General features: G+C 44.8%; 51 protein-coding genes and 4 pseudogenes (1 of these 55 running past the window's edge). 26 read left to right on the forward strand and 29 right to left on the reverse strand.

Annotated elements, in window-relative coordinates:
• Positions 1-93 precede the first annotated feature (93 nt).
• From sucD to sdhC, 8 genes are all read right to left on the reverse strand, one after another.
• Complete coding sequence (gene sucD / locus KI655_RS22205) at positions 94-966, reverse strand: succinate--CoA ligase subunit alpha (protein ID WP_004737919.1); 873 nt, start codon at positions 964-966, stop codon at positions 94-96.
• Positions 966-2,132, reverse strand: coding sequence for an ADP-forming succinate--CoA ligase subunit beta (gene sucC / locus KI655_RS22210; RefSeq protein ID WP_032551865.1), 1,167 nt, complete (start codon positions 2,130-2,132; stop codon positions 966-968). Before sucC ends, sucD begins: the two co-directional genes overlap by 1 nt.
• A 225-nt stretch (positions 2,133-2,357) precedes the next feature.
• Positions 2,358-3,566, reverse strand: coding sequence for a 2-oxoglutarate dehydrogenase complex dihydrolipoyllysine-residue succinyltransferase (gene odhB / locus KI655_RS22215; protein ID WP_032551864.1), 1,209 nt, complete (start codon positions 3,564-3,566; stop codon positions 2,358-2,360).
• 21 nt (positions 3,567-3,587) lie between these two features.
• Positions 3,588-6,404, reverse strand: coding sequence for a 2-oxoglutarate dehydrogenase E1 component (sucA, locus tag KI655_RS22220; protein WP_285408756.1), 2,817 nt, complete (start codon positions 6,402-6,404; stop codon positions 3,588-3,590).
• 98 nt (positions 6,405-6,502) lie between these two features.
• On the reverse strand, positions 6,503-7,216 hold the full coding sequence (locus KI655_RS22225) for a succinate dehydrogenase iron-sulfur subunit (protein ID WP_150869062.1): 714 nt from the start codon (positions 7,214-7,216) through the stop codon (positions 6,503-6,505).
• A 12-nt stretch (positions 7,217-7,228) separates the two neighbouring features.
• Positions 7,229-8,995, reverse strand: coding sequence for a succinate dehydrogenase flavoprotein subunit (sdhA, locus tag KI655_RS22230; RefSeq protein ID WP_032551861.1), 1,767 nt, complete (start codon positions 8,993-8,995; stop codon positions 7,229-7,231).
• The gene (gene sdhD / locus KI655_RS22235) at positions 8,996-9,343 is read right to left on the reverse strand and encodes a succinate dehydrogenase, hydrophobic membrane anchor protein (RefSeq protein WP_239841330.1); all 348 of its coding nucleotides are present in this window, start codon (positions 9,341-9,343) and stop codon (positions 8,996-8,998) included. It lies immediately after the preceding gene.
• On the reverse strand, positions 9,337-9,729 hold the full coding sequence (gene sdhC / locus KI655_RS22240) for a succinate dehydrogenase cytochrome b556 subunit (RefSeq protein WP_150893808.1): 393 nt from the start codon (positions 9,727-9,729) through the stop codon (positions 9,337-9,339). Before sdhC ends, sdhD begins: the two co-directional genes overlap by 7 nt.
• A gap of 416 nt (positions 9,730-10,145) precedes the next feature.
• Here sdhC and KI655_RS22245 point away from each other — a divergent pair, with 416 nt between their 5' ends.
• Positions 10,146-11,435: a citrate synthase gene (locus tag KI655_RS22245; RefSeq protein ID WP_285408759.1), complete on the forward strand. Its 1,290-nt coding sequence runs from the start codon at positions 10,146-10,148 to the stop codon at positions 11,433-11,435.
• 125 nt (positions 11,436-11,560) lie between these two features.
• Here KI655_RS22245 and KI655_RS22250 read toward each other — a convergent pair whose 3' ends face one another.
• On the reverse strand, positions 11,561-12,319 hold the full coding sequence (locus tag KI655_RS22250; protein WP_285408761.1) for a Nif3-like dinuclear metal center hexameric protein: 759 nt from the start codon (positions 12,317-12,319) through the stop codon (positions 11,561-11,563).
• Between the two features lie 106 nt (positions 12,320-12,425).
• Between KI655_RS22250 and KI655_RS22255 the strand changes: the two genes are divergently transcribed.
• Complete coding sequence (locus tag KI655_RS22255) at positions 12,426-13,184, forward strand: DUF1853 family protein (RefSeq protein ID WP_285408762.1); 759 nt, start codon at positions 12,426-12,428, stop codon at positions 13,182-13,184.
• A gap of 80 nt (positions 13,185-13,264) precedes the next feature.
• On the opposite strand, the gene pgm is transcribed toward KI655_RS22255, so the two are convergent.
• Together pgm and seqA are read right to left on the reverse strand one after the other, a co-directional pair.
• Positions 13,265-14,911: a phosphoglucomutase (alpha-D-glucose-1,6-bisphosphate-dependent) gene (gene pgm / locus KI655_RS22260; protein WP_285408764.1), complete on the reverse strand. Its 1,647-nt coding sequence runs from the start codon at positions 14,909-14,911 to the stop codon at positions 13,265-13,267.
• A gap of 90 nt (positions 14,912-15,001) precedes the next feature.
• Positions 15,002-15,541: a replication initiation negative regulator SeqA gene (gene seqA / locus KI655_RS22265; protein WP_285408765.1), complete on the reverse strand. Its 540-nt coding sequence runs from the start codon at positions 15,539-15,541 to the stop codon at positions 15,002-15,004.
• 93 nt (positions 15,542-15,634) lie between these two features.
• On the opposite strand from seqA, the gene KI655_RS22270 reads away from it, so the two are divergent.
• The 3 genes from KI655_RS22270 to fldA all read left to right on the forward strand — a co-directional run bounded on the left by KI655_RS22270 (position 15,635) and on the right by fldA (position 17,336).
• Positions 15,635-16,396: an alpha/beta fold hydrolase gene (locus tag KI655_RS22270; protein ID WP_285408828.1), complete on the forward strand. Its 762-nt coding sequence runs from the start codon at positions 15,635-15,637 to the stop codon at positions 16,394-16,396.
• A 129-nt stretch (positions 16,397-16,525) separates the two neighbouring features.
• Positions 16,526-16,747: a DUF2788 domain-containing protein gene (locus tag KI655_RS22275; RefSeq protein WP_285408766.1), complete on the forward strand. Its 222-nt coding sequence runs from the start codon at positions 16,526-16,528 to the stop codon at positions 16,745-16,747.
• Between the two features lie 55 nt (positions 16,748-16,802).
• Complete coding sequence (gene fldA, locus KI655_RS22280; RefSeq protein WP_285408768.1) at positions 16,803-17,336, forward strand: flavodoxin FldA; 534 nt, start codon at positions 16,803-16,805, stop codon at positions 17,334-17,336.
• Between the two features lie 81 nt (positions 17,337-17,417).
• On the opposite strand, the gene KI655_RS22285 is transcribed toward fldA, so the two are convergent.
• Complete coding sequence (locus KI655_RS22285) at positions 17,418-17,918, reverse strand: DUF4442 domain-containing protein (protein WP_285408769.1); 501 nt, start codon at positions 17,916-17,918, stop codon at positions 17,418-17,420.
• Positions 17,919-18,126: 208 nt separating this feature from the next.
• Between KI655_RS22285 and fcrX the strand changes: the two genes are divergently transcribed.
• Together fcrX and KI655_RS22295 are read left to right on the forward strand one after the other, a co-directional pair.
• A complete protein-coding gene (gene fcrX / locus KI655_RS22290; protein WP_285408771.1) occupies positions 18,127-18,576 on the forward strand; it encodes a ferric iron uptake transcriptional regulator FcrX in 450 nt (149 codons plus the stop codon).
• Positions 18,577-18,618: 42 nt separating this feature from the next.
• Positions 18,619-19,242: a prepilin-type N-terminal cleavage/methylation domain-containing protein gene (locus tag KI655_RS22295; protein ID WP_285408773.1), complete on the forward strand. Its 624-nt coding sequence runs from the start codon at positions 18,619-18,621 to the stop codon at positions 19,240-19,242.
• 74 nt (positions 19,243-19,316) lie between these two features.
• On the opposite strand, the gene glnS is transcribed toward KI655_RS22295, so the two are convergent.
• Positions 19,317-20,984, reverse strand: a complete 1,668-nt coding sequence (glnS, locus tag KI655_RS22300; protein ID WP_285408775.1) for a glutamine--tRNA ligase — start codon at positions 20,982-20,984, stop codon at positions 19,317-19,319.
• 308 nt (positions 20,985-21,292) lie between these two features.
• On the reverse strand, positions 21,293-22,852 hold the full coding sequence (gene nagE / locus KI655_RS22305) for an N-acetylglucosamine-specific PTS transporter subunit IIBC (RefSeq protein WP_285408777.1): 1,560 nt from the start codon (positions 22,850-22,852) through the stop codon (positions 21,293-21,295).
• Positions 22,853-23,328: 476 nt separating this feature from the next.
• On the opposite strand from nagE, the gene nagA reads away from it, so the two are divergent.
• The 4 genes from nagA to asnB all read left to right on the forward strand — a co-directional run bounded on the left by nagA (position 23,329) and on the right by asnB (position 29,253).
• Positions 23,329-24,465, forward strand: a complete 1,137-nt coding sequence (nagA, locus tag KI655_RS22310) for an N-acetylglucosamine-6-phosphate deacetylase (RefSeq protein WP_285408778.1) — start codon at positions 23,329-23,331, stop codon at positions 24,463-24,465.
• A gap of 2 nt (positions 24,466-24,467) precedes the next feature.
• Positions 24,468-25,682, forward strand: coding sequence for an ROK family protein (locus KI655_RS22315; RefSeq protein ID WP_285408779.1), 1,215 nt, complete (start codon positions 24,468-24,470; stop codon positions 25,680-25,682).
• Positions 25,683-25,767: 85 nt separating this feature from the next.
• A complete protein-coding gene (locus tag KI655_RS22320; RefSeq protein ID WP_285408781.1) occupies positions 25,768-27,354 on the forward strand; it encodes a cation:proton antiporter family protein in 1,587 nt (528 codons plus the stop codon).
• Positions 27,355-27,588: 234 nt separating this feature from the next.
• The gene (gene asnB, locus KI655_RS22325; RefSeq protein WP_285408783.1) at positions 27,589-29,253 is read left to right on the forward strand and encodes an asparagine synthase B; all 1,665 of its coding nucleotides are present in this window, start codon (positions 27,589-27,591) and stop codon (positions 29,251-29,253) included.
• A 115-nt stretch (positions 29,254-29,368) separates the two neighbouring features.
• Here asnB and rfaH read toward each other — a convergent pair whose 3' ends face one another.
• Positions 29,369-29,887 carry a transcription/translation regulatory transformer protein RfaH gene (rfaH, locus tag KI655_RS22330; protein ID WP_285408784.1) on the reverse strand — a complete coding sequence of 173 codons (519 nt, stop codon included), beginning with the start codon at positions 29,885-29,887 and terminating at the stop codon, positions 29,369-29,371.
• A 438-nt stretch (positions 29,888-30,325) separates the two neighbouring features.
• Here rfaH and KI655_RS22335 point away from each other — a divergent pair, with 438 nt between their 5' ends.
• Complete coding sequence (locus KI655_RS22335; protein ID WP_285408786.1) at positions 30,326-31,717, forward strand: peptide MFS transporter; 1,392 nt, start codon at positions 30,326-30,328, stop codon at positions 31,715-31,717.
• Between the two features lie 106 nt (positions 31,718-31,823).
• Here KI655_RS22335 and hemH read toward each other — a convergent pair whose 3' ends face one another.
• From hemH to htpG, 3 genes are all read right to left on the reverse strand, one after another.
• A complete protein-coding gene (gene hemH, locus KI655_RS22340) occupies positions 31,824-32,786 on the reverse strand; it encodes a ferrochelatase (protein ID WP_285408788.1) in 963 nt (320 codons plus the stop codon).
• A 219-nt stretch (positions 32,787-33,005) separates the two neighbouring features.
• Positions 33,006-33,650 (reverse strand): adenylate kinase, encoded by a 645-nt coding sequence (adk, locus tag KI655_RS22345; RefSeq protein ID WP_239841315.1) that lies wholly within the window; start codon positions 33,648-33,650, stop codon positions 33,006-33,008.
• Positions 33,651-34,005: 355 nt separating this feature from the next.
• On the reverse strand, positions 34,006-35,910 hold the full coding sequence (htpG, locus tag KI655_RS22350; RefSeq protein WP_285408790.1) for a molecular chaperone HtpG: 1,905 nt from the start codon (positions 35,908-35,910) through the stop codon (positions 34,006-34,008).
• Positions 35,911-36,184: 274 nt separating this feature from the next.
• Here htpG and KI655_RS24210 point away from each other — a divergent pair.
• The 4 genes and pseudogenes from KI655_RS24210 to KI655_RS22365 form a co-directional block, all read left to right on the forward strand.
• A pseudogene (locus tag KI655_RS24210) lies at positions 36,185-36,560 on the forward strand (transcriptional regulator); the annotation flags it as partial.
• Positions 36,561-36,721: 161 nt separating this feature from the next.
• Positions 36,722-37,090: pseudogene (locus KI655_RS24215) on the forward strand (transcriptional regulator); the annotation flags it as partial.
• A gap of 1 nt (position 37,091) precedes the next feature.
• Positions 37,092-37,607, forward strand: a complete 516-nt coding sequence (locus tag KI655_RS22360; protein WP_285408793.1) for a regulatory protein ToxS — start codon at positions 37,092-37,094, stop codon at positions 37,605-37,607.
• A gap of 125 nt (positions 37,608-37,732) precedes the next feature.
• Complete coding sequence (locus KI655_RS22365) at positions 37,733-38,038, forward strand: SelT/SelW/SelH family protein (protein WP_285353405.1); 306 nt, start codon at positions 37,733-37,735, stop codon at positions 38,036-38,038.
• 44 nt (positions 38,039-38,082) lie between these two features.
• Here KI655_RS22365 and yfcE read toward each other — a convergent pair whose 3' ends face one another.
• From yfcE to KI655_RS22390, 5 genes are read right to left on the reverse strand one after another with little or no spacing between them, the layout of a single operon-like run.
• Entirely contained in the window at positions 38,083-38,628 is a 546-nt protein-coding gene (gene yfcE, locus KI655_RS22370) for a phosphodiesterase (protein WP_285408795.1), read from the reverse strand.
• 44 nt (positions 38,629-38,672) lie between these two features.
• Positions 38,673-39,083: a CBS domain-containing protein gene (locus KI655_RS22375; protein ID WP_285408797.1), complete on the reverse strand. Its 411-nt coding sequence runs from the start codon at positions 39,081-39,083 to the stop codon at positions 38,673-38,675.
• On the reverse strand, positions 39,080-39,430 hold the full coding sequence (locus KI655_RS22380) for a P-II family nitrogen regulator (RefSeq protein WP_285408799.1): 351 nt from the start codon (positions 39,428-39,430) through the stop codon (positions 39,080-39,082). The genes KI655_RS22375 and KI655_RS22380 overlap by 4 nt, the downstream gene beginning before the upstream one ends.
• Entirely contained in the window at positions 39,431-40,258 is an 828-nt protein-coding gene (locus KI655_RS22385) for a DUF1538 domain-containing protein (RefSeq protein WP_285408801.1), read from the reverse strand.
• A complete protein-coding gene (locus KI655_RS22390) occupies positions 40,255-40,989 on the reverse strand; it encodes a DUF1538 domain-containing protein (RefSeq protein WP_285408803.1) in 735 nt (244 codons plus the stop codon). The genes KI655_RS22385 and KI655_RS22390 overlap by 4 nt, the downstream gene beginning before the upstream one ends.
• A gap of 309 nt (positions 40,990-41,298) precedes the next feature.
• Between KI655_RS22390 and KI655_RS22395 the strand changes: the two genes are divergently transcribed.
• The 5 genes from KI655_RS22395 to KI655_RS22415 all read left to right on the forward strand — a co-directional run bounded on the left by KI655_RS22395 (position 41,299) and on the right by KI655_RS22415 (position 45,885).
• Positions 41,299-42,213, forward strand: coding sequence for a TIGR01777 family oxidoreductase (locus KI655_RS22395; RefSeq protein ID WP_285408804.1), 915 nt, complete (start codon positions 41,299-41,301; stop codon positions 42,211-42,213).
• A 41-nt stretch (positions 42,214-42,254) separates the two neighbouring features.
• Positions 42,255-43,082 carry an SDR family oxidoreductase gene (locus tag KI655_RS22400; RefSeq protein WP_285408805.1) on the forward strand — a complete coding sequence of 276 codons (828 nt, stop codon included), beginning with the start codon at positions 42,255-42,257 and terminating at the stop codon, positions 43,080-43,082.
• A 382-nt stretch (positions 43,083-43,464) separates the two neighbouring features.
• Complete coding sequence (locus KI655_RS22405) at positions 43,465-44,319, forward strand: co-chaperone YbbN (RefSeq protein ID WP_285408807.1); 855 nt, start codon at positions 43,465-43,467, stop codon at positions 44,317-44,319.
• Between the two features lie 180 nt (positions 44,320-44,499).
• Entirely contained in the window at positions 44,500-45,426 is a 927-nt protein-coding gene (locus KI655_RS22410) for an SPFH domain-containing protein (RefSeq protein ID WP_285408809.1), read from the forward strand.
• Between the two features lie 3 nt (positions 45,427-45,429).
• Complete coding sequence (locus tag KI655_RS22415; RefSeq protein WP_285408810.1) at positions 45,430-45,885, forward strand: NfeD family protein; 456 nt, start codon at positions 45,430-45,432, stop codon at positions 45,883-45,885.
• A 43-nt stretch (positions 45,886-45,928) separates the two neighbouring features.
• On the opposite strand, the gene cueR is transcribed toward KI655_RS22415, so the two are convergent.
• The 6 genes and pseudogenes from cueR to zipA form a co-directional block, all read right to left on the reverse strand.
• On the reverse strand, positions 45,929-46,315 hold the full coding sequence (gene cueR, locus KI655_RS22420) for a Cu(I)-responsive transcriptional regulator (RefSeq protein ID WP_285408812.1): 387 nt from the start codon (positions 46,313-46,315) through the stop codon (positions 45,929-45,931).
• Between the two features lie 540 nt (positions 46,316-46,855).
• Positions 46,856-47,656, reverse strand: a complete 801-nt coding sequence (locus KI655_RS22425) for a DUF2057 domain-containing protein (protein ID WP_285408814.1) — start codon at positions 47,654-47,656, stop codon at positions 46,856-46,858.
• A 289-nt stretch (positions 47,657-47,945) separates the two neighbouring features.
• A pseudogene (locus KI655_RS22430) lies at positions 47,946-48,885 on the reverse strand (porin); the annotation flags it as partial.
• Positions 48,869-48,970 (reverse strand): annotated as a pseudogene (locus tag KI655_RS24120) (DNA ligase); the annotation flags it as partial. The pseudogenes KI655_RS22430 and KI655_RS24120, both read right to left, overlap by 17 nt.
• A gap of 439 nt (positions 48,971-49,409) precedes the next feature.
• Positions 49,410-51,422, reverse strand: a complete 2,013-nt coding sequence (gene ligA / locus KI655_RS22435) for an NAD-dependent DNA ligase LigA (protein ID WP_285408818.1) — start codon at positions 51,420-51,422, stop codon at positions 49,410-49,412.
• Between the two features lie 90 nt (positions 51,423-51,512).
• The gene (zipA, locus tag KI655_RS22440; protein ID WP_285408820.1) at positions 51,513-52,529 is read right to left on the reverse strand and encodes a cell division protein ZipA; all 1,017 of its coding nucleotides are present in this window, start codon (positions 52,527-52,529) and stop codon (positions 51,513-51,515) included.
• A 233-nt stretch (positions 52,530-52,762) separates the two neighbouring features.
• On the opposite strand from zipA, the gene cysZ reads away from it, so the two are divergent.
• The 5 genes from cysZ to crr all read left to right on the forward strand — a co-directional run.
• The gene (cysZ, locus tag KI655_RS22445) at positions 52,763-53,518 is read left to right on the forward strand and encodes a sulfate transporter CysZ (RefSeq protein ID WP_285408822.1); all 756 of its coding nucleotides are present in this window, start codon (positions 52,763-52,765) and stop codon (positions 53,516-53,518) included.
• A gap of 227 nt (positions 53,519-53,745) precedes the next feature.
• Positions 53,746-54,714 carry a cysteine synthase A gene (cysK, locus tag KI655_RS22450; protein ID WP_032551817.1) on the forward strand — a complete coding sequence of 323 codons (969 nt, stop codon included), beginning with the start codon at positions 53,746-53,748 and terminating at the stop codon, positions 54,712-54,714.
• Positions 54,715-55,015: 301 nt separating this feature from the next.
• Positions 55,016-55,273, forward strand: coding sequence for an HPr family phosphocarrier protein (locus KI655_RS22455; RefSeq protein WP_032552209.1), 258 nt, complete (start codon positions 55,016-55,018; stop codon positions 55,271-55,273).
• Between the two features lie 138 nt (positions 55,274-55,411).
• Positions 55,412-57,136, forward strand: a complete 1,725-nt coding sequence (gene ptsI / locus KI655_RS22460; RefSeq protein ID WP_285408824.1) for a phosphoenolpyruvate-protein phosphotransferase PtsI — start codon at positions 55,412-55,414, stop codon at positions 57,134-57,136.
• 106 nt (positions 57,137-57,242) lie between these two features.
• Positions 57,243-57,671 carry the 5' portion of a PTS glucose transporter subunit IIA gene (gene crr / locus KI655_RS22465; RefSeq protein ID WP_032551815.1) on the forward strand. The gene runs 81 nt beyond the window's last position, so the window shows 429 of its 510 coding nt (coding positions 1-429); it begins with the start codon at positions 57,243-57,245; its stop codon lies beyond the right edge, outside the window.

A 57,671-nucleotide genomic window follows, 5' to 3' on the forward strand; every position in this document is an offset into this window, starting at 1 on the left:
ATCTCGTATCTTCAAAACTTACCTTAGAGCACATACAAAAAAGGCTTGGTCATCGACCAAGCCTTTCTATTATCTATCACTGTAAAGCTCTGATTACCAACCAGTAATCTCGCGTAGACCTTTACCGATGTCAGCAAGAGACTTAACTGTCTTAACGCCTGCTGCTTCAAGTGCTGCGAATTTGTCTTCAGCAGTACCTTTACCGCCAGAGATGATTGCGCCAGCGTGGCCCATACGTTTACCTGGAGGAGCAGTAACACCTGCGATGTAAGAAACAACTGGCTTAGTTACATTCTCTTTAATGAACGCTGCTGCTTCTTCTTCCGCTGTACCACCGATTTCACCAATCATTACGATTGCTTCTGTTTCAGGATCTTCTTGGAACAGTTTTAGGATGTCGATGAAGTTTGAACCTGGGATTGGGTCACCACCGATACCAACACATGTAGACTGACCGAAGCCTTCGTCTGTTGTTTGTTTAACTGCTTCGTAAGTAAGAGTACCTGAACGAGATACGATACCTACTTTACCTTTCTTGTGGATGTGACCAGGCATGATACCAATCTTACACTCGTCTGGAGTGATAAGACCTGGACAGTTAGGACCGATCATGCGAACGCCAGTTTCTTCTAGCTTCACTTTCACATCGATCATATCTGTTGTTGGGATACCTTCAGTGATCGTTACGATAAGCTCAATACCTGCGTCGATCGCTTCAAGGATTGCATCTTTACAGAAAGGTGCTGGTACGTAGATAACTGTTGCCGTTGCGCCAGTCACTTCTACTGCTTCACGTACTGTGTTGAATACTGGAAGACCAAGGTGAGTTTGACCACCTTTACCAGGAGATACACCACCAACCATTTGCGTACCGTATGCGATAGCTTGCTCTGAGTGGAATGTACCTTGACCGCCAGTGAAACCCTGACAGATTACTTTAGTGTCTTTGTTAATTAGTACAGACATTATTTCGCCTCCGCAGCAGCAACAACTTTCTGAGCAGCATCTGTTAGAGATTCAGCTGCAATGATATCAACATCAGAATTAGCAAGTACTTCACGACCTAGGTCTGCGTTTGTACCTTCTAGACGAACAACAACTGGTACTGTTACGCCTACTTCTTTAACCGCACCAATAATACCTTCAGCGATCATGTCACAACGTACGATGCCACCGAAGATGTTTACTAGTACTGCGCTAACATTGTCATCAGAAAGGATGATCTTGAATGCTTCAGCTACACGCTCTTTCGTTGCGCCGCCGCCTACATCAAGGAAGTTTGCTGGTTTGCCACCGTGTAGGTTAACGATATCCATCGTACCCATTGCTAGACCTGCACCGTTAACCATACAGCCAACGTTACCGTCTAGTGCTACGTAGTTCAGTTCCCACTGTGCTGCGTGTGCTTCGCGCTCATCTTCTTGAGATGGATCGTGCATTTCACGTAGTTTAGGCTGACGGTACATCGCGTTTGAGTCGATGTTGATCTTGCCGTCTAGACAAAGAAGATTGCCTTCGCCAGTGATAACAAGTGGGTTGATCTCTAGTAGAGCTAGGTCGTACTGAGAGAACATTTGGCCAAGACCCATGAAGATCTTAACGAACTGTTTGATTTGGTCGCCAACTAGACCAAGTTTGAACGCAAGTTCACGGCCTTGGTAAGCTTGAGGACCTACTAGAGGATCAATCGCAGATTGGTGAATCAACTCAGGAGTTTCTTCAGCGATTTTCTCAATGTCCACACCGCCTTCAGTAGACGCCATGAATACAATTTTACGAGTTGCACGGTCTACAACTGCGCCTAGGTAAAGTTCGTTAGCGATGTTAGACGCTTCTTCAACTAGGATTTTAGTTACAGGCTGACCATTTGCATCTGTTTGGTAAGTCACTAGGTTTTTACCTAGCCACTTTTGAGCAAACTCTTTAACGCCTTCTTTAGTGTCATGTAGTTCTACACCGCCCGCTTTACCGCGACCGCCAGCGTGTACTTGACACTTAACAACTTTCTTTTCAGTAGAGATACGACCCGCTGCTTCGAAAGCTTCTTGAGCTGTATCACATGCGAAACCTTCTGGTACAGGCAAACCGAATTCTGCAAACAGCTGTTTGGCTTGGTATTCATGCAAATTCATTTTGATATTCCGTTTATTTTCCCTTAAGGGATTATTATTTCCATAACGACACAGTTATCTGTGTTACGTCTGTAGGGTCTTCTCAAATCAGCCAAGATAACTCAGATAAATAGCGAATATTTAACAAGTAATCTTCAGCTCAAGTGAAGGCCAGACGTCGAGCTAGCCTAGCCTTTGAAACTATCAACGTCTAGCTGTTGAGCACAACTAGACGTTTTAGCGATATTAAACGTCTAATAGGAGACGTGCTGGATCTTCTAGTAGCTCTTTAATCGTTACTAGGAAACCAACTGACTCTCGACCATCGATTAGACGGTGGTCGTAAGATAGCGCTAGGTACATCATCGGTAGGATTTCAACCTTACCGTCAACCGCCATTGGACGCTCTTGGATCTTATGCATACCCAGGATAGCCGCTTGTGGTGGGTTGATGATTGGCGTTGACATCAGTGAACCAAATACACCGCCGTTCGTGATAGTGAAGTTACCACCCATAAGCTCATCAACAGTTAGCTTGCCGTCACGGCCTTTGATCGCTAGCTCTTTGATGCCTTTTTCGATATCAGCGAAACCTAGAGTGTCACAGTCTTTAAGTACTGGAGTTACTAGACCACGTGGCGTAGATACCGCCATGCTGATGTCGAAGTAGTTGTGGTAAACGATATCATCACCGTCGATAGACGCGTTTACTTCTGGGTAACGCTTCAATGCTTCAGTTACTGCTTTCACGTAGAAAGACATGAAACCTAGACGCGTGTCGTGACGCTTCTCGAACTGGTCTTTGTACTGCTTACGAAGGTCCATGATTGGCTTCATGTTTACTTCGTTGAACGTCGTTAGCATTGCAGTGCTGTTCTTCGCTTCAAGCAGACGGTTAGCGACTGTTTTACGTAGACGCGTCATTGGCACACGCTTCTGGCTACGAGCTGCTGCTGGTGCTTCTACCGCTGCAGGAGCCTCTGCTTTAGGTGCAGATTTCGCTGCCGCTAGATGTGCATCGATGTCTTCACGAGTGATACGACCGCCTACACCAGTGCCTTTAACATCAGCTGGTTGTAGATTGTGTTCAGCTAGAAGACGACGAACTGCTGGGCTTAGCGCGTCATTGCTCTCTTCAGAAAGCGTCGCTTTGTGGCGCTTGTCTGGAGATGCTTCAGTATCTTCTGTTGTATCAGTCGTTGGTTCACCAGCAACCGCGCCAGGCTTAAGCTTAGCGATAAGTTGCTTAGAAAGTACTGTTGCACCTTCTTCTTCGATGATTGCCTCTAGAACACCAGCTTCTGGAGCTGGTACTTCTAGAACCACTTTGTCAGTTTCAATATCTACGATGACTTCATCGCGTTCAACCGCTTCACCCGGTTGTTTGTGCCAAGTTGCGACTGTTGCGTCAGCCACCGATTCAGGTAAATCTGGAACCAGAATTTCAATTGTCATATCTGTGTTTTCCTTTTACTTCTAGTTCGAAAGTAGGGTCAGAGCGTCTCCAATTAACGCTTTTTGTTGTTTCAAGTGTACTGACATGTAGCCAACTGCAGGTGATGCTGAGGCAGGACGGCCTGCATATTTAAGATCAGCACCCGCTGGAATCGCAGCACGGAAGTTGTGCTGGCTGCTGTACCAAGCACCTTGGTTTTGTGGCTCTTCTTGACACCAAACGTAATCTTCAACATTTGTGTACTGTGCAATCGCAGCTTGAACTTCCTCAAGAGGGAATGGGTATAGTTGCTCGATACGCACAATAGCAACATCGTCTTGTTCGTTCTTACGGCGCTGTTCTAGTAGGTCGAAGTAAACCTTACCTGAACAGAACACTACACGTTTCACATTCTCTGGCTTGATGTCATCAATCTCAGCGATTGCTGGTTGGAATGTACCCTCTGCAAGGTCTTCAAGTGAAGATGTACACAGTGGGTGACGCAGCAATGACTTAGGAGACATTACAATCAGAGGACGACGCATTGGACGTACAACCTGACGACGAATCATGTGGTAAACCTGAGCTGGTGTTGATGGAACAACAACCTGCATGTTCTGTTCAGCACATAGCTGTAGGTAACGCTCTAGACGTGCAGAAGAGTGCTCTGGACCTTGACCTTCGTAACCGTGTGGAAGCAGCATTGTTAGACCACATAGACGTGCCCATTTTTGCTCACCAGACGAGATGAATTGGTCGATAACTACTTGAGCGCCGTTCGCAAAATCACCAAACTGTGCTTCCCAAAGGGTTAAGCCGCTTGGCTCTGCTGTTGCGTAGCCGTATTCAAATGCCAGAACTGCTTCTTCAGATAGTACTGAGTCAAATACTTGGAAAGGACCCTGCTTATCGTGAATGTTCGCTAGTGGAACGTAAGTGCTCGCATCTGTTTGGTTATGTAGAACAGAGTGACGGTGGAAGAAAGTACCACGGCCTGAATCTTGGCCAGAAATACGGATACGTTTACCATCATCAACCAGAGTCGCATACGCAAGCGTCTCCGCCATACCCCAATCGACTTGTTTCTCACCATTAATCATGGCAGTACGATCGTTGTACAGTTTGTTTACTCGGCTTTGTAACTTGTGGCTATCTGGGTATTGGCACAGCTTAGTACCAAGCTCTTTTAGACGCTCGATATCAATTTGGCTGTTCCAATCGATGTTCCAATCGTGACCAATGTATGGGCTCCAGTCTACAGAGTGCAGTGCCATTGGGCGCCACTCTTTAACGACAACTTCACCATGGTCTAGAGCATCACGGTATTCGTTGACCAGCTGAGTTGCTGTGTCGATACCAAACTCACCGCGCTCCATTAGGATGTCTGCGTATAGCTTACGTGGTGTTGGATGCTTCTTGATTTTTTGGTACATCAGCGGTTGAGTTGCATTCGGCTCATCTGCTTCGTTGTGACCGTGACGACGGTAACAAACAAGGTCGATAACAACATCGCGCTTGAACGTATTACGGTAATCCAGTGCCAAGCGAGCAACGAAAGCTACTGCTTCTGGGTCATCTGCATTAACGTGGAAAATCGGTGCCTGTACCATCTTAGCGATATCAGTACAGTACATAGTAGAACGCGTGTCACGTGGGTTTGACGTTGTGAAGCCAACTTGGTTGTTAACCACGATACGAACGGTACCGCCAACACAGAAGCCACGTGCTTGAGACATGTTGAATGTCTCTTGAACTACACCTTGACCTGCAATTGCAGAGTCACCGTGAATAGTAATAGGTAGTACGCTGCTGCCATCTTTATCGTCTAGACGATCTTGACGAGCACGAACTGAACCAATAACTACTGGGTTTACAATCTCAAGGTGAGACGGGTTAAATGCCAACGCTAGGTGAACATCACCACCTGGAGTTGCGAAGTCAGCAGAGAAACCTTGGTGATATTTCACATCACCTGTACCCCATGTTTCGTCGTGTTTGCCAGCAAACTCGTCGAATAGGTCTTGTGGTTTCTTACCAAGTACGTTCACCAGCATGTTCAAACGACCGCGGTGAGCCATACCAATAACAACTTCACGCATACCTTGACCACCAGCATGACGAATGATCTCTTTCGTCATTGGAATCAAAGCATCACCACCTTCTAGAGAGAAACGCTTTGCGCCTGGGAACTTAGCACCAAGATAGCGCTCAAGACCTTCAGCAGCAGTTAGCTCTTCTAGGAAAGCTTGCTTCTCTTCTTTGTTGAATGATGGTTGACCAGAAACAGACTCTAGACGTTGTTGAATCCAACGTTTTTGTTCTGTGTTAGTCATGTGCATGTATTCTGCACCGATAGAGCCACAATACGTCTGCTTCAAAGATTTGTAGAGATCTTTAAGAACCATCGTCTCTTGGCCAATCGCGTAAGAGCCGACGTTAAACGTCTCGTTGAGGTCTTCTTCGGTGAGAGTGTGGAAGGAAGGATCCAGTTCAGCGACTGTATCTCTTTTCCATAAACCTAGTGGGTCTAGGTTTGCTGCTTGATGCCCACGGAATCGGTAAGCATTAATAAGTTGCAGAACCTTTACTTGTTTCGCATCGACATCTGGATCACTAACTTGGACACTGTAATGCTTTGTTTCTTGAGCGAGTCGTCGGAAGTATTCACGAACACGAGAGTGTGGTTGTTCCACCGCTTCTGAAGCTTGCACAGGCAACTCTTCAAAAACGCTTCTCCATTCGTCACTTACCAAGTCGGGGTCACTTAGATACAGTTCGTAGAGTTCCTCTACGTATGTTGCATTGGCGCCAGCCAAGTGTGAAGACTCGAGCCATGCCTTCATCACGCCGTTGTGCATATTTTCCCTTAACCAGTAGTTTTCACGTTTGCTGCGGTCTTATAGCCGAGCTATTAAAAGGCCGCCCAAAACAGCTAGGGCGGCAATTTTTTTATTTCTTAAACCGAGCGATTTACAAGCATGGTCTTGATGTGACCAATCGCTTTCGTCGGATTTAATCCCTTAGGACAAACACTTACACAATTCATGATGCCATGGCAACGAAAAACGCTAAATGCGTCATCAAGATCAGACAAACGTTCATCTGTCGCTGTATCTCGGCTATCAATTAACCAACGGTAAGCAGCTAGTAGGCCTGCAGGACCGATGAACTTGTCTGGGTTCCACCAGAAAGAAGGACAAGACGTTGTACAACATGCACACATGATACATTCATACAACCCATCCAAATGCGCTCGTTCATCAGGGGTTTGTAGGTTTTCGCGTGACGGTGGCACATTGCCATCAGACACTAAGAATGGCTTCACTTTTTCGTAGTTATTGTAGAACTGAGTCATGTCCACGATAAGGTCACGCACAACCGGTAGACCCGGTAGTGGGCGAATCACAATCTTGTCTTGGCCAGACAGTGCAGACAATGGAGTGATACATGCCAGTCCATTTTTGCCATTCATATTAAGACCGTCAGAACCACATACACCTTCACGGCATGAACGACGGAATGAAATTGTTGGATCTTGCTCTTTTAGTAGGATAAGAGCGTCCAAAAGCATCATGTCTGACCCTTCGTCTACTTCAAGGACGTAGTCCTTCATGTAAGGCTTCTGGTCAACATCTGGGTTGTAGCGGTATAAAGAGAAATTCAGTTTCATGGTTAGATCTCCTTAGTACGTACGTGCTTTTGGTGGGAACGCTTCACGGTGGATAGGTTCCATGTTTACGTTACGCTTAGACATCTCTTCAGTATCAGGATTGTAAAGCGTGTGGCATAGCCATTGCTCATCATCACGATCAGGGAAGTCAAAACGAGCGTGTGCACCACGGCTCTCTGTACGGTAGTTAGCCGCTACAGCAGTCGCGTAAGCTGTTTCCATTAGGTTTTCAAGCTCTAGACACTCAATACGCTGAGTATTGAATTCTGTAGACTTGTCAGAAAGGTGTGCATTCTTCAGACGCTCACGAATCGCTTTAAGCTCTTCTAAGCCCTCAGCCATTGCTTTACCTTCACGGAATACAGAGAAGTTGTTCTGCATACATTGCTGTAGATCTTTACGGATCTGCGCTGGATCTTCACCGTCTGTGCTGTTTTCCCAACGGTTGTAGCGCTCTAGTGAACGTGCAATGTCTTCTTCGGTTGCTGGCTTAGCATCCGCTTGCTTCTTAAGTGTCTCACCTAGGTGTAGACCTGTCGCACGACCGAATACAACCAAGTCAAGTAGCGAGTTACCACCTAGACGGTTCGCACCGTGTACAGATACAGAAGCAATCTCACCACAAGCAAATAGACCTTGTACTTCTACATCACTACCGTCTTCAGCTTGCTTGATCGCTTGGCCAGAAACTTGCGTCGGAACACCACCCATCATGTAGTGACATGTTGGGATTACTGGAATTGGCTCTTTAACTGGGTCAACGTGTGCGAATGTACGAGACAGTTCACAAACGCCTGGTAGACGAGATTCAAGCGTCTCTTTACCTAGGTGGTCTAGTTTCAGTTTGATGTGTGGACCCCAAGGACCGTCACAGCCACGACCTTCACGGATTTCAACCATCATTGAACGTGCAACAACGTCACGACCTGCTAGGTCTTTCGCGTTTGGAGCATAACGCTCCATGAAGCGCTCGCCGTCTTTATTTAGAAGGTAACCACCCTCACCACGACAACCTTCTGTTACAAGAACACCTGCGCCAGCAATACCCGTTGGGTGGAACTGCCACATTTCGATATCTTGCATTGGAACGCCAGCACGAATCGCCATACCAACACCGTCACCAGTATTGATGTGCGCGTTTGTCGTTGAAGCGTAAATACGACCAGCACCGCCAGTTGCTAGAATCGTTGCTTTTGCTTTGAAGTAGCATACTTCGCCTGTTTCCATGCAAAGTGCTGTAGTACCAAGAATGGCACCATCTTCGTTCTTCACAAGATCAAGCGCATACCACTCAGAGAACACAGTTGTCTTGTGCTTAATGTTTTGTTGGTAAAGCGTGTGTAGCAGAGCGTGACCAGTACGGTCAGCTGCCGCAGCGGTACGAGCCGCTTGCTCACCACCAAAGTTTTTCGATTGGCCACCAAAAGGACGTTGGTAAATGGTGCCGTTATCAAAACGAGAGAATGGAAGACCCATCTTCTCTAGTTCGATAACTGATTCTGGGCCATTTTTACACATGTATTCGATAGCGTCTTGGTCACCGATGTAATCAGAACCTTTAACTGTATCGTACATGTGTTGTTCCCAGTGATCCTCGTGCGCGTTACCTAGCGCAACCGTAATACCGCCTTGAGCAGATACGGTGTGTGAACGAGTTGGGAAAACTTTAGAAAGCAATGCACAAGATAGGCCTTGCTCAGAAATTTGCAGTGCGGCACGCATACCAGCACCACCAGCGCCGATTACTACGGCATCAAACTCACGAACAGGAATAGTCACTTACGCACCCCACAAAACAAACAGACCAGAGAAGAAATATCCTAGAAGAACCGCAACCACACCAACTTGAAGACCGACGCGTAGTTTCGCGCACTTGATGTAGTCAGTTAGCACTTGCCATAGACCGATCCAAGCGTGAACAAGAACCGAGGTCAGCGCTAACATGGTAAAGACTTTAGTGAACGTACCACCAAAGAATTGAGTCCAAGATGCATAAGAGATATCACCAGAGAAAGCACAGAAGCTTACTAGGTAAATAGTGTAAAGCGTCATAATGATTGCAGTTGCACGAATCAGTAGGAAATCGTGAACGCCATTACGACCAAATGTAGAAACGTTGTTTACCATACTAAGATCCCCGCTAGTAGAGACAATACCGCTGTCGCTGCGAATGCAACCTTAGCGCTCTTAGCGCCAGATTCCAGCTCTTCAAAGTGACCTAGGTCCATAAGAAGGTGACGAATACCACCAGCAATGTGGTATGCCAAAGCGGTTAAAATGCCCCACAGAATAAACTTAACGAAAAAGCCATCGACAATGTCGCTTGCTTCCGCAAAGCCTTCCGGGGAAGAGAGGGAAATGTTTAATAGGTAAAGTAAAATTCCGATCGCAACAAAAGTAATCACCCCAGACACGCGGTGTAGGATGGAAGCTATTGCTGTGATAGGAAAGTGGATAGTCTGCAAATCTAAATTAACAGGTCTTGTCTTTCTTTCTTTCACGGGCTTGCTCACTCAGCTCCATTGAGCATTACGGTCATTAAATAACCTTTGATATTGTTATGGACAAAATTTGGTCGCAAACCTGCAAAATTTAACATTAACTTAACAAATAACTGAAGTTGAGCCTGAGTTAATTGTAAAATATTTGTTAACAACAAGGTTAACGAAGACACCTCACATTTCTTCTTAGCCTTGCATTTATAAGGTTTTAACCAAACTTTTCAGCGCCACTATACGGACGGCAACATTCTAATACAATTGATGTAACAAATAATGCTACACAGCACAGATTTTTAACGAATTTAATGTAAAAAACACTAACAAGTGCACACAAAGCTGCAGAAAAATTGACTTTCCCACGTAAGACCAGTAAAAAAATGGCACATAAACATCCTGGACGGATTAAATAATAAACAAAGGAGATTGTTATGGCGGATAAGAAAGCTACCCTTCATATTGAAGGTCAAGCGCCAATCGAGCTGCCGATTACGGAAGGTGTACTTGGTACGCCAGTGATCGATGTTCGTACACTAGGTTCTAATGGTTTTTTCACTTTTGACCCTGGTTTTCTTGCCACTGCATCCTGTGAGTCTCAAATCACTTTTATTGACGGCGGCAAAGGTATCCTTTTGCACCGTGGTTACCCAATTGACCAACTAGCCAATAACGCTGATTACTTGGAAGTATGTTACATCCTTCTCTATGGTGAAGCCCCATCTCGCGACGAATACGAGAAATTCAAAACGACCGTTACTCGTCACACCATGGTTCATGAACAAATCGCAAGCTTCTTCCACGGCTTCCGTCGTGACGCGCACCCTATGGCTGTCATGTGTGGCGTGGTTGGTGCTCTTGCAGCGTTTTATCATGACTCACTTGATATCAATAACGACACACACCGTGAGATCGCGGCTTACCGCCTGATCTCGAAAATGCCAACGTTGGCGGCAATGTGTTACAAGTACTCGATCGGTCAGCCGTTCATTTACCCACGTAACGACCTAAGCTACGCAGAAAACTTCCTTCACATGATGTTCGCAAACCCATGTGAAGAGTACGAAGTAAACCCTATCGTTGCTCGCGCAATGGATAAGATCTTCACTCTGCACGCAGACCACGAGCAAAATGCTTCTACATCAACAGTACGTCTGTCTGGTTCTTCAGGTGCTAACCCGTTCGCTTGTATCGCGGCAGGTATCGCATCTCTTTGGGGTCCCGCTCACGGCGGTGCAAACGAAGCATGTCTGCGTATGCTGGAAGAGATCGGTAGCGTAGATAAGATCGAAGAGTATGTTGCTAAAGCGAAAGACAAAGATGACCCATTCCGTCTAATGGGCTTCGGTCACCGCGTTTACAAGAACTACGATCCACGTGCAACTGTAATGCGTGAAGCGTGCCACGAAGTACTAAAAGAGCTAAATATCCAAGATCCACTACTTGACGTAGCAATGGAACTGGAGCGTATCGCACTTTCTGACGAATACTTCGTATCTAAGAAACTGTACCCGAACGTAGATTTCTACTCAGGCATCATCCTGAAAGCGATCGGAATCCCAGTATCAATGTTCACGGTAATCTTCGCGATGTCTCGTACTATCGGTTGGATTGCACACTGGAACGAGATGCACAGCGACCCAACGAACCGTATCGGTCGTCCACGTCAGCTGTACACTGGTCAAGAACAGCGTGACTTTAAAGCTCTTCACGAACGTGAATAGTCGTTATTAAAGTATGATTGTTAAAAAGGGTTGATGCGAAAGCATCAACCCTTTTCTTTTTATACGAGATGCGAGATTGATGTGAGGAGTACTCTCTACTCGTATCCCTCATCCCGTATCTGCTCTTATACTGGATTATCGATATCGATAAACTCAACATCCAAGCCGTGCTCTTTTGCTAGCCACTCGCCCAACGCTTTAATACCGTAGCGCTCTGTTGCGTGGTGCCCTGCTGCGAAGTAATGAATGTCTTGCTCGCGTGCAGAGTATGTTGTGCGTTCTGAGATCTCACCCGAAATAAATGCATCTAAGCCGTTCGCCGCAGCAAGCTCAATGTAGTCTTGACCACCACCTGTACACCAACCGACTGTTTCAATCATCTTATCGGCATTCTCTGGTGCAATATGCAGTGGCTCACGGTTAAGCACTTGATTAATCTTGTCAGCGAATTCCGCACCTGTCATTGGCTTGCGTAGCTTACCAAACATGGCTACCGATTGAGGGTGCCCTTCTAAGCCACCTTCTACATCAATCTCAAGCAATCGAGCCAACTCGGCGTTGTTGCCCAACTCAGGATGGATATCAAGCGGCAGGTGGTAACCCATAAGGTTGATGTCATTCTTAATCAGAGTACGAATGCGCTTGCCTTTCATACCACGAATCGGCTCAGGCTCACCTTTCCAGAAGTAACCATGATGAACAAGCAGTGCATCAGCGTTTAGCTCAACCGCCTTGTCAATTAAAGCTTGTGAGGCCGTAACGCCTGTAACAATGCGTTTTACTTCAGGCGTACCTTCAACTTGTAGACCATTCGGGCTGTAATCTTTAATCTGTTGAGGTTGCAGCTTCTCATTAAGAATTTTTTCTAATTGTAGGTTATTCATTGCTTGTTCCAGCTTACATTTTTGATAACGTGGTTATATCAATTTACGGGTAGAATGTCGAAAGCATACTTGGGTCGGAAGACCTTAGCCAATCAGTGAGGAATAGATGGCGTCATTACAACGATTTTTTCAATGGATCATGGAGTCACCGCCACTATTAGAGTGCAAGCAACCCGTCAGTGATTTAACACAATTTGCATCGCCACAATCACTTCCAAATGACCACCAATATCAAGGCAATCCAAGATTAGGATTTGTTTATCAGCATTTGTGCCAAACTCTGTTCGAAAACTCACCACATTACGTCATTGCTCATGATGAAATTCAAATCAATGTAAATGGTCGAACATTGGGTGCCATAGACTTTATTCTAGAAGATAAGCGCAACGCTCAATTGGAGCATTGGGAAGTGGCAATTAAGTTTTATCTGCTTCATGAAGATACTTGGTACGGTCCTAATGCGCATGACCAACTCGACAAGAAGTTTGATCGTATGCTTAGCCACCAGCTCAAGATGTCGAGTTCTGAAGCATTTCGCGCTCAATACCCTGACCTCGATATTCAATCGCAACATCTGTTAATGCAAGGCCGCTTGTATATTAACCCGTTTCTTGAACAAAAAGTTCCAACTCATTGTTTAGGTTATAATATTAACTCCACACAAGTAAACGGCTACTGGTGCTATCAAAATCAAGCTCACCTCATTGAAGAAGCGCTGTACCCACTTACCAAAAACCAATGGGCGTCAGGTACTGAGGATTTCGAGCAATCACCCATTACAGAGTTTGGTGATCGCTTCGTACATGGCCAAACAAAGTCCGGTCAATTCTGGTTCGTGATGCCAGAACGTTGGCCACATGGATAAGACGACTTTCTAAGTGCACAAAAAAGGGTTGATGCTTTCACATCAACCCTTCTCATTATCTAGCTAAAATCGATTACCGATTATAGGCCTGCCGCAGCAAACACTTGGTTAACGATTTCTTGTGCTTCTGCTTCGATCTGTTTCAGGTGCTCTTCGCCTTTAAAGCTTTCGCAGTAGATCTTGTAGATATCTTCCGTGCCTGACGGACGAGCTGCAAACCAACCGTTTTCAGTTGTCACTTTAAGACCACCGATTGCTGCACCATTACCAGGAGCGTGCGTTAGACGAGCAGTGATTGCATCACCCGCTAATGTTTCTGCTGCAACCATCTCTGGCGATAGCTTTTTAAGTACGTCTTTTTGAGGACCGTTAGCAATGGCTTGAATACGGTTGTACTTAGACTCACCGTGTTTTGCCGCTAGCTCTTCGTAGTAGTCTTGTGGGTTCTTACCCGTTACCGCGGTAATTTCAGCAGCAAGAAGACACAAAATGATGCCATCTTTGTCTGTTGACCATGGTGTGCCGTCTTTACGTAGGAATGATGCACCCGCAGACTCTTCACCACCAAAGCCGAACGTACCGTTGTATAAACCATCCACAAACCACTTAAAGCCTACTGGAACTTCACAAAGTTCACGACCAAGATCTGCAACTACGCGGTCAATCAATGCACTTGATACCAGTGTCTTACCAACAGCGACGTCTTTGCCCCAACCTTCACGATGACGGTATAGGTAGTCGATACATACCGCTAGAAAGTGGTTCGGGTTCATTAGGCCTTTTGGCGTTACGATACCGTGGCGGTCGTAATCAGGGTCATTACCAAATGCTAGGTCGTACTCATCTTTAAGCGCTAGCAGACCTGCCATTGCGTAAGGAGAAGAACAGTCCATACGAACCACGCCATCTTTATCTAGAGACATAAACTGGAACGATGGGTCGATAGCTTCACTTACTAAAGTTAAGTCAAGGTTGTATGCCTTACCAATTTGACGCCAGTAGTCGATGCCGCTACCACCTAGTGGATCGACACCAATTTTTAGGTTCGCTTTTTGGATTGCTTCCATATCGATCACATTAACTAGATCATCAATGTATGGCTTAACAAGATCCATCTCTACAAACAGCTCAGACGCTTTTGCTTCTGTAAGAGACATACGCTTAACACCCTGCAGGCCTTCTGCAATCAGAACGTTAGCACGATCTTCGATAGCTTGAGTCAGCTCAGCTTCCGCAGGACCGCCGTGTACTGGGTTGTACTTGATACCGCCATCTTGTGGTGGGTTGTGAGATGGCGTAATAACGATACCGTCAGCCTTATCTTCGTGCTTAAGGTTGTACGTTAGAATCGCATGAGAAACACCCGGTGTTGGTGTGTAGCCATTGTCTTGTTGAGTGATCACTTGAACGCCATTGGCAACCAGTACTTCAACAACACTAGAGAATGCTGGCTCAGAGAGCGCGTGTGTATCTTTACCTACAAACAGAGGTCCTGTCGTGCCCTGCTCTGCACGAACTTCTGCTACTGCTTGAGCAATAGCAAGAATGTGGTTTTCATTAAATGTTGATTTGTCTGCTGTACCACGGTGACCAGAAGTACCAAACTGTACTTTATGATCTGGGTTAGACGCATCCGGTTGCTGTAAGAAATAGTTAGCAACTAAAGCCGGGATATTATGAAGATCTTCCTGCTGAGCTTTCTGCCCGGCACGAGGGTGCATAGCCATTTTGACATCCTTATATATAAAATTTAAAAACAAAAAAACCTCATAATATCTTCTTTAGCATGGATATTATGAGGTTTAAATCTGATTTCCCTAAATTGAACCTGTTACTTTTTCTATTAGTTCAGCTTGGAAATTCATACGGCTCATCAACTGTTCAACCATCTGTCTTTTACGACTAGTATTGTTGTTAGTGATAACCCAAAACGGACTCAGTGGAATCGCTTTTGGCTTAGTCGTGTTACCGTTCGCCAACAGTGTTGCTTCGTTATCTGCGAAGTAAACACGCTTACGACCTTTTACTTGAGTCGCTTCTGAAAAGCTCGCTGGGTCAATTTTATGCAGTGTTGATAACACTAACATGAAACGATCAATGGCTTTCTTTAAAGAGGCGAATTCATCTGAAATAAGCAGAGAGCGCATCTCTTTTACGCCATCCAGCTTCTCTGGAGTAAAGCCTACTTCCTTACTCACAACGATACCTTTCGGCTCTACGATCTCTTCAACCGGAGCCAAGCCTTGGTTGTCCACCTGTAATAAACGGCGCAGAATATCTGAAGCGCTTTCGCCGATACGTTCTGTCTGACCCGCGATATAACGGTATAGGTCCTCATCAACCTCAATTGTTTTCATTCGCTTTTCACAATCTCAATGTTTAAACTCTGGGGGATTATAGCGAGATCCGCGCGGATACTCTACGTCAAACCCACCATGAATAAGATAAAAATGTCAGTACAGCTCAACTATAAATTGGAAGGTGAAGGTCACACCATCGTTTTGATCCATGGATTGTTCGGCAATCTGGATAATTTAGGCCTGCTTGCTCGCGATCTCAAAACGGATCATCAGGTACTCAGTATCGACCTGCGTAACCATGGTGTCTCGCCCCACAGCGACACCCACGACTATCGTTCAATGGCTGATGATGTCGCGCAGTTATTATCCTCGCTAAACATCACCAACCCCACTGTCATCGGTCACTCAATGGGTGGCAAGGTCGCCATGGCACTGACGGAAAAAACCGACATCGATAAACTGATCGTGCTCGACATGGCCCCAGTTGCCTATACCCAAAGTCGCCACGACAATGTACTGGCAGGCCTTAATGCCGTGATTCAAGAGCAGCCAAGCTCTAGAGCAGAGGCATTAAAGGTATTGGCTAAGCACATCGAGATGGATGGTGTCAGACAGTTTCTAACGAAATCCCTGTATAAAAACGAACAAGGCGTGATGGTTTGGCGATTCAATGTCGAATCATTGGAGTCTAACTACGCCAATATTATCGGTTGGGAACCTATTAAGAAAACTGACGTCAAAACGCTATTGGTTAAAGGCGGCGACTCTGACTATTTAATGCCAGAGCATCAATCGGCAGTACAGCAACAATTTTCGAATGTGAAAGCGCACGTGATTGCCAACACTGGTCACTGGCTGCACGCAGAAAAACCCAAAGAAGTGCTCAGAGCGATTCGTAAATTCTTAGGCTAATCGTTCTGTTTTTTTGGTGAACAATCTCTACATCAACAGATAAATGAGAAGTCAGCGATCTCTGCGGATTAACTTTATCTCACAACAGTGATATAGTGCGCCCAAGCAAAATTGGTATATAAGGTTCCCATGCTTTACGACTACATGAACATCATTGAATCTATTGGTTTAGATCTTCTATTTGCGTCGATTTTCTTTCTAATCGGTATGGCAATTAAAGACGTTCTAAAACAAGGTAATGTTCCAGCATTTGGTCGTCGCATTGTATGGTTAGTGCTGTTCCTTGGCTGTGCAGGTTTTATCGCCAAGGGGATAATTCAGATGAGCTGGGAAGGTACAGGAATCGGTTGATTCCCGTCGACACTTTATTACACCGACAACAGACAAAATGAAAGGTAATGATTCTATGGCAAGTGTAGGTCTCTTCTTCGGTAGCGATACAGGTAACACTGAAGCTGTTGCAAAGATGATTCAAAAGCAATTGAGCAAGCAGCTCGTTCATGTTCAAGACATTGCAAAAAGCAGCAAAGAAGACATCGATAACTTCGACCTGCTTCTACTTGGTATCCCAACGTGGTACTACGGTGAAGCACAGTGTGATTGGGATGATTTCTTCCCTGAACTAGAAGCAATCGACTTCTCAACTAAGCTAGTTGCTATCTTTGGTTGTGGTGACCAAGAAGATTACGCTGAGTACTTCTGTGATGCGATGGGTACAATTCGCGACATCGTTGAAGCGAAGGGCGGTACTATCCTAGGTTACACTTCAACAGAAGGCTACGAGTTCGAAGCGTCTAAAGCACTTGTTGAAGGCGATGACAACCAATTCGTTGGTCTATGTATCGACGAAGACCGTCAACCAGAACTGACTGACGAGCGCGTATCTAACTGGGTTAAACAAATCCACGAAGAGATGTGCCTAGCAGAGCTTGAAGACTAATCTGTCAATCTGCTAACTGAATATATAAAAACCTCCCGCGCGGAGGTTTTTTTGTTTCTATTTCTTTCAACTTTTAGTGAATTAAGCCTCAACCGGCTCATCATCTTCCCGAAACTGTGGTTTCTTCCTCACATACAATGTGCGTTGAATTTCAGACACCACCTGCCCTTTTTTGTCCTTGACGTATATTACGAACTCCGGAAAGCACTTTTCACCCAGCTGAGTCTGGCGATAGATATCATCGAGCTGCCCTTGGGTGATCTCAAATTCTGCGTACAAATCCGATTGTCCGGGTTTAATGAAGTTAATACTCGCCTCTTTATCCCACACATAATAGCGCTCCCCTAAGATTCCCATTAACATCAATGAGTAAACGGGATCGGTCAGAGAAAAGATACTACCTCCATACTGAGTACGATTGGCATTTTTATTCCACCAGCGTAACTTCAATACGGTTTTGACAACTCTAAAATCAGGGCTAATGTGGGCAATTTTGATTCCTGCGCCCCAAAACGGAGGCCAGATGTTGAGCGCAAACTTAACGATATTAGGTTTGTAGATTCTAGCGAGTTGCTTGTTCATTACGATCTTCCATGTTCTGTTTTTTATTCACCACCATAATAACTGGTCGTACCTCCAATATAAGAGAGATATTTAGATTTTACAAAACAGATTGTGATGTAAGTGAGTAACCCTTTGAAGTTCGTGGTTTATTGTTGCGGTCGAGTATCCTATAATAATGGGAATATTGAATTCTGTTAATTGCTGCAGATCATCAACAGGAAAGTATATGTCAGACAACAATCAAGCGCTAAAAGATGCTGGTCTTAAAGTGACCCTCCCAAGGCTCAAAATTCTAGAAGTATTACAACAGCCAGACTGCCAACACATTAGTGCTGAAGACTTGTATAAAAAGCTAATCGACTTAGGTGAAGAGATTGGCCTTGCGACCGTTTATCGAGTTCTTAACCAATTCGATGACGCTGGCATTGTTACTCGCCACCACTTCGAAGGCGGTAAGTCTGTATTCGAACTATCAACGCAGCACCATCACGATCACCTGGTTTGTTTAGACTGTGGTGAAGTGATCGAATTCTCAGACGACATCATCGAAGAGCGACAAAAAGAGATTGCTAAGCGTTACAACGTTCAGCTAACAAACCATAGTTTGTACCTTTACGGTAAGAGCATGACGGGCGATTGCAAAAACAACCCAGACGCACACAAACCTAAGAAATAGAAAAAACGCTGGCCTCGGTCAGCGTTTTTTATTTGGAGAGCGATGAAAAAGGATCTTTCAAAATCACCCTATAGAGGCTTCACCCTCATTGAAATGCTAGTAGCGATTGTGATTATCGTTGTGCTATCGGTTGTTGCCCTGCCTCGTTTTCTCAATATCCAAGACGACAGTCGTATTGCGCTTTTTGAAGGCGCAGAATCACAATTTCAAAGCGCCATCACCTTCGCCCACAGCAAATGGCTAGTGAGTGGTGGTGGTAATGCGGAAATGAATGATATGCCCGGCTTTGGGGAAGACGAAGATGGTAATGCTCAACTAGATGTCAACGACGTCGGCTATCCATTAGGTGTAGATAAAGGTAACCCAATGGGTCAGCCTTATAATATTGGTCAAGGCGATCAAGGCTGCGTCTCGATTTGGGATGCCATTATGACAACAGACCTCACTGCAACCACAGACCCAAACCAGTCCGGTGACTTCGATTTTGTTACTCGTCGTCAAAACCTGAGTTTTATCGCTAAGAATGGTTCTTCACAGACTAAGCTCGCTATCTGCTACTACATCTACACGCGAGTCGATTTCGACAGTGACCCAAATAATGCAGGCTATGTGTTTTGGTATAACTCACGCACCGGAGAAGTCACTCAACAAGATCCTAATCAATAATTTGATATTAAAGCGCTAGATACAAAAAAGCCGGCAATGATGCCGGCTTTTAATATGTCTAACAGAAGATACAATTAAGCTTCTGTTTTACCCCAAGTGTCACGCAGGCCAACCGTGCGGTTGAATACTAGCGCATCTGCTTTAGACTCTTTCGAATCTACACAGAAGTAACCAGTACGCTCAAACTGGAAGCCTTGTTCTGGCGCAGCTTCTGCTAGGCTTGGCTCAACGAAACCATTCAGTTTAACCAGGGAGTCTGGGTTGATTGTTGCAGCGAAGTCATCCGCAGCCGCTGGGTTAGCAACTGTGAATAGACGATCGTACAGACGAATCTCTGCTGGTAGTGCTTTATCAGCAGATACCCAGTGGATAACACCTTTTACTTTACGGCCATCAGCTGGGTTCTTACCTAGCGTTTCATCGTCGTAAGAACAGAAAATCGTTGTGATGTTACCTTCAGCATCTTTCTCAATACGTTCAGCTTTAATCACATAAGCACCACGTAGGCGAACTTCTTTACCTAGAACCAAACGCTTGTACTTCTTGTTTGCTTCTTCGCGGAAGTCATCACGCTCAATCCAAACTTCACGAGTAAATGGAACTTCACGAGTACCCATCTCAGGCTTGTTCGGGTGGTTAGCAACCGTTAGTGTTTCAACCTTGTCAGCATCGTAGTTTTCAATCACGATCTTAACCGGATCAAGAACAGCCATTGCACGTGGTGCGTTTTCGTTTAGGTCATCACGAATACAAGATTCAAGAGAACCAAACTCGATCATATTCTCTTGCTTGGTTACACCAATACGCTTACAGAACTCACGAATTGACGCAGGCGTGAAACCGCGACGACGTAGGCCAGAGATAGTCGGCATACGTGGGTCATCCCAACCGTTAACTAAGTTTTCAACCACAAGTTGGTTCAGCTTACGCTTCGACATCACTGTGTATTCTAAGTTAAGACGGCTGAACTCGTACTGACGAGGCTGACAATCGATAGTGATGTTATCTAGCACCCAGTCGTAAAGACGGCGGTTGTCTTGGAACTCAAGCGTACAGATAGAGTGCGTAATGCCCTCTAGTGCATCAGAGATACAGTGCGTGAAGTCGTACATTGGGTAGATGCACCACTTGTCACCCGTTTGGTGGTGGTGAGCAAAACGCACACGGTAGATAACCGGATCGCGCATTACCATGAATGAAGAGCTCATGTCGATCTTCGCACGCAGACACGCTTTGCCTTCCTCGAAGCCGCCGTCACGCATTTTTTCGAATAGCGCTAGGTTTTCTTCAGGGCTGCGATCACGATATGGGCTCGCTTTACCTGGCTCTTTTAGCGTGCCACGGTATTCACGGATCTGCTCAGGACTTAGCTCGTCTACGTACGCTAAGCCTTTATTAATTAATTCGACAGCGTAAGCGTAAAGCGTATCGAAGTAGTTTGATGAGTAACAAATGTCACCAGACCACTCGAAGCCTAACCAGCTTACATCATTCTTAATTGACTCAACGTATTCAACGTCTTCTTTTTCAGGGTTTGTATCATCGAAACGAAGATTACATTGTCCCTGGTAGTCCTGAGCAATACCAAAGTTCAAGCAGATAGATTTAGCGTGACCGATGTGCAGGTAACCGTTCGGCTCCGGCGGGAAACGAGTATGCACGCTAGTGTGTGTACCATCCGCTAAATCTTTATCAATAATGTGGCGAATGAAATTCGATGGACGAGCCTCAGCTTCACTCATCTATAGCACCTCTATGTATTTAGTATTGTCAGAGAAAAATTCTTCTTTCTGTTCCATAAACAGCCCATTTATCTCAAGCCTAGGATAGAAAGATCATTGTTGCTAATCATCCACAATTCTTAGCCTTTACACAATAAGAACCATCAGTTTATTGCGAATATTTCTCCTATTCGATGAAGAATAGAACGTTGGACGTTTCAACCACCAAAACCACATACGAAAAAGCCTCCCAAAAAAGGGAGGCTTTGATTTCGACTTACTTAGTTCTTGTGGCTGTTGCGTGAGTAATTTGCTCTACGCTAAAGCGACTAAGGAAGTTTAACGTCTGATAGGTCTTCACCTGCACCGATAGCTTTCATTTCGCCAGCTACGATTTCAGCTAGTGGGCCTAGGATAACCTGTAGGTTGTTCTCACCTAGTTTAACCACACCTTTAGCACCTAGTTTCTTAAGAACTGCTTCGTCAGCAACAGAGCGGTCTTTAAGAGTTAAACGTAGACGAGTGATACAAGCGTCGATTGAAGTTAGGTTCTCGTGACCACCTAGTGCTTTTAGGTATTGACGAGCTAGGTCACCTTTTGGCGCTTCACCGTCAGTTGCTGCAGCACCTTCGTCGTCATCTTCACGACCTGGCGATTTCAGGTTGAAAGCGCGGATTGCGAAGCTGAATGTGAAGAAGTATAGAGCACCGAATGCTAGACCGATGAACAGTAGAGTCATTGGCTTAGTCGCTAGACCGAAGTTCAATACGAAGTCGATTAGACCAGCAGAGAAACCGAAGCCGTGAAGCGTACCGAACATGTTAGCGATTACTAGAGATAGACCAGTAAATACTGCGTGCATTGCGTATAGAGCAGGAGCTAGGAATACGAACATGAATTCTAGTGGCTCTGTGATACCTGTTAGGAATGAACAGAATGCTACTGAGAATAGTGCGCCGCCAACTTGACCGCGTTTTTCAGCTGGAGCTGCTAGGTACATTGCTAGTGCAGCACCTGGTAGACCAAACATCATTACTGGGAAGAAACCATTCATGAATACGCCAGCGCCTTTGTCGCCGCCGAAGAAGCGGTGTAGGTCACCAGACTTAACTGTTTCAGTTACTTCTTTAACAACTGCAGTGATTTCTGGGTTTACAGAGTTCGCAAAGTTGAAAGTGTACTCTTGACCAACAACTAGAGTTTTCGCTAGAGCTGGGTCAACACAAAGTTGCTTGAAGCTTTCGAAGCCAGCAGAACCTGCTACTACGATTTCTTGACAAGTACCCATACCGAACCAGAAGTACGAGTTCAATACGTGGTGTAGACCTACAGGGATAAGTGCACGGTTAAGAGTACCGTATACGAACTGACCGATAGCGCCAGACGTCGATACTGCGTGAGCTAGTGCATCTAGACCAGATTGAACACCAGGCCATACCACACCAGAGATTGCACCAGCAACTAACGCAAATAGACCGGCCATGATAGGCACAAGACGTTTACCTGCGAAGAATGCTAGCCACTCAGGAAGGCGTGTTGCATGGAAAGCGTTGTATGAGTGACCTGCGATGATACCTGCGAAGATACCGCCGAAGAAAGACATGTTTACGTCAGCATTGATTGTTGTTGCTGTCGCAGTTAGTACGAAGTAAGCAACCGCACCAGCAAGACCTGCTGCACCGTTACCATCTTTAGAAAGACCAATTGCGATACCTAGACCAAATAGCAGCGGTAGGTTACCGAAGATAGCACCACCAGCTTGCGCCATGAATGGAATATCAAGTAGATCGCCTTGACCTAAACGTAGTAGAAGCGCCGCAATCGGAAGCGTTGCGATAGGAAGCATTAACGCTTTACCTAGCTTCTGTGCATATCCTAGAATATTCACCTGTTGTTTCCCCCTATAGGATTTTTAGAATTCGTTTGAGAAACTTATTTTAGTCGCTCAATTTAGTCCTAATCAGTGTATTCAATTAATTTTGCTCCGCAAATTAAAACCTTACCATTTGTGATCCTAATCACCAGTTTTTGCCAAATCCAAAGGTTTTTGCTAGCGAGATCATAAAACTTATTTTATCATTCAAAAAAATGAAGATTTACAGATAAAATTCGACACTAAACATTAGGCCAATGCATAGGTAGCACTCGCTTTCTTTGCTCCACTAATAATCAATGACTAGGCCGCCTAATGAAAGGCTAGAAGGTATTTGTTTACTGTATTTTCAATGGCTTAATTCGCGCTTCACTTTGAAGAACGCCGGTTTAAAAAAGTTAAATCGTTACGTAAATGATGTTTGCAAACTAAGTCGACATTTAGGTAACGAACAAAATTTAAAGATCTCACGAAATAAGGATTAGCTGACTATGTACGCGCTAAGTAACTGTAAAATCTACACTGGTAGTGATGTTCTGACTGATCACGCAGTAGTTATCGAAAACGGACTGATTAAACAAGTCTGCCCTGTTACTGAACTGCCAGACGGCATCGAAGTTCGTGACCTAAACGGTGCCAACCTGAGCCCGGGCTTTATCGACCTACAATTGAACGGTTGTGGTGGTGTTATGCTTAATGATGAAATTACTGCAGAGACCATGCAGATCATGCACCGAGCTAACCTAAAGTCTGGCTGTACTAGCTTCCTACCTACACTCATCACATCTTCAGACGAAGATATGCGTGCAGTAATCACAGCCGCTCGTGAATATCACAACCAATACCAAAACCAATCTCTGGGTTTACACTTAGAAGGCCCTTACCTTAACGTCGCGAAAAAAGGTATTCACAGCGTTGACCACATTCGCAAATCAGACAGCGAGATGATCGACTTAATCTGCGAAAACCGCGACCTAGTGGCTAAAGTAACGTTAGCACCAGAGCAAAACGATCCAGAGCATATCGAGCGCCTACACCAAGCTGGCGTTGTGGTTTCAATCGGCCACACCAATGCAACTTACGCTGAAGCGCGCAAGGGCTTTGAATCAGGCATTACCTTCGCAACACACCTTTTCAACGCGATGACACCAATGGTTGGCCGTGAGCCAGGCGTAGTAGGTGCTATCTACGACACTCCTGAAGTGTATGCAGGTATCATTGCAGACGGCTTCCACGTTGATTACGCAAACATCCGTATTGCGCATAAAATCAAGGGAGAAAAGTTGGTATTAGTGACGGATGCCACAGCTCCTGCAGGTGCTGACATGGAATACTTTATTTTTGTCGGTAAGAAAGTATATTACCGAGATGGTAAGTGTGTTGATGAAAACGGCACACTGGGCGGCTCAGCTCTGACGATGATCGAAGCAGTACAGAACACAGTTGAGCACGCTGGAATCGCTTTAGACGAAGCTCTGCGTATGGCTACACTATACCCAGCAACAGCAATGGGTGTAGAGGGTAAACTAGGTCGAATCAAGAAAGGCATGGTTGCAAACCTGGCTGTATTCGATCGAGACTTCAATGTAAAAGCGACTGTTGTTAACGGACAATACGAGCACAATTAAGTATGAATGGCGGACAAATAGGTAACGTAGACTTAGTTAAACAACTAAACAGTGCGGCGGTATACAGACTAATAGACCAACAAGGTCCTATCAGTCGTATACAGGTGGCTGACGTAAGCCAACTCGCACCAGCAAGTGTTACAAAAATTACCCGCCAATTATTAGAACGTGGCCTCATCAAAGAGGTCGCTCAGCAAGCGTCTACTGGCGGTAGACGCGCTATCTCACTAACAACCGAGGTGGAGCCTTTTCATTCCATCGCTGTTCGTTTAGGGCGAGATTATATTCAAATCAGCCTTCATGACCTTGGTGGTCGTGAGCTGGCTTTCGTTCAAGAAGATTTAAACTACTCTGATCAATCTGACCTCATGCAAGGTCTACTCACGACTCTTAAATCGTTTGTGGCAGAGCAGCAGCATCAAATCGATCAACTTATCGCGATTGGTATTACCCTTCCAGGCCTAGTGAACCCAACAACCGGTGTTGTTGAGTACATGCCAAATACCGATATTGATAATCTAGCGCTAAGCGACATCATTCGCGACACCTTCCACGTTGCTTGTTTCGTTGGTAACGATGTTCGTGGTATGGCACTCGCTGAACATTACTTCGGTGCAAGCCAAGATAGCCAAGATTCTATTTTGGTGAGTGTTCACCGTGGTACAGGTGCAGGTATCATTGTGAATGGCCAAGTATTCTTAGGCCATAACCGCAATGTTGGTGAGATTGGTCATATTCAAATCGATCCACTTGGTGAGCAATGTCAGTGTGGCAACTTCGGCTGCCTAGAAACTGTGGCTGCGAACCCAGCTATCGTTGAACGCGTTCAAAAACTGATTAAGCAGGGCTACGAGTCTTCTTTAACTGAACTTGAACGAATTACGATTCAAGATGTGTGTGACCATGCGATGAATGGTGATGAGCTCGCAAAACAGAGTTTAGTTCGCGTTGGTAACCAATTGGGCAAAGCCATCGCAATGACAATTAACTTGTTTAACCCACAAAAAGTGATCATTGCTGGTGAAATTACCAAGGCTCAAGACATTGTTTTCCCCGCAATCAAGCGCAATGTAGAGAATCAATCTCTAACGACTTTCCATAGCGGCTTGCCTATTGTAGCATCTGAAATCGATAAACATCCGACAATGGGTGCTTTCGCGATGATCAAGCGTGCCATGCTCAACGGCGTGTTGTTGCAGAAGTTACTCGAAGACTAAAGAAAAACAAATATTGATTTTCCGCGGGCCGTGTTTGGATAAACACGGCCCGTTTTTATAAGCTAGGGAACAACTACTACAAGTTATGGAACTTATACTATTATCCGCAGCATTTATTGCTGGCTTTATTTCGTTAAAGTGTCACCTTCCCCCACTCGTTGGCTTTCTCATTGCTGGCTTTGCACTCAACGCGTTTGGTTTTGAGAGTAACGACACCATCGTTACCCTCGCCGATCTCGGTGTCACACTGCTGCTGTTCACCATTGGCCTCAAACTCGATATCAAGACCTTGCTCTCTAAAGAGATCTGGGCGGGCGCCACGGTGCATAACCTATTATCAACACTCTTTTTTGCACTGGCTCTGTTTGGATTTAAGCTACTGGGTATTTCGTCGCTTGCGGCAATGTCCAACGAGCAAATTATCCTGCTCGGTTTCGCCCTTTCCTTCTCTAGTACCGTTTTTGCAGTAAAAACACTCCAAGAGAAAGGTGAAATGAATGCCACTTACGGCACTCTTGCGATCGGTATCTTGGTTATGCAAGACATCTTTGCGGTGGTATTCCTAACGGCTTCTACAGGTAAAATCCCTGAGTGGTATGCGATTGCACTGTTCGCGCTTCCTTTGCTACGTCCACTGTTCTACAAAGTGCTCGATTGGGTTGGCCACGGCGAGATGCTGGTGCTATTTGGTATATTCTTCGCATTGGTCGTCGGTGCAGGCCTGTTTGAATTTGTCGGTGTAAAAGCTGATCTAGGTGCGCTGATTCTGGGTATGTTACTGGCGGGACACGCCAAAGCATCAGAGCTATCTAAATCACTCTTTAACCTTAAAGAGCTCTTCCTTGTCTGCTTCTTCCTTAATATCGGCTTATCAGAGCAGCCGACCATTCAAGGCTTTATGCTGGCAATCCTGTTCTTACTGCTATTGCCAGTCAAAGGCTTCCTCTACTTCTGGGTACTCAACTTCTTCAAATTCCGCGTCCGCACCTCGCTACTTGCGTCGCTTTCTCTATTCAACTTCAGCGAATTCGGCCTGATCGTTGGTGGTCTTGCATTTAAGATGGGATGGATGTCTGGCGATATCTTGGTCGCAGTCGCAATTGCTGTCTCTCTCTCTTTCTTGATTGCAGCGCCACTCAATCGCGCTGGACATAAACTGTATCAACAGTCTGGTAAGTGGCTAAAAGAGCACGCGGCTGAAAAGCTACACCAACGCGATAAGCGCATTGATCCGGGTCGCGCTCAAGTCCTGATCTTGGGTATGGGGCGAATTGGTACCGGTGCCTACGACGAGTTACGCGAACGCTACGGCAAAGTGAGCTTGGGTGTAGAGGTGCGAGAAGAAGCAGCACAGAACCACAGAAACCAAGGAAGAAACGTGATTTCTGGTGACGCTACTGACCCGGATTTCTGGGAACGCATCTTAGATACAGCCAACGTAAAACTGGTTATCTTGGCGATGCCTCACCACCAAGGTAATCAAACAGCTTTAGATCAGCTGCAGTCTCGTCACTTTAAGGGGCAAATTGCTGCGATTGCAGAGTATCCAGATCAACTAGAGACCTTGAAAGAGAATGGTGTTGACGCCGCGTTTAATATTTACAGTGAAGCCGGTAGTGGTTTTGCGCGCCACGTATGCGAGCAATTAAACCCTAACATTATGAAAATGTAGCACTTCCTCTATGCCACTCATCACTGATTGTTCGCCTAACGTTGGCGAAAAATTGAGATGAGTGGCTAAAAATCACACCACATTTAGATCTCATCAACCAAAAATCACATAATATTAGATATTTTCTAATAGAAGCCTCTTTATATAATCTTTTTCATCATACCCGGTTGCATTTTTTAGCCAGAATGGCAAATTGAATACAGTTGATTTGGAAATGATTTAAAAGGAAGTTCTATGTGTTCAGTATTTGGCATTCTTGATATAAAAAGTGATGCTTCAGCACTTCGCCCTGTTGCTCTAGAGATGTCTAAAAAGCTCCGCCACCGTGGCCCAGATTGGTCTGGTATTTACGCCAGTGACAAAGCCATTCTTGCTCACGAGCGTCTTGCGATTGTTGGCCTAAACAGTGGTGCACAACCGCTATACAGCCAAGACAAAAAGCATATCCTAGCGGTAAACGGTGAAATTTATAACCACAAAGAACTTCGTGCTCGTTACCAAGATAAATACGAATTCCAGACAGATTCTGACTGTGAAGTTATCTTGGCACTGTATCAAGAGCTTGGTGCAGACTTACTCGAAGAGCTAAACGGTATCTTTGCATTCGTTCTTTATGATGAAGAGAAAGACGAATACCTAGTTGGTCGTGACCACATCGGTATTATCCCTCTATACCAAGGTTACGATGAGCACGGTAACTACTACGTTGCTTCAGAAATGAAGGCACTAGTGCCAGTATGTAAAACAGTGAGCGAGTTTCCTCCTGGTTGTTCATACGGTTCGAAAGATACTGAGCCTCAACGCTACTATGTGCGTGATTGGAACGAATATGCAGCGGTACAAGGCAACTCAACCAGCAAAGAAGAGCTAACAGAAGCATTAGAAGCTGCGGTTAAACGCCAACTGATGACCGACGTTCCTTATGGTGTACTGCTTTCTGGTGGTTTGGATTCATCAATCACTTCTGCAGTCGCTAAACGCTTTGCGGCAATGCGTATCGAAGACGATGAGCAGTCTGAAGCTTGGTGGCCACAACTGCACTCTTTCGCTGTTGGCCTTGAAGGTGCACCTGATCTTATCGCTGCTCGTGAAGTTGCTGACAAGATTGGTACGGTTCACCACGAAATGACCTACACAATCCAAGAAGGTCTGGATGCGATTCGCGATGTTATCTACCACATTGAAACTTACGATGTGACCACCATCCGTGCGTCTACTCCAATGTACCTACTTGCTCGTAAGATCAAAGCTATGGGTATCAAGATGGTACTTTCTGGTGAGGGTGCGGATGAGATCTTCGGTGGCTACTTGTACTTCCACAAAGCACCAAACGCAAAAGAGTTCCATGAAGAGACAGTACGTAAACTTCTAGCTCTGAACATGTTTGACTGTGCTCGAGCAAACAAATCTCTAGCAGCTTGGGGTGTTGAAGGTCGTGTACCTTTCTTAGATAAAGAATTCATTGATGTTGCAATGCGTCTAAACCCAGAAGATAAGATGTGTGGTAACGGTAAGATGGAAAAACACATCCTACGTGAGTGTTTTGAACACTACCTACCAGATTCTATCGCTTGGCGTCAGAAAGAGCAGTTCTCAGATGGCGTTGGCTATGACTGGATCGATACGCTGAAAGCGACAGCGGAAGCTAAAGTAACAGACCAACAGATGGAAACGGCAAAATTCCGCTTCCCATACAACACACCGACAACCAAAGAAGGTTACGCATACCGTGAGATCTTTGAAGAGTTGTTCCCGCTAGAGTCTGCGGCAGAGTGTGTACCAGGCGGTCCATCTGTGGCATGCTCTTCTGCGAAAGCAATTGAGTGGGATGAGTCATTCAAAAACATGGCCGATCCATCAGGTCGTGCGGTACAGAGCGTTCACAACGACTCGTACTAAAACTTCCCCAGCTAGGGACAAAATTTCTAAAAATCAGAATCAAAAAAGGCGCTTATAGCGCCTTTTTTATTACCCTAACACTAATTTAAGCCTTGGTTAGTATTAGATGTATGAATTAGATGCGTGCAGCTAATGCCGCGTTCTCGATACTAATCGGAACGATTTGACTGATCATCTGAACAAGCATAATTGAGCGTGCTTCACCGTCTTTCTCGTGATAAACCGCTTTAATACCTGCAAACTGACCGCTACAAATCTCGACCACATCTCCAGCTTGATAGTCCGGGCATAGTTCAGGGCAATCATCAACTGGGTAACCCTGACACTCTCGTTCAATCTGCTTCAGTTCGTAAATCAAGTCACCTTGAACTTCATGTGGCATCGCGCCAAATTTAATAAAGTCCACAACGCCTCGTGTTGACCTAAGCGTAGTGAAGCTTGGGCCCTGCTCGTAGTCAAAGCGAACAAAAATGTAAGAAGGAAACAACGGTTCTTTGACTCGTTTCTTCTTTCCTCTTACGACTTTTTCGACTTCAAGTTGAGGGTAAAAACACTCTACCCCCTGATTTTCCATGTGCTGCTTCGCTCGGAGTTGTTCTCCTCGCTTACAGTAAAGTAGATACCAACGTTTCATTTTCCTAGCCATTTTGTATTTTTTTTACATCTTAACATAGCAAAAATGTGTTTCATCTAGGTGAATGAAACGAATTGCTAATCGCTAAGAAATATTGCGGAGTAGACCCATTAATCAACAAAAAATACTTCATCGACCAACTTTTGGAACATCATACAGTAAATTGCACGAAATGATACAGAGCAAAATACATACGCTTACAAATCACAAATTGTTACTTACAAGCCAAAATTCCATCAATAAAGCCTTGTTCAATAATGAAAAATTAGTTTGCAGCACATAAATGGCGTTGAACATTCTCAATAAAAGCAAACTAAATCATAAACTTAACAAAGCATATTTATCATCACCACAAAAACACCCTATTGCAGCTTTTTATCTGGGTATGTATACATGAGTGACTATAAAATCTTTTAATATCTAAAATTAGTAAAACTTATGGCAAACACACACAACATCTTCGGCCACCCTAGAGGGCTGTTTCTACTTTTTAGTACCGAGTTATGGGAGCGATTCTCTTACTACGCGATGCGTGCCATCTTGGTTCTATTTCTTACGGACACAACTATCAATGGCGGTCTAGGTTGGTCAACCAAAGACGCTCTCGACCTTTATGGCATTTACACAGGTTTAGTCTACATTACCCCACTTATTGGCGGTTGGGTTGCGGACAACTACCTAGGCCAGCGCAAGTCTATCCTTATTGGTGGTGTGCTTATGGCACTCGGTCAGTTTACTTTAGCACTACCTACTGGCTTTATGGGATTAGACCAGGTGAGCGCGCTTTATCTCGGCTTGGCTCTGCTTATCAGTGGTAATGGTATGTTTAAGCCAAACATCTCAACGATGGTTGGTGATCTTTACCAAGAAGGTGACAATCGTCGTGACGGCGCATTTACTATTTTCTACATGGGCATCAACTTAGGTGCACTTATCGGTGGTCTTATTTCCGGTGCTGCGGTCGATTCTTACGGCTGGAAAGCGGGCTTCTTAGCAGCTGGTATCGGTATGGTGATTAGCTTGATCATGCAGATGACAATGGCTCAATCTTGGTTAGGCGACATCGGTTCTGTACCTGCCGCAGCGCGAGCTAAAGCGCTAAATAAGTCAGACAACAAAGCCCCTCTGACCAAAGAAGAGTTCGACCGACTCAAGGTTATCCTAATCATGGGTCTGTTCGTTATTGTCTTCTGGGCTGGTTTTGAGCAAGCCGGTGGCCTAATGAATATTTACACTCAACAGTACACTGACCGTATGATTGGTGACTTTGAGGTACCTGCAGCTTGGTTCCAATCCCTTAACCCATTCTTCATCATTACCTTAGCGCCTCTTATCGCTGCGTTCTGGGTAAAACTGGGTAAACGAGAGCCAAACTCTCCGGTTAAATTTGCAATGGCACTGTTCTTCTTAGCACTTGGCTTTGTTTGTATGATCGGTGCTGTTATGGAGCAAGGTGGCGATCTTAGCGTTAAGACCTCTATGTTATGGCTCGTTGGAGCATTCTTCTTCCATACCTTGGGTGAGCTGTGCCTATCTCCAATTGGTCTATCACTTGTGACCAAACTGGCTCCGCTTCGTCTGGCTTCTTTAATGATGGGTGCATGGTTTGGTTTCAACGCAATCGCGAACTATGTTGCTGGTCTGGTGGGCTCACATGTGGGTGAACTAGGCGCAATGGCTATCTTCAGCGGTATTGCAATTTCTGCAACCGTTAGTGGTGTCATTCTGCTTCTATGTGCAAATAAACTGGTTTCTTGGATGCATGGTGTTGAGGGTAACCCTGTTGAAGCAGAAAGTGAGGAAGCAACCGCACAAACGTCACTGGCGTAACGTTGCAAACACTTATGTACTAAGTATCTAGAAATACTCGGTATGTTAAAACAAAAAAGGAGTGGCTCGATGAGTCACTCCTTTTCTTTTGCGATCTTCTTGTCAACTAGCGATGCTGTTCGACCAAATCCGCCATCATTTCAATATGCTCATCATTGTCATTCAGGCATTTGATATAGCTAAAGGCTTCCCCACCCGCTTCGATGAATGTCTCTTTGCATTGGTCAGAGATCTCTTCCAGAGTTTCCAAACAGTCAACCGAGAAAGCTGGCGCCATGATATCGAGCTTCTTAATACCTTGCTTAGGTAGCTGTTCTAACGTTTCATCTGTGTATGGCTTAAGCCACTCTTCACGACCGAAACGCGATTGATAAGTCATGGTGATCTTATCTGATGATAAGCCTAACTCTTCAGCCAAAAGCTGAGTGGTTTGCTCACAGTGTTGAGGATATATATCACCTTGGTCCGCTAGGCGTTTTGGAATACCGTGGAACGAACAAACAAGGTGATCGCCTTGTCCATGCTCACGCCAATGTTTACGCACACTCTCGGCCAGCGCTTTAACGTAGCCCGGGTGGCTATAATAATCACGAATAAAGCGGTAACCCGGAATCACAGGCAACTGTTTAAATGCCTTGGTTAACCCATCAGAAACCGCTGCTGTCGTTGTACCGGAATATTGTGGGTAGAGTGGTAAAACGATCACCTCTTCAACGCCCTGAGCCATCAAAGCTTCAATACCTGTTTTCAAGCTTGGATTACCGTAAGTCATGCCCAGTGCCACTGGCATTTGAAGTTTATCTTGTAGCTTAGCGACCTGACGTTGGGAATAAACCAACAAAGGCGACCCTTGGTCCATCCATACTGACTGATAGAGCTTGGCCACTTTAGGTGAACGAATCGGTAATATGACACCGTGAAGGATTGGGCACCAAAGCCAACGAGTCAGGCTCACGACTCGCTTATCATGCAGAAATTCGCTTAAAAAACGGCGCACAGCTGCAGGTGTTGCTGCATCTGGTGTCCCTAGGTTCACCAATAATACACCCTGCTTTTTTTTATTTTCCATAGATACCTGAGACCATTAAAGAAATTTGGAAAGCTTTATACTCAGCCAGTTACTCTTGGGATCACCCTACTAACTCTTTTCAGATCAATCACGACTGCTACGTGCTGACGGCATCAATATAGCGTTCAAAAACGCCAATCACGCAAAAAATTGATATAAAAAAAGCGACCTGACCGGTCGCTTCCAATATATCAAATTATAAAACTGGCTGTTAGCCAATTATGCTAGTGCTTTCTCAAGTTCTGCACTAACTTCAGCAACTTGCTTAGTACCATCGAATTTAAGGTACTTAGTGTTACCAGCTTCAGCTTCTTTACCGTAGTAAGCGATAAGAGGTGCTGTTTGATCGTGGTAAACGCCTAGACGTGCACGAACTGTCTCTTCTTTGTCGTCATCACGTACAACTAGCTCTTCGCCAGTTACGTCATCTTTACCTTCTTCTTTAGGCGGGTTGTACACAACGTGGTATGTACGGCCTGAAGGAAGGTGAGCACGACGACCCGCCATACGCTCAACAATCACATCATCAGCTACGTCGAATTCAACAACGTAATCTACAGCGATACCCATCTCTTTTAGGCCATCAGCTTGTGGGATTGTGCGTGGGAAACCGTCAAGTAGGAAACCTTTTTCGCAGTCATCTTGAGCGATACGCTCTTTGATTAGACCAAGGATAATTTCATCAGAAACTAGCTGACCAGCGTCGATTACTGATTTAGCTTGTTTACCAAGCTCAGTACCCGCTTTGATAGCAGCACGTAGCATGTCACCAGTTGAAATTTGAGGGATACCAAATTTGTTCATGATGAAGTTTGCTTGAGTGCCTTTACCCGCGCCAGGAGCACCTAGAAGAATGATGCGCATGTTTAATCCTCTTATAAAATTATGATTTATACCGAAGCTCACTATTTGAGTGTGCTAGTAACGAATAGAGTTCGAAAATAGCAACACATAAACACAACGGTAAGTTTCGGTATAACGTTTAAAAATCATACAGGTAGATACCAATTTAACGATTGCTACCCGATTAGGTCGAGCATTCTACCACATTAATATTCATTATGGCTGAATTTAAGACTAAAGAATGTAAGGTTGAAGAGCGACGCTACATTCATCGTCATTTATCACCTTAATAGCGACAGTTCAGCGACGTTCATTAAAAAAGCCCGCATTTGCGAGCTTTTTAATACAATTAAGGCTTTAGCCCAAAGTCGAAAGCTTAGCGTTTCGACAACAGTTCATTGATTGCACCCAAGAACTGTGATGGATCTTCCATTGAGCCTTTCTCAGCTAGCATTGCTTGGCCTAGTAGAAGTTCAACCCAACGGCCAAAAGCTTCTTCATCGGCTTCGTCTGCCATTTGCTTAACCAAAGCGTGCTCAGGGTTAATCTCAAAGATGTATTTAACCTCAGGTGCAGCTTGGCCAGCTGCTTCAAGTAGCTTAGCCATTTGAGTACCCATTTCGAAATCATCCGTTACCACAACAGCAGGCGTGTTTGCCAGCTTGAACGTGGTACGTACCTCTTTCACACGCTCACCTAGGTAAGATTGAGTGCGCTCGACAACAGATTTGAACTCTTCTTCTGTCTCTTTTTGCTTCTCTTTCTCTTCTTCGCCTTCAAACTTGCTTAAGTCTAGGCCCGCCTTGGTGATTGATTGGAATTGTTTACCATCGAAGTCAGTTAGGTAGTTCATTACATACTCATCAATGCGATCGTACATTAGAACCACTTCAATGCCTTTTGCTTTAAATTGCTCTAGGTGTGGGCTGTTTTTTGCGGCTGTGTAGTTGTCTGCAGTCAGGTAGTAGATCTTATCTTGACCTTCTTTCATACGCTCGACGTAAGACGCTAGGCTGATTGTTTGATCAGAAGAATCGACTTCCGTTGATGCAAAGCGCAGCAGACCAGCGATCTTCTCTTTGTTCGCCATGTCTTCCGCTGGGCCTTCCTTCATCACAAGACCAAACTCTTTCCAGAACTCTAGGTACTTCTCATTGTCGTTCTTCGCCATACGCTCAAGCATGGTCAATACACGCTTAGTACAAGCACCACGTAGCGATTGAGTCACCTTGTTGTCTTGTAGGATTTCACGAGAAACGTTCAGAGGTAGATCATTCGAGTCAATCAAACCACGAACAAAGCGCATGTATGATGGCATAAACTGTTCTGCGTCATCCATGATGAAAACACGCTGAACGTAAAGCTTAAGACCGCTCTTGTGGTCACGGTTCATCATATCCCAAGGCGCTTTAGATGGGATGTAAAGCAGGCTTGTGTAGTCGTTCTTACCTTCAACCTTGTTGTGGCTCCAAGTCAGAGCATCTGCAAAGTCATGAGAAACGTGTTTGTAGAACTCTTGGTATTCTTCTTTAGTGATGTCAGACTTGTTGCGAGTCCATAGTGCTTGAGCTTTGTTGATTTGCTCCCACTTCTTCTCTTCGGTGTCTTTACCTTCGTCATCTTTGACGGCAGTTAAAATCGAAACTGGAATACCGATGTGGTCAGAGTATTTGCTGATCACGTCGCGTAGACGCCACTCATTTAGGAACTCTTTACCTTCGTCACGCATGTGAAGAATGATGTCAGTACCACGAGACTCTTTTGAGATTGTCTCGATAGTGTATTCACCTTCGCCTGCAGAGTGCCATTGAACTGCCTCATCATTAGCAAGGCCAGCGGCACGAGTGCGAACCGTTACTGCATCCGCCACGATAAATGCAGAGTAAAAACCAACACCAAACTGACCGATCAGCTGTGAATCTTTGCTTTGGTCTTCTGAAAGCTTAGAGAAAAAGTCTGCTGTGCCTGACTTCGCGATGGTACCTAAATGTTCAATCACATCATCACGGCTCATACCGATGCCATTGTCTGAAATGGTCAAGGTATTAGCATCGGCGTCAAAAGAGAGCTTCACACCTAGGTCAGCATCACCTTGGTACAGTTCACCATTTGACAATGCCTGAAAACGCAGCTTGTCTGCAGCGTCAGATGCGTTTGAGATCAGTTCACGAAGAAAGATCTCTTTATTCGAATATAGTGAATGAATCATCAAGTGAAGCAGCTGCTTAACTTCTGATTGAAAGCCACGAGTCTCTTTATTTTGCGTTGCTGTTTCGCTCATTTTTACTCCAAAACATCTATACTTAAAACGTCAAAATCGGAAGGATATTCTGACTTGTCCCCCCTTGTATGTTCATTAACATGAGGATGACAATTGTAAATTCAAGGTCAAAAATCATAAAAACACTGTTTTTTTGATCTGTTTTTATTATGCTAAGGATCATAAATATAAAAGAACATAAAAGAATCATGATTTAGATGGAATTGAAGCTGAATTCCTTCGCAATTTGTCTATTTCGCATCCAAAAAACCATTCAAAAACATAGAAGAGTTCAATGAGCAATATCGGCACAAAGTTTATTCTCGCGCAGCGATTTGTATTTGACCCTAATAGCAACTCCCTCGTTGATCAGAACAATGAAGGTGAAATCGTCCGTTTAGGCAGCAATGAAAGCCGCATTCTCCTTATGCTTTCAGAAAGACCGAACGAAGTGATCACTCGTAACGAACTGCACGAATATGTGTGGCGTGACCAAGGCTTTGAGGTTGATGACTCTAGCTTAACTCAAGCTATCTCGACGCTGCGTAAAATGCTTAAGGACTCAACAAAATCACCAGAGTTCGTAAAGACTGTGCCAAAACGCGGTTACCAATTCATCGCGACGGTAGAGCGCTCTGCACCATTTTCTTCGAGTGACCAATCTGTTACTGCCGAGAAACAAGACGTGGCATCAGAGGCTGTGGTTTCTGCGCAGCCTCAAATTGAAGAAACTCTCGAGCCAGCAACCGTTGAACCAAGCGTATCACCAACACCAGCAGCGAAGCCTGAAGTAGAGGTCAAAAACACCACTAGCCAAGTAAGCGCGCCAGCTGAAAACAAATGGTTGCATCGTGCTCTTTGGGTTTTAGCAGCGCTGATGCCTATTTTTGTTATCACCTTCACCAACCCGGCTGAGTCTGAATTCCGCACGCTTGCAGAAGTCGACGGTGTACAAATTTTATCGCCTATTAATCACCCTGATCTATCTAGCTGGATCCCAGCTATTGAACAGTGTGTAGCTCATTACAATGCAGAGCATGATGGTCACCTTAAGCCGACACAAGTGATTGCAACTGGCGGTCAGACCAACAACCTAGCTTTAAACTACATTCACGCACAAGAGTACTCGAGCGAAAACATCACTCTGAGACTGTACGCAAACCAAACTGACCTACGTGAAATTTGTAAGGGTGATCAGTAATATGAAATTAAAAATCTCACTAGTATTGCTTGTAGGCTCTGCTCTTTTCAGCGGTTGGTTGTACTGGGGCAGCGATGCCAAAGTTGAACGCTTACTGACGGCGCATGAGTGGCAGTCGAAGATGGTGACTCTAATCACTGAAAACAAACAGGAAGATACCATTGGACCATTGCGCAAGGTTGAACTCTCGTCGAATGCTAAATACCTACCAAACGGCACCTACCTAAGAATGTCGATTGTTAGACTGTATGGCACTGAGACAGCGCCTGCGAATGTGATTAACATTTCAGAGACTGGTCAATGGGACATCAACGATAACTATCTGTTGGTTTCTCCAACTGAGTTTAAAGATGTCACATCTGCACAGAGACAAGACTTCTCACAAGAGCAGTTAGATTTGATCACTCAGGTTATCAAAATGGACGCTGAGCAGAGTAGAAGAATCGATATTGTGAATCCAAAGGCACTGCTATTAACTAGCTTGAACCACGGTTCTACGGTATTGTTTTCAAACTAAGTGACCAAATAGCTAGATTAAGAGAAAGGGGCATGATGCCCCTTTTTGCTATCTGGCTGTTTGTCTAAAGCGTTATCTAGCTAACAACTCGACGCGCTCACACACCATCGATAAGAGAATAAGACATGGAACCACAAACTCTCCTTGAACCATCTGAAAAACCGACGGTTACCATTCACTATTGCCGCCAATGCAATTGGATGCTTCGTGCTAGCTGGTTGTCTCAAGAATTGCTGCATACCTTTAGCGAAGAGCTCGGTGCAGTAACACTTTGCCCAGATACCGGAGGTCGGTTCGAAGTTTTTTGTAACGGTGTACTCATCTGGGACAGAAAAGCAGAAGGGGGATTCCCTGAGGCAAAAATACTCAAACAACGAGTCCGCAATATCATTGCCCCAGAACGCGACCTAGGCCACGTCGATTCAAAATAACACTCGATCTTATCTCAGTGCTCTTTGATTACTTAGCGCACGGATTATAGTGCGCCGCTTTTTAGAACATCACCATCAAACGTTAACACAGAAAAAGTGCCGTTTTCATACAAACCATAGCTGGCTGGGTGTCCATCGCGCGGAAAGGTGACAGAGCCTGGATTGAAGATGAAAACCTCGTCTTGGTGCTCAGCAACAGGGATGTGAGTATGACCATGCGCAATCACATCACCAGGATTCAGCGGTGGACGTTTGTTGGTGTTGTAGAGATGGCCATGCGTTAAGAAGATACGCTGTCCAGAAGGCAACAACACCCACGAGTAATCCATCATCATTGGAAATTCGAGCAACATTTGGTCGACTTCGCTGTCACAGTTTCCGCGCACCGCAATGATCTGTGAAGCAAACTCATTGAGCTTCTCTGCCACTGCTGGAGGGTTATAACCGTCAGGCACAGGATTTCTTGGCCCATGGTTTAGGGTATCGCCTAATAACACCAAATGTTGGGCACCAGATGCCTGATACAGCTCAAGGACCTTTTCTGTCGCTGGCAGTGAACCATGCAGGTCTGAGGCAAAAAATAATTTCACGCGTACATCTCCATAAAAACTATAGGCCTATTGTACGGCTCCCCTTACTTTACGTCATCCTTCGCCATGCCATTTATCACGATATTATTGTAACTGACCATGCCAATGATCTTTCCCTCTTGAATGACAGGTGCTCGACTCACTCCAAAACGCTCAAACAGTCTCGCACAATACTTAACGTTCATTTCAGCAGAGACACTCAACGCTGGCTTGGTCATGATTTCATAGATGTTAGTTCGTTGAGGCGACCGATTCTTTGCGAGCACCTGTTTAGCGATGTCATTCATCAACACAATGCCGTACTCGTCATCATCATGACGCTTATCCACAATCAGTGCTTTGACACTATGCTGTCGCGCTAGTCCGATCGCTTCATGTACTGTGATCAGCCCATCGACAATGATGTATGTGTTCGCCATTACGTCGACGACGCGGATAATTTGTTGTTCGCTCATAGCTTGTCCTCAACAACCTTGGTTAATGTTTCTACTTGATGCGCCACGCCTACGGCATCTTCAACGTCAATCTGCACCGCGATACCCTGCCCCGACTCTTGGTCGAACTCCCCTACCTCACTGATGGTTTCGAGAATATGACGGGAAAGGTGTTCCTCGACGACAAACAGCAAGACGTCTTTCTGCACCTCTAGCGTTAACCCAAAAAAGGTGCGCTTTTGATTGAGCCCCTCTCCACGAGCATTGCTGATCACCGTAGCACCTGTTGCTCCAGCTCCTCGCGCTGCATCCAAGACGACATCTGTTTTACTATCCTCAACAAAGGCTAAAATGAGTTTAAAACGCATCTACTGCTCCTTATATTCCTGTGATTGAGCTTGTTGTTGCTGAGCTTTTTGTGGCTCTATTCGTTGTGGTTGGTTGAGCCATTGAGTAATTTGCGCATAACTCATGACAGAGATAATTGGGAACAAGCTGGCAAAGGCGATCAGCCCAAAACCATCAATGACTGGGTTTCGCCCCGGCACAGTAGAAGCCAAACCTAGCCCAAGGGCCGTAACTAAAGGCACAGTCACTGTTGAGGTCGTTACCCCTCCAGAGTCGTAGGCCAATGGAATAATCAGTTTCGGTGCATAGAATGTTTGAACTACTACCACAACATAACCAGCAATAATGTAGTAATGAATGGGATCACCCGCGACAATTCGATAGCTACCTAATGAAATCCCAATCGCAACTCCCAAAGCCACGGCGATTCTTAGTCCATTTACACTAATACTGCCGCCCGATACTTGGTTCGCCTTGATCGCAACCGCAATCAATGAGGGTTCAGCGATGGTGGTACTAAAGCCGATAAAAAAGGCAAACAAATACACCCAGTAGTAATCAAACCAACCAAGTAGCTCACCCTCGCTAAGCTTAAAATCACTGAGAAAATCCGGGGCAGTGAGTTGCATCGCCATGGTTTCGCCTAACGGGAACAGTGCCAGTTCGAGCCCCATCAAGAACAGTGTTAAACCAAGAATGACGTAGAAAAAGCCAAGTATGACTCGCGGAAGATTGGTGACAGGTTTACGCAGCACCGCTAACTGAAAACCAAAAATGATGGCGGCAATCGGGATCACATCCATAACGGTGCCAAAGAAGGTATCGACAAATAGGTTGAGATTCATCATGCAATCACCATTCCGTACACCATCACAAACATCATGGGTAACAACGAGGCGAAGGCAATCAAGCCAAAGCCATCAATCATAGGGTTACGCCCCTTTATCGACGACGCAAGCCCGACACCTAATGCGGTGACTAAGGGAACTGTGATAGTTGACGTTGTGACGCCACCTGAGTCATAGGCGATGCCGATGATATTTTCTGGTGCAAATACCGTTAATACCACCACGCCAATGTAGCCACCAATGATCATGAAATGGATAGGCCAACCTTTCAAAATACGCAGCACGCCTAATACGATGGCTAAACCGACAGATAAGGCCACAGTGATACGCAGCCCGTTGGCGTACTCTTCCATCTCTTGGAGTGAGTTAGGGATCACCCCTCCCTCAGCAGCCACTTCTGCGGCCTCATCGGCAACAGCAGTTAACGCGGGCTCCGCGATGGTGGTGCCAAAACCAAGGCAAAAAGCAAAGATTAGCAGCCATACAACACTTCCTTTGCGGGCAAAGGCTTGTGCCATCGATTCACCGATAGGAAACAACCCCATCTCTAAACCGAAGATAAAAAAAGTCAGCCCCAATACCACAAGAACTAAACCGCTGATGATCGACACGAGGTTAGGCAAAGGCTCCTGCAACACCACCAGCTGAAAAAACGCAATCACAACGACAATCGGCAGCAGATCTCTAAGGCTACCGAGCATAGCTTTCATTAAAGCAAATATCGCTGTCATCAACTCTCCTTGTCCCTAAGGGCGATCTAATGCGAGACGTAATGAGCTACGCCATGAATTCCTTGTATTTAATAAGCATGACAAATTTCCGTTTATCGAGATGTGACTCGCATTAAGCACTTAGTAACATATTGAAACATTTTCGTTAAACTGTGAGCGTGCCCACTGACTAGGATTAACGCAGCTTCAACACCGCTCTTTGAGTTATCACATGAATGAAACCTTATGATCGTTATATAGTTTTCTGCGTATTGGTTGGCAGACTAAAACAAGCCATGTCTATAATTAATAAATTAAGAGGAGGTTGGTATGAAGATATTGTTGACGGGTGGCACTGGGTTTATTGGCTCGGAACTGATAAAAAGCTGGCAAACGGATGAAGTCACGCTGCTTACTCGAGATCCGTCCAAAGCACAGGGAGCACTCAATCACCTGAACCAGAATAATCTTCACTACATCACCTCTCTAGACGATCTTTCTGACCTTAATGACTTCGATACCGTAATAAATCTCGCAGGGGAACCGATCGCAGATAAACGTTGGAGCTCCGAGCAAAAAGAGCGCATTTGCCAAAGCCGTTGGCATATCACAGAGAAGATTGTTGAGTTGATTCATGCCAGCACCAACCCACCGAGTGTGTTCATTAGCGGCTCTGCTGTGGGATATTATGGGGACCAACAAGAACACCCCTTTGACGAAGCGCTGAATGTATCAGACAACAGTTTTCCTCATAAAGTGTGCGCACACTGGGAAGAGATCGCCAAACGTGCACAGTCGGACAATACTCGCGTCGTCCTACTGAGAACCGGCATCGTATTAGGTGAGCATGGTGGAGCGTTAAAGAAGATGCTATTGCCGTATAAACTCGGTCTCGGTGGGCCTCTAGGTTCTGGGAAGCAGTACATGCCTTGGATCCACCTACTCGATATGATCAGGGCAATCAACCATCTGCTCAACACACCTCACGCACAGGGTGAATTCAACATGTGTGCGCCTCATCCAGCCACTAACAAGCAGTTCAGCCAGACCTTAGCCAAACAACTTGGCCGCCCTCATATTCTGTTCACACCGAAGTGGGCGATGTCTTTGATGATGGGAGAGTCCTCTTGCTTGCTGTTCGACAGCATTCGCGCCAAGCCTAAGAAACTCACCGAGATGGGCTTCATATTCAGTTACTCAAGAATTGAGCCTGCATTAAAAAACTTATTACAACATCAAGACTAATTCCTTTAACCTAGGGCAATATCTCTAGGAAAGGAACCGCCGTGACTAAATCAATATTGATAACTGGATGCTCAACGGGTATTGGTTATACCTGCGCGCATGCACTTAACGAGCGTGGCTTTCATGTCATCGCTTCATGCCGCAGTGAGCAAGATGTCTTAAGACTCCAGCAGGAGGGACTAGACTGCATTCTGCTTGACCTTAATTGCGAGCAAAGTATTGAACAAGGCGTAGAAAAAGCACTCGCGCTTGCTCCTAATGGTCTGTACGCCCTGTTCAACAACGGCGCTTATGGTCAACCCGGCGCGTTGGAAGACCTACCCACTCAAGGTTTACGCGACCAGTTTCAAACTAATTTTTTCGGCTGGCACCACCTCGTCAACTTAGTCCTTCCACATATGCGAGAACGAGGTGAAGGACGAATTATTCAAAATAGTTCTGTACTTGGTTTTGCAGCAATGAAGTATAGAGGTGCCTACAACGCCTCTAAATTCGCGATAGAGGGATGGACAGATACGCTAAGACTTGAGCTTCATGGGAGTGGTATCCATATTTCACTGCTTCAACCGGGCCCAATCGAAACAGAATTCAGACGTAACGCTCTGATTGCCTTCAATAACTGGATCAAGCCAGAGCGCAGCGTTCACAGAGACTATTATCAACAGCAGCAACAGCGACTTGAGAATGAAACCTCAGGAAACCGCTTTGTACTGCCGCCAGAAAGCTGTATCGAGCCCGTCTATCATGCGCTGACGGCAAAGCAGCCTAAATTACGATATCGAGTCACCACGCCGACAAAGATCTTTTCGATCCTTAAACGCTTGCTGCCAAACCGATGGTTAGATCCTATTTTACGCAAAGCGGCTTAATAACAAATAACCGAATTACTCGCAAAAATAATGTAACGATGTAATTTGTTCGTAACAATAAGATGTCATGATTCACATCGTAGCATCAAGCAGCCCTGCTTGATCTCTCCACTGAAGGTACATTCATGACTCTTAACACCTTAAACTGGGTTGGTGTGAGTGTTGCCATCACCCTATTTTTACTGTTTTGAGTACAAACAGGGAATGCACCTCCAACCTGATTGGTAAATAACGCTATGCTTTCTCGCCCCAAAAAAGGCGCTGAAACGTAGCGTTTTTTATTGCCTTTTCGCCTATTTTGCTATCTCGCCACTGTAACCTTGAAGTTACGCTAACTGACCCCATATCACTGTTAGCACTCAATTTAACTCAAGGAACGCCCATGCAATCGCCGCATATTGTTGAACTCAATGAACAGAACTTTCGTCAGGTACTCGAAGGTTCGATGCAAACACCTGTTCTGATCCATTTTTGGGCACCAATGAGCCAAGAGAGCGCTCAAATTATTCCGGAACTGCAAACCCTGACTCAGCAATACAATGGTGCATTTACCTTGGCACTATTAAACTGCGAACAAGAGCAAGCTATTGCTAGCCAATTTGGTGTACAAGCCCTGCCGACCATTGCCCTCTTTGTGAATGGACAACCGGTTGACGGTCTAGGCGGCCCTCAAAGCTTAGAAGCGATTGTTGGCATGCTGAGCAAACACCTGCCTAGTCAAGACGAACTAATCCTTCGTCAAGCGTTAGAGCAGATGCAAGCTGGTGAACACCTACAGGCCCTAACTGCGATACAGCAATTGCCAGAAGAACTGACGAGCAAAGGCGAAGTAAAACTGGCTATCGCTGAATGTCTTCTCGAAACGCAGCAATTCGATCTGGCGGAGGCTCAACTAGCGACCATTCCACTTGAGTATCAAGACAACTATTTCAAGGGACTCGTTGCAAAGCTTGACCTTCATAAGCAAGCGGCCGATAGCCCACAAATTCAAGCACTGGAAGCGAACCTTCAAGCAAACCCGAGCGATGCTAAAGTCGCAGCGGAGCTTGCTCTGCAATACCATCAAGTGAACCGTAGCGAAGAAGCGCTTGAATTACTCTGGTCATTCTTAGTGAAAGATCTTAACGCTTTAGATGGTGACATGAAGAAAAGCTTTATGGACATTTTGAGTGCACTTGGTCAAAGCAATGCGGCGGCAAGTAAGTATCGTCGTCAGCTTTACTCACTACTCTACTAATTCGCTTTACTGGATAAAACAGTCAATAAGCAAGCTATCTTTCCGTTCTGCATCTCTAAAAAATGAGCCATAAAATCAATATTTTATGGCTCATTTCTCATTTATAAATTTGCTCAGCGTTCAAAATTAAGCCACTATCTTTAATGACAAATCAAAGACTCGTTCAAACAAGGATTTTGTATGGCTATTGATACACTGATTACTATCGGCGGCTTTACCGTTGTCGCCCTTCTTTTCATTTTTGCCGGCGTGAAAACCGTTCCTCAAGGCAATAACTGGACCGTTGAACGTTTTGGTCGTTATACCTTGACCCTTAAGCCCGGCTTAAACCTAATCATTCCATTTATTGATAGCATTGGACAAAAGATCAATATGATGGAACGCGTATTAGATATCCCAGCTCAAGAGGTGATCTCTAAAGATAACGCCAATGTGGTTATCGATGCCGTCTGTTTTGTACAAGTTATTGATGCGGCGCGAGCTGCTTATGAGGTAAATGACCTAGAGCATGCCATTCGTAATTTGACTCTAACCAATATTCGTACCGTCTTAGGTTCTATGGAGCTCGACGAGATGCTCAGTCAACGTGACATGATCAACAGTAAGCTATTGAACATCGTTGATGAGGCCACTAACCCTTGGGGTGTTAAAGTTACCCGTATCGAAATTAAAGACGTTCAGCCACCAGCCGACCTGACCGCAGCAATGAATGCTCAAATGAAGGCGGAGCGTAATAAGCGTGCTGATATTCTTGAAGCGGAAGGTGTTAGACAAGCTGAGATCCTGAAAGCTGAGGGTCATAAGCAATCGGAGATCCTGAAAGCCGAAGGTGAAAAGCAAGCTGCGATTCTGCAAGCCGAAGCCCGTGAACGTGCTGCTGAAGCAGAGGCGAAAGCGACAGAGATGGTTTCAACGGCAATCGCTCAGGGTGACATGCAGGCCGTCAACTACTTTATCGCGCAAGGCTATACCGATGCACTTAAATCGATTGGTCAGGCTGAAAATGGTAAGATTATTATGTTACCGCTAGAGGCATCAGGATTAATGGGCTCTGTAGCGGGCATAGCGGAGATGTTTGCCCATAAAGGGGACAAGAATAAGGAGTAGCGTATGATTGAATTACTAGAGCAGGTCAACCATTGGCATTGGCTTGCACTCGGGTTATTGCTACTTGGTTTAGAATTGCTAGGAACAGCTGGGTACTTTCTTTGGATCGGTATCTCAGCGATGATCGTAGGGGCTCTCCTTGGAGGCTTACCTCTAGGCTGGCAGATGCAATGGCTCTCGTTTGCTAGCTTCTCGCTCATTACGACTTGGTTGTGGTGGCGCAGACAATTAAAGAGTGACCGTAAATCTGACAAAGCGCGAGTGCTCAACCAAAGAGATAAACAGCTGATTGGTACGACGACTCGCGTTGATGCCGATATTCAAAAAGGCAAGTGCCGCATTCAACTCGGTGATACCACTTGGTCTGCCGTTGCAGCAAGCGATATTAAGTCGGGTACAGAAGTTGTAGTCACCGCAGTTGACGGAATAGTTCTGACTATTACACCTGTAGACAAATAATATAAAGCCATTAGTGTTAGTGCTAATGGCTCTCTTTTATTCACTAATCCACAAGGTCATTAATGATTGGACAGTGACTGTTATTGTCCCCTGGGCACTTCTCAACCCAAGCTTCTAACGTTGTCTTAATCGCCATTAAATCTGCAATTTTACGGTTCACTTCGTCGAGCTTGCTCTGAGCTTTAGCTTTAACATCGGCACTTTCTCGACATGGATTGTCAGCCAATGCGACCAATTCTCTGCACTCTTCCAACGAAAATCCAGCACTTCTGGCCTTAGCAACCACTCCTAGCTCTTTAACTTGCTTTTGAGTGTAGGCTCGATAGCCATTGTCTGAGCGTATTGGCTTTGAAATCACGCCCTTATCTTCATAGAGGCGAATCGACTTCGTAGATAGGTTAGTTAGCTTTGCGACTTCACTTATATTCATGATATTGCTCAAATCATTAGCAGAGTTAGGCAAGACTGCCCACTCAAAACAACGTACATTTTGAACAAATAATACACCTAATCAAGGCTTAAACGTAGTCAATATAATAAGAGAAAATAAAGCCTGCGAATTATGGTCAGTTTTACCAACTTTTAAATTGAAGGACTCAGTTTCCGAAAATTAGCATTACGCAATTTCAATAAGTTACTGATTAATTTGGCCAAACTATTGATTGTTATTTTTTATAAAAAATTTTTATATTTTTTTGATCTTTGCGAAATAGTTCACATACTAATGAGTATCTCTTATTTGAAGGGATTTTAAGTGAGGTGTCATTATGAAATATTTTTTAGCATTTGCGTGTAGTTTACTTTTTAGTTTCTCTGTATCGGCTCAGAATCCAGGAAATTCAGCATCAGGGCCTCTGGTTAATTGCGAATTAAACGGTCACGTCGATTACGTTCCTATTGTTATTTGCAAACACAGTAACGGTACGGTTCTAGATTAAAAAAAGGAGCCATTGGCTCCTTTTTCTCAATTCTATAGTAGCTGTTTAATTATCGCCTTTCTCTCATCTATTGAGGCTTTCTCAAACCAATAACTAAACATTTCCGCTTCTTTTGAACCTGTTAGTGACTGAATTTCAGAAGAAGAACGGTTTTCAACAGCCCAATTTAGAGTCTCACTCTTCTCGGCAGCTGGTACTTCTTCAAACCAGTAAGTCGACATCTCAACAGGTTTAGATGCATTAGCAACAGGCTGTTCAGGTTGAGCAGCAACAACAGGTGCAGAAACCATAATAGCAGGCGCTAAAGTTGTGCCAGAAGCACTAGAATAAATAGTTTCGATATATTCTTTAGGTACGATGAAGGTAGTGCTTAACACCCCGCCTTGTCCTTCAAGGGTAAACTCAAGATCACTTTGTCTTGCCTGTTGAACGTCTTTTTCTGTCAGAGGAAAGGTAAAGTATTGTGTTCTAGTGCAATGCTCGCTGCAGCTTTCTCGTGATAGTTGAGTGCTACTAATGTCTAGCGACTTACCAAAGAAGTTGACCGTGGAATATTCTTTGTAACTTTGGAAGTAACTTACATCCATCGTTATTAATGATTCAGGTGTCGCACTGTTAGACACTTTATGGTTGTAGGTAAAGTATAGCGACGACTTTAAAATATCAGCTCCAACATTCGCTTTGCTGTCGGGAGAATATGATTGACCTGTAACCTCGATATATCCATTTTTAGGTGTTATCTCAGCAACAGAGTTATCAAAGTTGCTTTTAGAATCTAGTGAACTACAAGCTCCCAAAAATAATGACAATACTACGATACTAACTTTATTCATTATGCTTAATTCCTTATATTCACTAAGTAAAAACGCTGGTAAAGCAACTTACCAGCGTTCATTTATCAAACTAAGATAATATCTTAGAAGCCGTATTCAAGACCAATACGAGTTACGATATCTGACGAAACCTCACCACGGTCATTGTCAGTAAAGCTACGGCTTGCTACACGTAGGTAAGGAACAAAGCCGTTATGAACATACATCAACTGACCAGAAATGGTATCACTCTTATCTGTAGCACTTGCTTTCAATGAAGAGTTTGCAGCAGTTGTACCTGAAAGCTCTGCGTCATCATTGGCTGCGTAGCCTACTTTAAAGCCCCAAGGACCATTCCAGTATTGACCAATGATAGAGTAAGAGTCTTGCGTATATTTACGAGTGCCATTGTCAATCTCTTCGCCTTTGTATGCTGCGGCGATACCAAAGCCAGCTGGCAAGCTTGCTTCAAAGCCAACAATGTATGCAAACGTATCATCGTTATAGCCTTCTACTGCAGCTGTACATTTTGGCGTACCCGGGTTATCTGGGTCAAACACACAAGACTCTGCAGTATCAGCAACTACGCGGGTACCACTTTCAATACCACCCATGAATGTGATTTTTTCGAATGCGTATTTTGCACTTGCACCGAAGAATTGAGCATCACGAGTAACAGCACCACCACCATTGTCATTATCATCACGACCAGCAGAAGCTGCGAAAGAGAAACCACCAAATTTTGGAGAATCGTAACGGATTTGGTTAGATTGACGATCGTAGTGACCATTGATGCCGCCCCAGTCGAATACAGAACCAAGACCTGGGTTTGAGTATGGCCAGTCAACGATTTCGTATAGAGGAGTCAGAACACGACCCACACGTAAATTACCCCAAGAACCTGAAGCACCAACGAATGTATCACGGAAACCTAACACACCACCAGAAACACCACCATGAGACCAGTCTGTGCTATCAACATAACCTGACTCGATTTGCATCGTGATGGTTACGTCATCAAACATCTCTTTGTGCGCACGGAAACCAATACGTGATTCATTCTCTACAGCGAAGCCACTGCTAGCATCGTCTTGGTCTGTCGTGTTGTAGTTTACAAGAGAGATAGCTGCAACACCGTAAACGTCAACGTTGAAGTCAGAGTTAATACCTACTTCTTTAGCCATTGCGCCAGTAGAAATCATTGCTACTGCCGCACCTAATAGAGTGCGCTTGAAAATTTTGTTGTCCATGGAATAAAACTCCTAAAAATGGATATAGCTGTTTGATTATTTCTCACCTAAAGTTGGCCGCCGTAGAGAGAAATACCTTTTCTTGTTAGGAACCTCTAACCGCCCGAGATTCCTTTTTCCTTACTGGGTATACACTGTGTGCATCCATGTCACTAAGACTAACTTCGCCTCTAAAAAGATCAATGAGAACTTAATTCTCATCTAAAAAAATATGAGTTGGTGCAAATTTATCTATGACTTAGTGATCCCGATCGACAAAAATCATCGTGTTCACACAAAAACCATCAAAACCATACAAAAACAACAACTTACAATTTAATTATATCTATAAATGGTGATATCACTCGCAAATAAATGACGTGCGGAACGCTATTTCCCTATTATTGAGCGAAGTCACAGTCCCAAAATGAGAGTTAATATAGCGACAAATTTCACGGCAAATAAAAAGATTAAATTTTGTATGCAAAACAAAAAAAAGGCACTCCATTGAGGAGTGCCTTTGAGCTTTTTTTAGCTTGCTTTACTTAAGAAATCAGCGCAATAAGGTCCTGCTCATTTCTTATTTCGATACCTAAATCTTGTGCTTTAGTTAGCTTAGAACCGGCGGCTTCACCAGCAAATAGGATGTCTGTTTTCTTGGAAACGCTGCCTGTTACTTTTGCACCCAGTGCTTGTAACGCTGCTTTCGCTTCGCTGCGTCCTAATTGAGAGAGGGAGCCCGTCAAAACTACTGTCTTACCTTCAAGTGGTAGTGACTGCCCTTCTGCAGGCGCTTCTATTGCCGGCCAGGTGAGCCCTAACTCTAGCAACTTATCAACCACTTCACGGTTCTTATCTTGTGAGAAGAAGCTGGTAATATGGCTAGCAACAATATCACCGATATCTTGCACATCTACGAGTTGTTCGTGAGTCGCAGCCTGAACCATATCAAGCGACTTAAAGTGCTGAGCAAGGTTCATTGCCGTTGCTTCACCAACTTCTCGAATACCCAGAGAGTACAAGAAACGAGCTAGGGTCGTTTCTTTCGCTTTGGTCAGTGCATTCACCACGTTTTGCGCTGATTTCGGCCCCATGCGGTCTAACACCGTTAAGACACCTGCACTTAACTTAAAGAGATCAGCAGGGGTTTCAACCATTTCACGGTCAACCAATTGCTCAATCACTTTCTCGCCCAAGCCGTCAACATCCAGTGCTTTACGCGAAACAAAGTGCTTGAGCGCTTCTTTACGTTGCGCCTGACATACCAGACCTCCGGTACAACGGGCCACGGCTTCACCTTCAACACGTTCGACAGCAGAGCTACACACAGGACAAGCTTCAGGGAAAACAATCTCTTTTGCGCTCTCAGGGCGACGCTCCGTAACTACAGCAACAATTTGAGGGATCACATCACCGGCACGGCGAATAATCACACTGTCGCCAACCATAACGCCTAAACGTTCTATTTCATCTGCGTTATGCAGAGTTGCATTACTTACCGTTACACCACCAACAAACACAGGCTCCAGTTTCGCGACAGGAGTAATCGCCCCTGTTCGGCCAACTTGGAACTCGACGTCGTTAAGCAGTGTGATCTCTTCTTGTGCAGGGAACTTATACGCTATTGCCCAGCGTGGAGCGCGTGCAACAAAGCCTAAAGCCTCTTGAGCCGCGATATTGTCGACTTTGATAACCACACCATCTATCTCATACGCGAGTGCATCGCGACGAGTCATAATATCTTGGTAGTAGGCCTTCACATCGTCCATTGAGCTTAGCTGCTTGGTCTCTGGACACATTGGTAGTCCCCAGCTTTTTAGCTGTAGGAAACGCTCATAGTGGCTGCCAGACAGCTCTACGCCTTCAACGACACCGACGCTATAAGCATAAAAAGCTAACGGACGTTTTGCCGTAATACGAGAGTCTAACTGACGCAAGCTACCTGCCGCAGCGTTACGAGGGTTAACAAAAACCTTTTCGCCTTTCTTCAGTGCTTGTTCATTGAGTTTGTCGAAGCCTGCTTTCGGCATAAAGACTTCACCACGAACCTCAATACGAGTTGGCCAGCCTTCACCTTGCAGCTTCAATGGGATAGAGCTGATTGTACGCACGTTTTCTGTAATGTTTTCGCCCGTGGTACCATCACCACGGGTGGCGGCTTGAACTAGTGTACCGTTTTCATAAAGAAGACTTACCGCTAAACCATCAAGCTTTGGTTCACAGCAAAAGGTCTTCAAATCTGAAGTAGGTGCACGATCAGACATACGTTTATGGAAAGCATCTAGGTCTTCGTCAGAAAAAGCATTGTCCAGAGAAAGCATCGGGATCTCATGCGTCACCTGGGTAAAGCCATCTAGAGGCTCACCACCAACGCGCTGGCTTGGTGAATCTACAGTCACCAATTCCGGGTGTTCTTGCTCAATCTTCAGCAGTTGCTGCATTAATCGATCATATTCAGCATCAGGGATCTCTGGGCTATCTTCAACATAATAGCGGACGGCATGATAGTGCAGAGTCTCTTTTAACTGCTCTAAAGTACTTTGAATGGATTCTTTCATATCATTCTCTGTCAGATTGAAATATCAAAAAGGGCCCCATCAGGAGCCCTTTCTATCATTATAGATTAACTGTAAGGCTTACATTATGTATTAAGCGCCTTGACCAACCATAAAGTCTCGGATTTGCTTGCGGTATTCAGACAATCGATTTGGCGTCATTAGGTTTCTGGATTCGTCCAGCACATTACCACCTAAATCATCCGCAATTTGTTGTGCCGCACTCAGCATAACATTGAAATTTTGATCCGCTTGACCGTAACACGGCAATGTCATGAAGAATGAAATGCCTTTGGTTGTAAAGTCTGCCGGATTGTCATGCTCAAGCGTGCCTGGCTGCATCATGTTCGCGACACTGAAGATTACTTTTGGTGTATCTGCAGCTTCAGCAAAGCAGTGATAAATCGACATCTCACCGTAAGTAAGACCATTATTTTCCATGCTGCGGAATAGTTCAGTACCTACAAACGGCGTTTCACCAGCACAATGTACATTCAGTACAATCACTTCTAAGCCCAAGTCATCTTCTTGTGCTTCTTGAGGTGCAGCTTCTGCCGCTTCAACGGCTGGAGCTGTGTCTTCTTGTTGCAAATTCTGTTGAACAGGCTGAGTGTCAAACTCTGGCTCTTGTGACATAGCACCGTAATGCTCTTTAAAGTCAGCGTGGTTCTCTTTCTGCTCTTCGGTTAGTTCAAAGTTTGGAACCGCTGGTTCAGGCGTTAATACAGGAGCTGACTCTGGCTGTTCTTTCGCAGGTGTTTCGACACTGAAAGACGGTAAATCATTCAACTCTAGATCGGCTTGCTCATTCTTAGCTGAAGGGCTTGAAGTCAGAGGATCAGAATCAATCAATGGATCGGCACTGGTTGGAGATACCGCAAAATCTGGCTCTTTGCGCTCTTTACGAATGATTTCGAAATCATCTTCAGGTGCAAAAGAACGCTCTGGCATCGTATCCGCGTCATCTAAGCTGTCATTGTCGAGCTTACCAAGTGGTTTATCACCAAATTTGGCTTTCCCTTCTTTTTTACTCGTCCACAATCCGTGGAACAATAATGCGGCGATCGCTAGTGCGCCAACAATAATGAGTACAAATCGCAATTCCTGCATTTTTCGCTCTCAGCTTTCATAGTCACTCTGAAATTTCAGGTCACTATATCAGTTAGGTTAATTTGACCAATCTCACTACTGTATCAAAAGTAGCTACTGTTTTAGAACAACTTAATACAATAAGTTCCTCAGTTGATGTGATTTTCGCCACGCTTTTTTTCTTAATATCGGTCGAGTACACTATAGATGTTTGCTATTTAACCAACTCCCCTTATGTGAGCTGATATTCCAATATGACTAATTTATCGATTCCACGCTCTGGCTTCGGCTACTTCATCTTTGGCGCTAAGATAGCGCTCTCCCCGAGTATCCGTAAATTTGTACTAATGCCATTGATTGCCAACGTATTACTGGTTGGTGGTGCTCTGTTTTACATTTTCTCTAACCTCAATACTTGGATTGATGGTTGGCTTGAAGGCCTGCCAAGCTTTTTGACTTGGCTCTCTTACGTTTTATGGCCTCTATTAGCATTAACGATACTCGCCACTTTTTCTTACTTTTTTAGTACCTTGGCGAATTTTATCGCGGCGCCCTTTAACGGTTTACTATCAGAAAAGGTCGAAGAGCTATTAACAGGAAAGAAAGTTAACGATGATGGTTGGATGGATGTAGTCAAAGATACACCACGTATCCTTGCCCGCGAATGGCGAAAATTAGTATACACCCTGCCAAAAGCCATTGGCCTATTCTTACTATTATTGATTCCTGCCCTCGGTCAAACCGTCGCACCCTTCTTATGGTTCATTTTCACTGCGTGGATGCTAGCCATTCAATACGCTGATTACCCATTTGATAACCACAAAATCAGCTTTGATGACATGAGACATTCACTGAAACAGAAACAAGGCAAAACCTATGGGTTTGGTGCGTTGGTTTCTGTCTTCACCACCATTCCTATTCTCAACCTGATCGTGGTTCCTGTTGCTGTTTGTGGTGCAACGGCGATGTGGGTCGAAGAACATAAAGGTCAATTTACTCACCTTCGTTAAACCCTTCTACTATTGGTAGAGCTAACGCCCGTTTTGTTGAATCACTGATTTCTATCAAAATGGGCGTGCATTCTGCTACATATCTATATGATATAACTTTTTAATCCTTTTACCTTTTTTTCAACTTGTTTAATCTAAATTCAACCTAAACAAACATTGAAATAAACGGGACGACTAAGTCATTGATATGCCGCGTTTAGTTCTGTCATCAAATGAAGGAATATTCCATGAGCAAGATTTACGAAGATAACTCCCTTACGATTGGTAACACACCACTGGTTCGCCTTAACAAAGTAAGTAAAGGCAACGTACTAGCGAAAGTGGAGGCTCGTAACCCAAGCTTCAGTGTTAAGTGTCGTATCGGTGCGAACATGATCTGGGAAGCTGAAAAAGCCGGCACGCTGAAACCAGGTGTTGAGCTTGTAGAGCCAACAAGTGGTAATACTGGTGTTGCACTTGCTTTCGTAGCGGCTGCTCGTGGTTACAAGCTAACACTGACTATGCCTGAATCAATGAGCCTTGAGCGTCGTAAGCTTCTAAAAGCACTGGGTGCAAACCTAGAACTAACAGAAGCAGCTAAAGGTATGAAGGGCGCTATCGCTAAAGCAGAAGAAATTGTTGCAAGCGATCCAGAAAAATACCTACTACTTCAACAGTTCAACAACCCAGCAAACCCAGAGATTCACGAGAAGACGACTGGTCCTGAGATTTGGGAAGCGACTGACGGTGAGATCGATGTCTTTGTAGCAGGTGTAGGTACTGGCGGTACAATTACCGGTACAAGCCGTTACATCAAAGGCGAAAAAGGCAAAGCAATTACTTCTGTAGCGGTTGAGCCAGCAGAATCGCCAGTAATTGCACAAGCGCTTGCAGGTGACGAAATTCAACCAGCGCCACACAAAATCCAAGGTATTGGTGCAGGTTTCATCCCTGGTAATCTAGATTTAGAGCTCGTTGACCGTGTTGAGTCTGTGACTTCAGAAGAAGCAATTGAGATGGCTCAACGCCTAATGGCTGAAGAAGGCATCCTAGCGGGTATCTCATCTGGTGCGGCAGTAGTCGCTGCAAACCGTCTAGCGGAACTGCCTGAATTTGCTGGGAAAACAATTGTTACAGTTTTACCAAGCTCTGGTGAACGATACCTCAGTACAGCACTGTTTGCCGGCATTTTTACCGACAAAGAGAACCAACAGTAATATGTGGTCAAATCAATATTTGGTCTAAAAAAGCCCCTAATAGGGGCTTTTTTGTTGATCCCTGCCTCACCTTTGGTAATATCACCCCTGTTTTATTTTTCGCTTCAAAATAAAAGAAGCAATAAACCAGATTCTGAAGGTTGTGAGTACTCACCACAAGAGCACCATAGCTGGATAAAATTTTAACCAAGAAGTTCTAACACGAACATGGCGTACTACCCTCTAGCGCAAACGCGTTAAAGAAGTTAAGCTAAACTTGGTTATAGACTTTACAAATAATAAATTAATTGGGGTATATAAAATGTACGAGAAGCAAGTAGAAATCACAGCAGAAAACGGTCTTCACACTCGTCCAGCTGCACAGTTTGTTAAAGAAGCAAAGTCTTTCGACGCAGACATCACAGTGACTTCTAACGGTAAAAGCGCAAGCGCTAAGAGCCTATTCAAACTACAAACTCTAGGCCTAGTTAAAGGTACTGTAGTTTCTATTTCTGCTGAAGGCCCACAAGCACAGCAAGCGGTAGACCACCTAGTTGCTCTAATGGACCAACTACACTAATTCGGTCTTCTTCTTTCAAAGCCATTTTGCCCTGCAAAGTGGCTTTGTTCGAAATAGAACAGAATAAGCTCAGCATAATGCTAAGCTGAATAAGTCACACACTCTCCCGTTTACAGTTGACCAACTTAAGGTAAAGCTATGATTTCAGGTATCCTAGCATCTCCTGGTATTGCTATCGGTAAAGCACTACTACTTCAAGAAGATGAAATCGTTCTAAACACTAACACTATCACTGAAGACCAAGTTGAAGCAGAAGTTCAGCGTTTCTTTGACGCTCGTAACAAATCTTCAGCTCAACTAGAAATTGTTAAGCAAAAAGCGCTTGAGACTTTCGGTGAAGAAAAAGAGGCGATCTTTGAAGGTCACATCATGCTTCTTGAAGATGAAGAGCTAGAGGAAGAAATCCTAGCACTTATCAAGAACGACAAGATGCACGCAGATAACGCAATCCACACGGTTATCGAAGAGCAAGCATCTGCACTTGAGTCACTAGACGACGAATACCTAAAAGAACGTGCAACTGATATCCGTGATATCGGTACTCGTTTTGTTAAAAACGCTCTAGGCATCAACATCGTTTCTCTAAGCGATATCGATGAAGAAGTTATCCTAGCAGCTTACGACCTAACGCCATCTGAAACTGCACAAATCAACCTAGACTACGTACTAGGCTTCGCTTGTGACATCGGCGGTCGTACATCTCATACATCTATCATGGCGCGTTCTCTAGAGCTTCCTGCTATCGTTGGTACTAACGATATCACTAAGCAAGTTAAGAACGGCGACATGCTTATTCTTGATGCGATGAATAACAAGATTGTTATCAACCCATCAGACGCTGAGCTTGAAGAAGCGAAAGCAGTTAAAGCTGCATTCCTAGCTGAAAAAGAAGAGCTAGCTAAACTTAAAGACCTACACGCTGAGACTCTAGACGGTCACCGTGTAGAAGTTTGCGGTAACATCGGTACTGTTAAAGACTGTGACGGCATCATCCGTAACGGCGGTGAAGGCGTTGGTCTGTACCGTACTGAATTCCTATTCATGGACCGTGACACACTTCCTACTGAAGAAGAGCAATACGTTGCTTACAAAGAAGTAGCTGAAGCAATGAACGGCGAGTCAGTGATCATCCGTACTATGGATATCGGTGGCGACAAAGACCTACCGTACATGGATCTTCCAGAAGAGATGAACCCGTTCCTAGGCTGGCGTGCAGTACGTATCAGCTTAGATCGTCGCGAAATCCTACGTGACCAACTACGCGGTATCCTTCGTGCATCTGCACACGGTAAGCTTCGCATCATGTTCCCAATGATCATCTCTGTTGAAGAGATCCGTGAACTGAAGAAAGCGATCGAAGAGTACAAAGCAGAACTTCGCGCTGAAGGTCTAGCATTCGACGAAGAGATCGAAATCGGTGTAATGGTTGAGACACCTGCTGCGGCAGCTATCGCACACCACCTAGCGAAGGAAGTATCTTTCTTCTCTATCGGTACAAACGACCTTACTCAATACACACTTGCTGTAGACCGTGGTAACGAGATGATTTCTCACCTTTACAACCCACTGTCTCCTGCTGTTCTTACTGTTATCAAGCAGGTTATCGATGCGTCTCACGCTGAAGGTAAGTGGACAGGTATGTGTGGTGAGCTTGCAGGTGATGAGCGTGCAACACTGCTTCTACTAGGTATGGGTCTAGACGAGTTCTCTATGAGCGGCATCTCTATCCCTAAAGTGAAGAAAGTTATCCGTAACTCTAACTTCGCTGAAGTGAAAGCAATGGCTGATGAAGCACTATCTCTACCAACTGCTGAAGAAATCCAAGCAGTAGTAGAAAAGTTCATCGCTGAGAAAACTCAGTAATCACCAATGGCTTAATATGATTAGACGACTAAAAAAAGTCGTCTAATTTGCTAGATTGGTATAGTATATTCTACAGAATAAAACTAAACGTTAGGAGCATGACACAATGGGTCTGTTTGACAAACTTAAGAAGCTAGTATCTGATGACAGCGCTGACGCTGGTGCAATCGAAATCATCGCACCTCTATCTGGTGAAATCGTAAATATCGAAGACGTGCCAGATGTTGTTTTCGCTGAAAAAATCGTTGGTGACGGCATCGCGATCAAACCAGCTGGCGACAAAATGGTAGCTCCAGTTAACGGCACTATCGGTAAGATCTTCGAAACTAACCACGCATTCTCTATCGAGTCTGACGACGGTGTTGAGCTATTCGTTCACTTCGGTATCGATACTGTTGAACTTAAAGGCGAAGGCTTCACTCGCGTAGCAGAAGAAGGCCAAACTGTTAAAGCTGGTGACACTATCATCACTTTCGACCTAGCGCTTCTAGAAGAAAAAGCAAAATCAACTCTTACTCCAGTTGTTATTTCTAAC

The sequence above is a fragment of the Vibrio sp. D404a genome, assembly GCF_030248535.1.
In the GTDB taxonomy this organism is placed as follows: domain Bacteria; phylum Pseudomonadota; class Gammaproteobacteria; order Enterobacterales; family Vibrionaceae; genus Vibrio.

Bases quoted from the DNA above. Each gene is read 5' to 3' on its own strand.
- sucD (WP_004737919.1), bottom strand. From the start codon at position 966: ATGTCTGTACTAATTAACAAAGACACTAAAGTAATCTGTCAGGGTTTC.
- sucC (WP_032551865.1), bottom strand. From the start codon at position 2,132: ATGAATTTGCATGAATACCAAGCCAAACAGCTGTTTGCAGAATTCGGT.
- odhB (WP_032551864.1), bottom strand. From the start codon at position 3,566: ATGACAATTGAAATTCTGGTTCCAGATTTACCTGAATCGGTGGCTGAC.
- sucA (WP_285408756.1), bottom strand. From the start codon at position 6,404: ATGCACAACGGCGTGATGAAGGCATGGCTCGAGTCTTCACACTTGGCT.
- KI655_RS22225 (WP_150869062.1), bottom strand. From the start codon at position 7,216: ATGAAACTGAATTTCTCTTTATACCGCTACAACCCAGATGTTGACCAG.
- sdhD (WP_239841330.1), bottom strand. From the start codon at position 9,343: ATGGTAAACAACGTTTCTACATTTGGTCGTAATGGCGTTCACGATTTC.
- KI655_RS22245 (WP_285408759.1), top strand. From the start codon at position 10,146: ATGGCGGATAAGAAAGCTACCCTTCATATTGAAGGTCAAGCGCCAATC.
- KI655_RS22250 (WP_285408761.1), bottom strand. From the start codon at position 12,319: ATGAATAACCTACAATTAGAAAAAATTCTTAATGAGAAGCTGCAACCT.
- KI655_RS22255 (WP_285408762.1), top strand. From the start codon at position 12,426: ATGGCGTCATTACAACGATTTTTTCAATGGATCATGGAGTCACCGCCA.
- pgm (WP_285408764.1), bottom strand. From the start codon at position 14,911: ATGGCTATGCACCCTCGTGCCGGGCAGAAAGCTCAGCAGGAAGATCTT.
- seqA (WP_285408765.1), bottom strand. From the start codon at position 15,541: ATGAAAACAATTGAGGTTGATGAGGACCTATACCGTTATATCGCGGGT.
- KI655_RS22270 (WP_285408828.1), top strand. From the start codon at position 15,635: ATGTCAGTACAGCTCAACTATAAATTGGAAGGTGAAGGTCACACCATC.
- KI655_RS22275 (WP_285408766.1), top strand. From the start codon at position 16,526: ATGCTTTACGACTACATGAACATCATTGAATCTATTGGTTTAGATCTT.
- fldA (WP_285408768.1), top strand. From the start codon at position 16,803: ATGGCAAGTGTAGGTCTCTTCTTCGGTAGCGATACAGGTAACACTGAA.
- KI655_RS22285 (WP_285408769.1), bottom strand. From the start codon at position 17,918: ATGAACAAGCAACTCGCTAGAATCTACAAACCTAATATCGTTAAGTTT.
- fcrX (WP_285408771.1), top strand. From the start codon at position 18,127: ATGTCAGACAACAATCAAGCGCTAAAAGATGCTGGTCTTAAAGTGACC.
- KI655_RS22295 (WP_285408773.1), top strand. From the start codon at position 18,619: ATGAAAAAGGATCTTTCAAAATCACCCTATAGAGGCTTCACCCTCATT.
- glnS (WP_285408775.1), bottom strand. From the start codon at position 20,984: ATGAGTGAAGCTGAGGCTCGTCCATCGAATTTCATTCGCCACATTATT.
- nagA (WP_285408778.1), top strand. From the start codon at position 23,329: ATGTACGCGCTAAGTAACTGTAAAATCTACACTGGTAGTGATGTTCTG.
- KI655_RS22315 (WP_285408779.1), top strand. From the start codon at position 24,468: ATGAATGGCGGACAAATAGGTAACGTAGACTTAGTTAAACAACTAAAC.
- KI655_RS22320 (WP_285408781.1), top strand. From the start codon at position 25,768: ATGGAACTTATACTATTATCCGCAGCATTTATTGCTGGCTTTATTTCG.
- asnB (WP_285408783.1), top strand. From the start codon at position 27,589: ATGTGTTCAGTATTTGGCATTCTTGATATAAAAAGTGATGCTTCAGCA.
- rfaH (WP_285408784.1), bottom strand. From the start codon at position 29,887: ATGAAACGTTGGTATCTACTTTACTGTAAGCGAGGAGAACAACTCCGA.
- KI655_RS22335 (WP_285408786.1), top strand. From the start codon at position 30,326: ATGGCAAACACACACAACATCTTCGGCCACCCTAGAGGGCTGTTTCTA.
- hemH (WP_285408788.1), bottom strand. From the start codon at position 32,786: ATGGAAAATAAAAAAAAGCAGGGTGTATTATTGGTGAACCTAGGGACA.
- adk (WP_239841315.1), bottom strand. From the start codon at position 33,650: ATGCGCATCATTCTTCTAGGTGCTCCTGGCGCGGGTAAAGGCACTCAA.
- htpG (WP_285408790.1), bottom strand. From the start codon at position 35,910: ATGAGCGAAACAGCAACGCAAAATAAAGAGACTCGTGGCTTTCAATCA.
- KI655_RS22360 (WP_285408793.1), top strand. From the start codon at position 37,092: ATGAAATTAAAAATCTCACTAGTATTGCTTGTAGGCTCTGCTCTTTTC.
- KI655_RS22365 (WP_285353405.1), top strand. From the start codon at position 37,733: ATGGAACCACAAACTCTCCTTGAACCATCTGAAAAACCGACGGTTACC.
- KI655_RS22375 (WP_285408797.1), bottom strand. From the start codon at position 39,083: ATGAGCGAACAACAAATTATCCGCGTCGTCGACGTAATGGCGAACACA.
- KI655_RS22380 (WP_285408799.1), bottom strand. From the start codon at position 39,430: ATGCGTTTTAAACTCATTTTAGCCTTTGTTGAGGATAGTAAAACAGAT.
- KI655_RS22385 (WP_285408801.1), bottom strand. From the start codon at position 40,258: ATGATGAATCTCAACCTATTTGTCGATACCTTCTTTGGCACCGTTATG.
- KI655_RS22390 (WP_285408803.1), bottom strand. From the start codon at position 40,989: ATGACAGCGATATTTGCTTTAATGAAAGCTATGCTCGGTAGCCTTAGA.
- KI655_RS22395 (WP_285408804.1), top strand. From the start codon at position 41,299: ATGAAGATATTGTTGACGGGTGGCACTGGGTTTATTGGCTCGGAACTG.
- KI655_RS22405 (WP_285408807.1), top strand. From the start codon at position 43,465: ATGCAATCGCCGCATATTGTTGAACTCAATGAACAGAACTTTCGTCAG.
- KI655_RS22410 (WP_285408809.1), top strand. From the start codon at position 44,500: ATGGCTATTGATACACTGATTACTATCGGCGGCTTTACCGTTGTCGCC.
- KI655_RS22415 (WP_285408810.1), top strand. From the start codon at position 45,430: ATGATTGAATTACTAGAGCAGGTCAACCATTGGCATTGGCTTGCACTC.
- cueR (WP_285408812.1), bottom strand. From the start codon at position 46,315: ATGAATATAAGTGAAGTCGCAAAGCTAACTAACCTATCTACGAAGTCG.
- KI655_RS22425 (WP_285408814.1), bottom strand. From the start codon at position 47,656: ATGAATAAAGTTAGTATCGTAGTATTGTCATTATTTTTGGGAGCTTGT.
- ligA (WP_285408818.1), bottom strand. From the start codon at position 51,422: ATGAAAGAATCCATTCAAAGTACTTTAGAGCAGTTAAAAGAGACTCTG.
- zipA (WP_285408820.1), bottom strand. From the start codon at position 52,529: ATGCAGGAATTGCGATTTGTACTCATTATTGTTGGCGCACTAGCGATC.
- cysZ (WP_285408822.1), top strand. From the start codon at position 52,763: ATGACTAATTTATCGATTCCACGCTCTGGCTTCGGCTACTTCATCTTT.
- cysK (WP_032551817.1), top strand. From the start codon at position 53,746: ATGAGCAAGATTTACGAAGATAACTCCCTTACGATTGGTAACACACCA.
- KI655_RS22455 (WP_032552209.1), top strand. From the start codon at position 55,016: ATGTACGAGAAGCAAGTAGAAATCACAGCAGAAAACGGTCTTCACACT.
- ptsI (WP_285408824.1), top strand. From the start codon at position 55,412: ATGATTTCAGGTATCCTAGCATCTCCTGGTATTGCTATCGGTAAAGCA.